This is a genomic window from Methylibium sp. (assembly GCF_031393925.1).
Lineage (GTDB): Bacteria > Pseudomonadota > Gammaproteobacteria > Burkholderiales > Burkholderiaceae_C > Methylibium.
Genome location: NZ_JANMWL010000043.1, coordinates 1 through 50,558, shown reverse-complemented (window position 1 = coordinate 50,558; position 50,558 = coordinate 1). Strand labels below are relative to the sequence as shown.

54 protein-coding genes and 1 tRNA gene are annotated in these 50,558 nt (G+C 67.7%); 36 read left to right on the top strand and 19 right to left on the bottom strand.

The window, feature by feature from the left end; translation table 11 throughout:
- Together RMO12_RS03285 and RMO12_RS03280 are read right to left on the bottom strand one after the other, a co-directional pair.
- Nucleotides 1–253: hypothetical protein (locus RMO12_RS03285; protein WP_309638177.1), on the bottom strand; the 253-nt coding region annotated here is incomplete at its 3' end.
- Between the two features lie 35 nt (nucleotides 254–288).
- Nucleotides 289–2,250, bottom strand: coding sequence for a BamA/TamA family outer membrane protein (locus tag RMO12_RS03280; RefSeq protein ID WP_309638176.1), 1,962 nt, complete (start codon nucleotides 2,248–2,250; stop codon nucleotides 289–291).
- A gap of 199 nt (nucleotides 2,251–2,449) precedes the next feature.
- On the opposite strand from RMO12_RS03280, the gene RMO12_RS03275 reads away from it, so the two are divergent.
- On the top strand, nucleotides 2,450–3,103 hold the full coding sequence (locus tag RMO12_RS03275; RefSeq protein WP_309638175.1) for a hypothetical protein: 654 nt from the start codon (nucleotides 2,450–2,452) through the stop codon (nucleotides 3,101–3,103).
- Nucleotides 3,104–3,143: 40 nt separating this feature from the next.
- Here RMO12_RS03275 and RMO12_RS03270 read toward each other — a convergent pair whose 3' ends face one another.
- The 3 genes from RMO12_RS03270 to RMO12_RS03260 form a co-directional block, all read right to left on the bottom strand.
- Nucleotides 3,144–4,313, bottom strand: coding sequence for a VWA domain-containing protein (locus tag RMO12_RS03270; protein WP_309625846.1), 1,170 nt, complete (start codon nucleotides 4,311–4,313; stop codon nucleotides 3,144–3,146).
- Between the two features lie 103 nt (nucleotides 4,314–4,416).
- Nucleotides 4,417–4,644: a hypothetical protein gene (locus RMO12_RS03265; RefSeq protein ID WP_309638174.1), complete on the bottom strand. Its 228-nt coding sequence runs from the start codon at nucleotides 4,642–4,644 to the stop codon at nucleotides 4,417–4,419.
- A gap of 4 nt (nucleotides 4,645–4,648) precedes the next feature.
- A complete protein-coding gene (locus tag RMO12_RS03260; protein ID WP_309638173.1) occupies nucleotides 4,649–5,503 on the bottom strand; it encodes a MoxR family ATPase in 855 nt (284 codons plus the stop codon).
- 94 nt (nucleotides 5,504–5,597) lie between these two features.
- Between RMO12_RS03260 and RMO12_RS03255 the strand changes: the two genes are divergently transcribed.
- Both RMO12_RS03255 and RMO12_RS03250 read left to right on the top strand, forming a co-directional pair.
- Nucleotides 5,598–6,263 carry a c-type cytochrome gene (locus RMO12_RS03255; protein WP_309624841.1) on the top strand — a complete coding sequence of 222 codons (666 nt, stop codon included), beginning with the start codon at nucleotides 5,598–5,600 and terminating at the stop codon, nucleotides 6,261–6,263.
- Nucleotides 6,264–6,394: 131 nt separating this feature from the next.
- On the top strand, nucleotides 6,395–7,972 hold the full coding sequence (locus tag RMO12_RS03250) for an ABC transporter substrate-binding protein (RefSeq protein ID WP_405029610.1): 1,578 nt from the start codon (nucleotides 6,395–6,397) through the stop codon (nucleotides 7,970–7,972).
- Here RMO12_RS03250 and RMO12_RS03245 read toward each other — a convergent pair.
- On the bottom strand, nucleotides 7,959–8,393 hold the full coding sequence (locus RMO12_RS03245) for a DUF1841 family protein (RefSeq protein ID WP_309638172.1): 435 nt from the start codon (nucleotides 8,391–8,393) through the stop codon (nucleotides 7,959–7,961). The two genes, RMO12_RS03250 and RMO12_RS03245, sit on opposite strands and share 14 nt — an antisense overlap.
- Before the next feature lie 158 nt (nucleotides 8,394–8,551).
- On the opposite strand from RMO12_RS03245, the gene RMO12_RS03240 reads away from it, so the two are divergent.
- From RMO12_RS03240 to RMO12_RS03225, 4 genes are all read left to right on the top strand, one after another.
- Nucleotides 8,552–9,325: a sulfite exporter TauE/SafE family protein gene (locus tag RMO12_RS03240; RefSeq protein ID WP_309638171.1), complete on the top strand. Its 774-nt coding sequence runs from the start codon at nucleotides 8,552–8,554 to the stop codon at nucleotides 9,323–9,325.
- A gap of 123 nt (nucleotides 9,326–9,448) precedes the next feature.
- A complete protein-coding gene (locus RMO12_RS03235) occupies nucleotides 9,449–10,432 on the top strand; it encodes a tripartite tricarboxylate transporter substrate binding protein (RefSeq protein WP_309638170.1) in 984 nt (327 codons plus the stop codon).
- A 13-nt stretch (nucleotides 10,433–10,445) separates the two neighbouring features.
- Entirely contained in the window at nucleotides 10,446–11,243 is a 798-nt protein-coding gene (locus RMO12_RS03230) for an enoyl-CoA hydratase-related protein (RefSeq protein WP_309638169.1), read from the top strand.
- On the top strand, nucleotides 11,240–12,778 hold the full coding sequence (locus tag RMO12_RS03225) for a malonyl-CoA synthase (RefSeq protein ID WP_309638168.1): 1,539 nt from the start codon (nucleotides 11,240–11,242) through the stop codon (nucleotides 12,776–12,778). The genes RMO12_RS03230 and RMO12_RS03225 overlap by 4 nt, the downstream gene beginning before the upstream one ends.
- Before the next feature lie 147 nt (nucleotides 12,779–12,925).
- Here RMO12_RS03225 and RMO12_RS03220 read toward each other — a convergent pair whose 3' ends face one another.
- The gene (locus tag RMO12_RS03220; protein ID WP_309624848.1) at nucleotides 12,926–13,366 is read right to left on the bottom strand and encodes a hypothetical protein; all 441 of its coding nucleotides are present in this window, start codon (nucleotides 13,364–13,366) and stop codon (nucleotides 12,926–12,928) included.
- A complete protein-coding gene (locus RMO12_RS03215; protein WP_309638167.1) occupies nucleotides 13,363–13,935 on the bottom strand; it encodes an N-acetyltransferase family protein in 573 nt (190 codons plus the stop codon). The genes RMO12_RS03220 and RMO12_RS03215 overlap by 4 nt, the downstream gene beginning before the upstream one ends.
- A 171-nt stretch (nucleotides 13,936–14,106) precedes the next feature.
- Here RMO12_RS03215 and rpsP point away from each other — a divergent pair, with 171 nt between their 5' ends.
- From rpsP to RMO12_RS03185, 6 genes are all read left to right on the top strand, one after another.
- Nucleotides 14,107–14,370 (top strand): 30S ribosomal protein S16, encoded by a 264-nt coding sequence (rpsP, locus tag RMO12_RS03210; protein WP_309624850.1) that lies wholly within the window; start codon nucleotides 14,107–14,109, stop codon nucleotides 14,368–14,370.
- A gap of 5 nt (nucleotides 14,371–14,375) precedes the next feature.
- Nucleotides 14,376–14,975, top strand: coding sequence for a ribosome maturation factor RimM (gene rimM / locus RMO12_RS03205; protein ID WP_309638180.1), 600 nt, complete (start codon nucleotides 14,376–14,378; stop codon nucleotides 14,973–14,975).
- A gap of 96 nt (nucleotides 14,976–15,071) precedes the next feature.
- On the top strand, nucleotides 15,072–15,833 hold the full coding sequence (gene trmD / locus RMO12_RS03200) for a tRNA (guanosine(37)-N1)-methyltransferase TrmD (protein ID WP_309638166.1): 762 nt from the start codon (nucleotides 15,072–15,074) through the stop codon (nucleotides 15,831–15,833).
- Nucleotides 15,834–15,920: 87 nt separating this feature from the next.
- Nucleotides 15,921–16,274 carry a 50S ribosomal protein L19 gene (rplS, locus tag RMO12_RS03195; RefSeq protein WP_309624852.1) on the top strand — a complete coding sequence of 118 codons (354 nt, stop codon included), beginning with the start codon at nucleotides 15,921–15,923 and terminating at the stop codon, nucleotides 16,272–16,274.
- Nucleotides 16,275–16,333: 59 nt separating this feature from the next.
- Nucleotides 16,334–17,026, top strand: a complete 693-nt coding sequence (locus tag RMO12_RS03190) for a CoA pyrophosphatase (protein WP_309624853.1) — start codon at nucleotides 16,334–16,336, stop codon at nucleotides 17,024–17,026.
- Nucleotides 17,027–17,078: 52 nt separating this feature from the next.
- A complete protein-coding gene (locus RMO12_RS03185; protein ID WP_309624854.1) occupies nucleotides 17,079–18,068 on the top strand; it encodes a CobD/CbiB family protein in 990 nt (329 codons plus the stop codon).
- Nucleotides 18,069–18,083: 15 nt separating this feature from the next.
- Here RMO12_RS03185 and RMO12_RS03180 read toward each other — a convergent pair whose 3' ends face one another.
- Together RMO12_RS03180 and argH are read right to left on the bottom strand one after the other, a co-directional pair.
- Nucleotides 18,084–18,953: an alpha/beta hydrolase gene (locus RMO12_RS03180; RefSeq protein ID WP_309624855.1), complete on the bottom strand. Its 870-nt coding sequence runs from the start codon at nucleotides 18,951–18,953 to the stop codon at nucleotides 18,084–18,086.
- Nucleotides 18,954–19,035: 82 nt separating this feature from the next.
- Nucleotides 19,036–20,436, bottom strand: a complete 1,401-nt coding sequence (gene argH / locus RMO12_RS03175; protein ID WP_309638165.1) for an argininosuccinate lyase — start codon at nucleotides 20,434–20,436, stop codon at nucleotides 19,036–19,038.
- Between the two features lie 137 nt (nucleotides 20,437–20,573).
- On the opposite strand from argH, the gene RMO12_RS03170 reads away from it, so the two are divergent.
- The 4 genes from RMO12_RS03170 to RMO12_RS03155 all read left to right on the top strand — a co-directional run bounded on the left by RMO12_RS03170 (nucleotide 20,574) and on the right by RMO12_RS03155 (nucleotide 25,094).
- A complete protein-coding gene (locus RMO12_RS03170) occupies nucleotides 20,574–21,662 on the top strand; it encodes a histidine kinase (RefSeq protein WP_309638164.1) in 1,089 nt (362 codons plus the stop codon).
- Between the two features lie 11 nt (nucleotides 21,663–21,673).
- Nucleotides 21,674–22,438 carry a LytTR family DNA-binding domain-containing protein gene (locus tag RMO12_RS03165; protein ID WP_309638179.1) on the top strand — a complete coding sequence of 255 codons (765 nt, stop codon included), beginning with the start codon at nucleotides 21,674–21,676 and terminating at the stop codon, nucleotides 22,436–22,438.
- A gap of 66 nt (nucleotides 22,439–22,504) precedes the next feature.
- A complete protein-coding gene (locus RMO12_RS03160) occupies nucleotides 22,505–23,764 on the top strand; it encodes an RsmB/NOP family class I SAM-dependent RNA methyltransferase (RefSeq protein WP_309638163.1) in 1,260 nt (419 codons plus the stop codon).
- 106 nt (nucleotides 23,765–23,870) lie between these two features.
- On the top strand, nucleotides 23,871–25,094 hold the full coding sequence (locus tag RMO12_RS03155) for a fatty acid desaturase (protein ID WP_309624858.1): 1,224 nt from the start codon (nucleotides 23,871–23,873) through the stop codon (nucleotides 25,092–25,094).
- A 203-nt stretch (nucleotides 25,095–25,297) separates the two neighbouring features.
- Here the strand turns inward: RMO12_RS03155 and rpmG are convergent, their stop codons facing one another.
- The 3 genes from rpmG to trxB all read right to left on the bottom strand — a co-directional run bounded on the left by rpmG (nucleotide 25,298) and on the right by trxB (nucleotide 26,783).
- Nucleotides 25,298–25,465, bottom strand: a complete 168-nt coding sequence (rpmG, locus tag RMO12_RS03150; RefSeq protein ID WP_309624859.1) for a 50S ribosomal protein L33 — start codon at nucleotides 25,463–25,465, stop codon at nucleotides 25,298–25,300.
- Nucleotides 25,466–25,491: 26 nt separating this feature from the next.
- Complete coding sequence (gene rpmB / locus RMO12_RS03145; RefSeq protein ID WP_309624860.1) at nucleotides 25,492–25,725, bottom strand: 50S ribosomal protein L28; 234 nt, start codon at nucleotides 25,723–25,725, stop codon at nucleotides 25,492–25,494.
- Nucleotides 25,726–25,823: 98 nt separating this feature from the next.
- A complete protein-coding gene (gene trxB, locus RMO12_RS03140) occupies nucleotides 25,824–26,783 on the bottom strand; it encodes a thioredoxin-disulfide reductase (RefSeq protein WP_309638162.1) in 960 nt (319 codons plus the stop codon).
- Between the two features lie 215 nt (nucleotides 26,784–26,998).
- Between trxB and RMO12_RS03135 the strand changes: the two genes are divergently transcribed.
- The 14 genes from RMO12_RS03135 (at nucleotide 26,999) to RMO12_RS03070 (ending at nucleotide 39,643) form a co-directional block, all read left to right on the top strand.
- Nucleotides 26,999–27,667, top strand: coding sequence for a Crp/Fnr family transcriptional regulator (locus RMO12_RS03135; RefSeq protein WP_309625918.1), 669 nt, complete (start codon nucleotides 26,999–27,001; stop codon nucleotides 27,665–27,667).
- An 84-nt stretch (nucleotides 27,668–27,751) separates the two neighbouring features.
- Nucleotides 27,752–30,082, top strand: a complete 2,331-nt coding sequence (locus RMO12_RS03130; protein ID WP_309638161.1) for a DNA translocase FtsK 4TM domain-containing protein — start codon at nucleotides 27,752–27,754, stop codon at nucleotides 30,080–30,082.
- Entirely contained in the window at nucleotides 30,079–30,693 is a 615-nt protein-coding gene (gene lolA, locus RMO12_RS03125; protein ID WP_309625500.1) for an outer membrane lipoprotein chaperone LolA, read from the top strand. Before RMO12_RS03130 ends, lolA begins: the two co-directional genes overlap by 4 nt.
- Before the next feature lie 191 nt (nucleotides 30,694–30,884).
- Nucleotides 30,885–31,298, top strand: a complete 414-nt coding sequence (locus RMO12_RS03120; protein WP_309625499.1) for a hypothetical protein — start codon at nucleotides 30,885–30,887, stop codon at nucleotides 31,296–31,298.
- 195 nt (nucleotides 31,299–31,493) lie between these two features.
- Entirely contained in the window at nucleotides 31,494–32,825 is a 1,332-nt protein-coding gene (locus RMO12_RS03115; protein WP_309638160.1) for a replication-associated recombination protein A, read from the top strand.
- A gap of 42 nt (nucleotides 32,826–32,867) precedes the next feature.
- Nucleotides 32,868–33,791: a branched-chain amino acid ABC transporter permease gene (locus RMO12_RS03110; protein ID WP_309638159.1), complete on the top strand. Its 924-nt coding sequence runs from the start codon at nucleotides 32,868–32,870 to the stop codon at nucleotides 33,789–33,791.
- 17 nt (nucleotides 33,792–33,808) lie between these two features.
- The gene (locus RMO12_RS03105) at nucleotides 33,809–34,936 is read left to right on the top strand and encodes an ABC transporter permease subunit (protein ID WP_309625496.1); all 1,128 of its coding nucleotides are present in this window, start codon (nucleotides 33,809–33,811) and stop codon (nucleotides 34,934–34,936) included.
- Nucleotides 34,937–35,006: 70 nt separating this feature from the next.
- Nucleotides 35,007–35,783: an ABC transporter ATP-binding protein gene (locus RMO12_RS03100; protein WP_309625503.1), complete on the top strand. Its 777-nt coding sequence runs from the start codon at nucleotides 35,007–35,009 to the stop codon at nucleotides 35,781–35,783.
- Nucleotides 35,784–35,809: 26 nt separating this feature from the next.
- On the top strand, nucleotides 35,810–36,523 hold the full coding sequence (locus RMO12_RS03095) for an ABC transporter ATP-binding protein (RefSeq protein WP_309625495.1): 714 nt from the start codon (nucleotides 35,810–35,812) through the stop codon (nucleotides 36,521–36,523).
- 38 nt (nucleotides 36,524–36,561) lie between these two features.
- Entirely contained in the window at nucleotides 36,562–37,032 is a 471-nt protein-coding gene (locus RMO12_RS15915) for a c-type cytochrome (protein ID WP_405029609.1), read from the top strand.
- A 5-nt stretch (nucleotides 37,033–37,037) separates the two neighbouring features.
- Nucleotides 37,038–37,922 (top strand): metallophosphoesterase, encoded by an 885-nt coding sequence (locus RMO12_RS03085; protein WP_309638178.1) that lies wholly within the window; start codon nucleotides 37,038–37,040, stop codon nucleotides 37,920–37,922.
- Entirely contained in the window at nucleotides 37,919–38,290 is a 372-nt protein-coding gene (locus RMO12_RS03080; RefSeq protein ID WP_309638157.1) for a cupredoxin domain-containing protein, read from the top strand. Before RMO12_RS03085 ends, RMO12_RS03080 begins: the two co-directional genes overlap by 4 nt.
- A gap of 3 nt (nucleotides 38,291–38,293) precedes the next feature.
- Entirely contained in the window at nucleotides 38,294–38,965 is a 672-nt protein-coding gene (locus RMO12_RS03075; protein WP_309638156.1) for a sigma-70 family RNA polymerase sigma factor, read from the top strand.
- Between the two features lie 3 nt (nucleotides 38,966–38,968).
- A complete protein-coding gene (locus RMO12_RS03070) occupies nucleotides 38,969–39,643 on the top strand; it encodes an anti-sigma factor (protein WP_309638155.1) in 675 nt (224 codons plus the stop codon).
- A gap of 5 nt (nucleotides 39,644–39,648) precedes the next feature.
- Here RMO12_RS03070 and RMO12_RS03065 read toward each other — a convergent pair whose 3' ends face one another.
- Nucleotides 39,649–40,692: a CDP-6-deoxy-delta-3,4-glucoseen reductase gene (locus RMO12_RS03065; protein WP_309638154.1), complete on the bottom strand. Its 1,044-nt coding sequence runs from the start codon at nucleotides 40,690–40,692 to the stop codon at nucleotides 39,649–39,651.
- A gap of 88 nt (nucleotides 40,693–40,780) precedes the next feature.
- On the opposite strand from RMO12_RS03065, the gene RMO12_RS03060 reads away from it, so the two are divergent.
- A complete protein-coding gene (locus RMO12_RS03060) occupies nucleotides 40,781–41,719 on the top strand; it encodes an NAD-dependent epimerase/dehydratase family protein (RefSeq protein ID WP_309624018.1) in 939 nt (312 codons plus the stop codon).
- A gap of 75 nt (nucleotides 41,720–41,794) precedes the next feature.
- Here RMO12_RS03060 and RMO12_RS03055 read toward each other — a convergent pair whose 3' ends face one another.
- Nucleotides 41,795–42,388, bottom strand: coding sequence for a rhomboid family intramembrane serine protease (locus RMO12_RS03055; RefSeq protein WP_309624017.1), 594 nt, complete (start codon nucleotides 42,386–42,388; stop codon nucleotides 41,795–41,797).
- A gap of 30 nt (nucleotides 42,389–42,418) precedes the next feature.
- Nucleotides 42,419–42,503: transfer RNA gene (locus RMO12_RS03050), tRNA-Leu, on the bottom strand.
- A gap of 87 nt (nucleotides 42,504–42,590) precedes the next feature.
- Between RMO12_RS03050 and cysM the strand changes: the two genes are divergently transcribed.
- The 3 genes from cysM (at nucleotide 42,591) to RMO12_RS03035 (ending at nucleotide 44,440) form a co-directional block, all read left to right on the top strand.
- A complete protein-coding gene (gene cysM / locus RMO12_RS03045) occupies nucleotides 42,591–43,496 on the top strand; it encodes a cysteine synthase CysM (RefSeq protein WP_309638153.1) in 906 nt (301 codons plus the stop codon).
- 147 nt (nucleotides 43,497–43,643) lie between these two features.
- The gene (locus RMO12_RS03040) at nucleotides 43,644–44,186 is read left to right on the top strand and encodes an NUDIX domain-containing protein (protein WP_309638152.1); all 543 of its coding nucleotides are present in this window, start codon (nucleotides 43,644–43,646) and stop codon (nucleotides 44,184–44,186) included.
- A gap of 26 nt (nucleotides 44,187–44,212) precedes the next feature.
- A complete protein-coding gene (locus RMO12_RS03035) occupies nucleotides 44,213–44,440 on the top strand; it encodes a sulfurtransferase TusA family protein (protein ID WP_309638151.1) in 228 nt (75 codons plus the stop codon).
- A gap of 38 nt (nucleotides 44,441–44,478) precedes the next feature.
- On the opposite strand, the gene galU is transcribed toward RMO12_RS03035, so the two are convergent.
- Nucleotides 44,479–45,345 carry a UTP--glucose-1-phosphate uridylyltransferase GalU gene (galU, locus tag RMO12_RS03030; RefSeq protein ID WP_309624750.1) on the bottom strand — a complete coding sequence of 289 codons (867 nt, stop codon included), beginning with the start codon at nucleotides 45,343–45,345 and terminating at the stop codon, nucleotides 44,479–44,481.
- Nucleotides 45,346–45,465: 120 nt separating this feature from the next.
- Between galU and RMO12_RS03025 the strand changes: the two genes are divergently transcribed.
- The gene (locus RMO12_RS03025) at nucleotides 45,466–46,620 is read left to right on the top strand and encodes an NAD(P)-dependent oxidoreductase (RefSeq protein WP_309624749.1); all 1,155 of its coding nucleotides are present in this window, start codon (nucleotides 45,466–45,468) and stop codon (nucleotides 46,618–46,620) included.
- Here RMO12_RS03025 and RMO12_RS03020 read toward each other — a convergent pair.
- Nucleotides 46,571–49,408 (bottom strand): valine--tRNA ligase, encoded by a 2,838-nt coding sequence (locus tag RMO12_RS03020; RefSeq protein WP_405029608.1) that lies wholly within the window; start codon nucleotides 49,406–49,408, stop codon nucleotides 46,571–46,573. The genes RMO12_RS03025 and RMO12_RS03020 overlap by 50 nt on opposite strands.
- A 165-nt stretch (nucleotides 49,409–49,573) precedes the next feature.
- A complete protein-coding gene (locus RMO12_RS03015) occupies nucleotides 49,574–50,371 on the bottom strand; it encodes a gamma-glutamyl-gamma-aminobutyrate hydrolase family protein (RefSeq protein WP_309638149.1) in 798 nt (265 codons plus the stop codon).
- Between the last annotated feature and the right edge of the window lie 187 nt (nucleotides 50,372–50,558).

Genomic DNA, 50,558 nt, shown 5'->3' with positions numbered 1-50,558 from the left:
CGACGCGATAGCGCGGCAGCTGTACCGACAGTCGCGCCAGCGAGAACTGCGCGCCTGCGCCCAGCAGCGCGCCGCGCGGCGCTTCGATCGTGAGGCCGGGCACATGGGCCGATGCCTGCTCCAGCCACCACTGGGTTGCGCGCTCGGTGTGCAGCGCCTGCCAGGCCACCGTTAGCAGCGCTGCGCTTGCCAGCAGCGCGAGCGCCAGCAGCGCCGCCAGGCGACGCGGCCACAACCGACGCGGCGGCGGCATGGCGCGGGGCGGGCCCGGCGCAGGGCTGCGCTCGCTCATCGGAACGTGACCCCGACGCTCACGTGCAGTCGCAGCGCGCCGACCTTCTCGCCATAGGCCAGGTCGACGCGCAGCGGCCCGATCGGGCTGCGCCAGCGCACGCCCACGCCGTAGCCGATGGCGGGGTCGAACTCGTTCCAGCTCACCGCCGCGTTGCCGGCGTCGACGAACAGCGCGCCGTACCAGTTGCGCCAGCGCGGCGAGTCGTCGGAAAAGCGCCGCATCACCTCGACGCTGCCGGTGGCAAGCACCGGGCCGCCGACCACCGCGCCGTCGCGCACCGGCCCGAGCGTGCGGTAACCGTAGCCGCGCACCGAGTCGTCGCCCCCGGCCCGAAACAGCAGCGAGTCGGGCACGCCGAGGCTGGGCCGCTTGATCACCTGCGCGACTTCGGCGCGTGCCTGGCCCAACCAGCCGGCGCCGAGCGGCTGGTAGGCGGTGGCCTGCAGGACGAGCCGCGCGAACGGCCCGCGTTCGTTGTCGGCGTCGTAGGCGGCACCGCCACCGGCCTGGATGCCAAGGATGAGGCCACGAGTCGGGAACACCAGGTTGTTGACGTCGCGCCGCACCCACTGGTAGTTGCCCAGCAGCGCGCGGTCGGCGAGCCGCGCGTTGGCGGTTTTCACCGTGGTCCGGTTGAACTCTAGGTAGTAGAGCCGGTCGATGTTTTCGGTGTCGCGCGTGCGGCCCACGCGCAGCCGCTGGGTCTGCGTGATGGCGCCGCCGGCGTCGAGGTAATCGGCCTTGAGCGCCAGCAGGTTGCGGTAGCCGTGCTCGAGCGGATAGGTCAGCAGGTCGAGCGAGACCTCGCGTTCGAGCCGGCCGAGCTCGAGCCGCGAGGTCGCCACCAGGTCGCGTCCGAACACCCGCCGGTGCGTGTGCTCGAGCCCGATGCGCGCGCCGGTGTTGCTGGAATAGCCAATGCTCACCTGCGCGCTCTGCGTGGTGTGTTCGCGCAGCCGGACCATGACGGTGGCGCGCTCGGCCTGCTGCACGTCGAGGTCGAGCTCGACCGCTACGCCTTCGTAGAGGCCCGATTTCTGCAGCGCCTCCTGGTAGTCGAGCAGCAGCCGCTCGGAATAGGCGGCCCCCGGCGCGAACGGCAGCAGGTTGCGCGCCGTCTGCTCGGGCGTGCGTTCCAGGCCTTCGATGCGCACCGCGCCCAGGCGGTAGAGCGGGCCGCTGTCGACGATGACCGACAGCCGAACCTGGTTGCGCTCGGCGTCGACCTGCGCGCCGCTGCCGGTGATGCCGGCGCTCGCATAGCCGCGCGCGCGCAGGCTCGTGACGAGGGCGTTCTTGGCCGCGTTCCAGGCCGACTGGCTGAACGGCGTGCCGCTGCCCAGCGACCAGCGCGACTGCAGCAGCTGCCAGCGCCGACGCAGGCCGTCGTCGCCGGCTTCCATGCCCTGCGCGAACGCGCCCTGCATCTCCAACTGCACGCGCCCGACGCGCGCCGACGGGCCGGGGTCGACCTGCACCCGCACGGTGGGCGGCGTGCCGCCGGCCGCCTCGTCGCGTTGCACCGACACCTTGGCATTGAAGTAACCCTGCGGCTCGAGCAGGGCGCGCGCCTGTGCCGGCGCAGCGGCCACCAGCCGGCCGATTTCGATCGGCGATATGTCCGGCTGCTCGCGAAACCGCGCCAGGTCCAGGTGCCGCACGAGCAGGTCGCGCAGTCGCTTGGGCGCGCGCACTTCGATCCGGTAGGCGCCGTTGGCGCCGGCCTCGAGCGTGGTGACGCCGCTGTCGAACAGCGAACGGCGCGGCGCCGCCTCGTCGTCGGCCGCGGGGACCGACTCGCTGCTCGCCGCTTGGGTTGCTGCTTCGGCCGGTGCGTCGCTGCGCAGCGGCTCGTCGCGCTCGCCGTCATCCTGGGCTGGCGCGGAAGTCGAGGCCAACACAAGGGCGAGCGCGACGCACGCCAGCGCACGCCGCGAGGCTATGGGCCAGCTCACCGTCGCCGAGGGCGCAGCGCGCGCACGAGTGCCACAGCGGCAGGCCGCTGTGGCAGGGGGAAAAGGACCGCGACGGCAGGCGTGCGCATGGGGCCCATGCATTGTGGGCGGAAGGCGCGGATTAGTTCACCGATGCGGCGACCGGTCAGCGTCGCGCGCGGCCGTTTCGGACCACCATTCGCGCCCGGTGCCCGACGACATGAGCCTGCCCAGTTTCCATGCCTTGCAACGATGCCTTGCCGCAGCGCTGCTGCTGTGTGCTGCAAGTTTCTGTGTGCGCGGCGAGACCCTTCCGACCTGCCGCGTCGACCCGTTCGCGCTGGCAGCGCCGCCCGTGGAGCGCGAGGCGTCGCTGCGCCGTCCTTGCGGCAGCGACCAGTTGATGAAGCTGCACGTCGAACCGCTGAACCCGGCCGCGCCGCGTTCGGGCGTGTTGCGCGCGCGCATCGACAACGTCGTCTCCGAGGGGTTGATGCCGGGCCTGCTGGGCAGCGTGAAGCTAAGCTGGGCCGGCCTCGGCGGCGAGCCGACCACCGGCTTGCGCACCGAGCGAGCCCTGCTGGCCGCGGGCAGCCAGTTGCGCGTGAGCGACGACTGGTCGGTGCAGATGAACCTGGGGCGGGATCTGGTGTCGCAGCGCAGCCGTGCCACGGCCGTCGGCCTGTGGCGCCCGGTCGAGGGCGGCGTGCTGTTTGCCGAATGGAGCGACTCGCGTCGTGAGGCCGACGTGCAGCGCGTCGGCGCGCGCTGGTGGGTGATGCCGCGCCGCCTGGCGATCGATGTCGACTCCCGTCACGACGAGCGCGGCTGGGACGCCTACCGCTTCAACCTGACCTTGAGCCTCAAGCCCTGAGGCGGCTCGGCGGCCCGTCTCGTGGTCGCGCGGCGAGCGCCTATTTGCTCAACAGGCGCATCGCGCCTTCGAGGCCCTGCAAGGTCATCGGGAACATTCGCTGCTGCATCAGCTGCTGGATGATCGAGATGCTCTGCCGGTAGCCCCACACGCCCTGCGGCTCGGGGTTGATCCAGGCGTACTTTGGAAAGGCGTGCGTGAGCCGCTGCAGCCATTCGGCGCCGGGCTCTTCGTTGTTGTATTCCACGCTGCCGCCGGGCTGCAGGATTTCGTAGGGGCTCATCGTCGCGTCGCCGACGAACACCAGCTTGTAGTCGCGGTTGTACTTGCGGATCACGTCCCAGGTGGCGTGCTTCTCGCTGAAGCGCCGCCGGTTGTGCTTCCACATAAAGTCATAGACGCAGTTGTGGAAGTAATAGAACTCCAGGTGCTTGAACTCGCTCTTGGTGGCGCTGAATAATTCCTCCACGCGGTGGATGTGCTCGTCCATCGTGCCGCCCACGTCCATCAGCAACAACAGCTTCACCTTGTTGTGGCGCTCGGGAATCATGCGGATGTCGAGCATGCCCGCGTTGGCGGCGGTGCGGTGGATGGTGCTGTCGAGATCGAGTTCGAGCTCGTTGCCTTCGCGGGCGAAGCGGCGCAGGCGCCGCAGCGCGACCTTGATGTTGCGCGTGCCCAGTTCCTTGGTGTCGTCGTAGTCGCGGTAGGCGCGCTGCTCCCATACCTTCACCGCGCTCTTGTTGCGCCCGGCGCCCCCGATGCGCACGCCCTGCGGGTTGTAGCCGGCGTTGCCGAACGGTGACGTGCCGCCGGTGCCGATCCATTTGCTGCCGCCCTCGTGCCGCTCTTTTTGTTCTTCGAAGCGTTTCCTGAGCGTGTCCATCAACTCGTCCCAGCCCATCGTCTGGACCGCGGCCTTCTGCTCGGGCGTGAGCTCGATCTCGAGCGTGCGGCGCAGCCATTCGAGCGGCACTACCTGAGTGAAGTCGGCCACCGTCTCCACGCCCTTGAAGTAGGCCGCGAAGGCCCGGTCAAACTTGTCGAACAGCGCCTCGTCCTTGACCAGCGTGGTGCGTGCCAAGTAGTAGAACTGCTCGACCGACGGCTCGATAACGCCGGCCTTCAGGCCTTCGAGCAGCAGCAGGTATTCCTTGATGGAGACCGGCAGCTTGGCACTGCGCAAGGCGTAGAAGAAGTCGATCAGCATGGTGGTGGCGCGCGCTGCGCTTCAGTGTGCCCGCGCTCGCTCGAGCCGCCGCGCCCGAGTGCCGCTCAGCTTGATCGAGGGCGGCCAGGAGCACGCCATGGCGTCAGGGCTTGCGTTGCTGGCCGAGCCAACGCCGCGCGAGCCACTTGCCTAAGCCGCAGCCGAACAGGATGAACACCAGGCCTGCCATCGAGCGCGCGTTGTAGCCCGGTGAGGCGACGAAGTCGAAACCGAGCAGCCGCCCGAGTGACCACCCGGCCAGGGCGCCGAGCACGAAGCCGCAGGCGTCGGCCAGGCCTTCCTTCAGTGCGTTGCGAAGGGCGGGCTCCATCGGCTCAGCGGTTGCGGCTCTGCATGAACACGAGCTTCTCGAACAGCGTCACGTCCTGCTCGTTCTTGAGCAGCGCGCCGAGCAGCGGTGGCACCGCCACCTTGTCGTCCTGACTCTGCAGCGCGGCCAGCGGAATGTCCTCGGCCAACAGAAGCTTGAGCCAGTCGAGCAGTTCGCTGGTGGAGGGTTTTTTCTTCAGACCCGGCAGGCCGCGCACGTCGTAGAAGCTCTTGAGCGCCGCGGCCAGCAATTCCTTCTTGAGCCCCGGGAAATGCACCGCGACGATTTTTCTCATCGTCTCGGCCTCGGGGAACTTGATGTAGTGGAAAAAGCAGCTGCGCAAGAAAGCGTCGGGCAGTTCCTTTTCGTTGTTCGAGGTGATGAACACCACCGGCCGGTGCCTGGCCTTCACCAATTCGCGCGTCTCGTAGACGTAGAACTCCATGCGGTCGAGTTCGCGCAGCAGATCGTTGGGGAACTCGATGTCCGCCTTGTCGATTTCATCGATCAGCAGCGCCACCGGCTGCTCGGCCGTGAAGGCCTGCCACAGCACGCCCTTGACGATGTAGTTGCGGATGTCGCGCACGCGCTCGGAGCCTTCGGTGCCGGCCAGTTGGCTGTCGCGCAGCCGGCTCACCGCGTCGTATTCGTACAAGCCCTGCTGCGCTTTGGTGGTGCTCTTGATGTGCCACTGAAGCAGTGGCAGGCTCACTGCCTTGGCCACCTCCTCGGCCAGCATTGTCTTGCCGGTGCCGGGTTCGCCCTTGATCAGCAGCGGGCGTTGCAGCGTGATGGCGGCGTTGACCGCAAGCATCAGGTCGGGGGTGGCGACGTATTGGTCAGAGCCTTCGAATTTCATGGGGCGCGCACACCAGGGCGGTATGTAGTCAGCGACCGATTCAGTATAGAGCGCCTCGTATACTCGCCCGTTGAACTCTACGTACCGCCGGACCATGAAGACACTGCTCCCCGCGATGATCGCGCTGCTGGCTTTGTGCATCGCACCGGGCGCCCGAGCCCAGGACAGCCAGACCGGCGACGCCGCGGCCGGCGCCAAGAAAAACGCCATGTGCATCGGCTGCCACGCCATCACCGGCTACCAGGCGAGCTTCCCGGAGGTCTACAAGGTGCCGATGATCGCGGGGCAGAACGCCAAGTACATCGCCGCCGCGCTCGGCGCCTACAAGAAGGGCGAGCGCAAGCACCCGTCGATGCGCGCCATCGCTGCCTCGTTGAGCGACCAGGACATGGCCGACCTTGCCGCTTACTACCAGGCCGAAGGCGGCGCGCGCGCCGAGCTGCCCGCCACACCGGCCGCGCCGGCCAATGCGCAGGTTGCCGCATTGCTGCAAAAGGGTGCCTGCGCCACCTGCCACGGCGACAACTTCAGCAAGCCGATCGACGCGAGCTACCCCAAGCTCGCCGGCCAGCACGCCGACTACCTGGGCGTGGCGCTCAAGGCCTACAAGACCGAGAAGAACGCGCTCGTCGGCCGCAGCAACGCCATCATGGCGGCGCAGGCCAAGCCCTACACCAACGCCGAACTCAAGCTGCTGTCGAAATACATCGCCTCCTTGCCCAGTGACCTGAAGACGGTGCCGCAAGCCAAGTTTCGCTGACGCGCTGCACCTTTGCACCGAGCCGCCCGACCGCGAGGTCCGGCGGCTCTTGCCTTTGCGTCCCGAGGGATGTGCGTGCGCTGCCTACACTGCGCGTCCAACCGCTCGAGCGAAGACCTCCAATGCATTGCGTGCGTCGATTTCTGCCGGGGCTCGTCCTCGCGCTTGCCGCCATGGCCAGCCCGGCCCAGACCTTGCGCTGGGCCAGCCAGGGCGACGTGCAGAGCATGGACCCGCACTCGCAAAACGAGTCGCTCACCAACGCCATCAACGGACAAGTCCATGAGTCGCTGGTCAACCGCGGCAAGCAGCTCGAAATCGTTGCGGTGCTGGCCACCGAGTGGCAGCAGATTGAACCCACCCTGTGGCGGCTCAGGCTGCGTCCCGCGGTCAAGTTCCACGACGGCAGCGTCTTCACGGCCGACGACGTGGTGTTCTCGGTGCTGCGTGCGCGCGCCGGCAGCTCCGACATCCGCGTGTACGCCACGGCGCTGGGCGAGCCCCGGGCCGTCGATGTGCTGACGGTCGAGTTCAGGCTGGCGCAGGTCAACCCGGTGTTTCTGCAGCACTTGACCACGGTGCAGATCATGAGCCGGGCCTGGAGCGAGAAGCACAACGCGACCAAGGCACTCGACTTCAAGAACAAGGAAGAGGGCCATGCCGCGCGCAACGCGAACGGCACCGGGCCGTTCATGCTCGTTGCGCGCGAACCCGACGTGAAGACGGTCTACAAGCGCAACCCCGCCTGGTGGGGCAAGTTCGAGGGCAATGTGCAGCAGGTCGTCTACACGCCGATCAAGAGCGACGCCACGCGCTCGGCGGCGCTGATCTCCGGTGAGATCGACTTCGTGCTCGACCCCGCGCCGCAAGATCTGCCGCGGCTGCGCAACACACTCGGCGTGAAGGTGATCGAGGGCGCCGAGAACCGGGTGCTCTTCGTCGGCATGGACCAAGCGCGCGACAAACTGCTCTACGCCCGCGTGCCCGGTGACAAGAATCCGTTCAAGGACCTGCGCGTGCGCAAGGCGCTCTACCAGGCGGTGGACATCGAAACCCTCAAGACCAAACTGATGCGCGGCCAGGCGCTGCCCACCGGCGGCATTACGCCGTCGCCCCTGGGCGCCTTCAACGACGCCGCCCTCGAGAAGCGGCTGCCGTACGACCTGGCCGCGGCCAGGAAACTGATGCTCGAGGCCGGCTACGCCGACGGTTTCGAGGTGACGATGGATTGCCCCAACAACCGCTACATCAACGACGAGGAAATCTGCCTCGCGCTCGCGGCCATGTGGGCACAGCTCGGGGTCAAGCTCAAGGTCAACGCCATGCCGCGCAGCACCTACTTCCCCAAGCTGCAGAAGTACGACACCTCGATGTACCTGCTCGGATGGGGCGGCTCGATCACCGACGCCGAGACCACGCTCACGCCGGTGCTGCGCAGCCGCGTGCCGGGCGACCCGAGTGGCGTGGGCAGCTGGAACTTCGGCGGCGCGAGCGACGCCCGGCTCGACGAGCTTGCGGGTGCGTCGAGCCGCGAGCCCGATGCCAAGAAGCGCGAGTCGCTCATCAAGTCCGCGCTGGCCCGGCACAACGAGCTGGTGCTGAACATTCCGCTGCACCGCCAGGTCATCCCCTGGGCCGCCCGCTCCAACGTGAGCGTGCTGCATCGGGCCGACAACTGGCTCGAATGGCAGTGGGTCAGCGTGAAGTAGCCCGGCGACGCACGCAGTCGATATAGGCCTCGCCATCGGGCGGCAAGCCGCTGCGCTGCGAGGCCCAGAGCATCCCGCCCAGGCATTCCATCAACGCATGCTGCGCCTCGTGCGCCGAGCCATGCCGGGCCGCAAGCAGCTCGAAGGCCTGCTTGATGCCCCGCGGTTGGTCGACGCTGAGCTGCTCGGCGATCGACAGGTGCATTGACAAGTGCAGGAAGGGGTTGGTACGTCCTTCCTCGACGGTGTAGTGCGCCGCCAGGGCGGTGTCAGCGTCGGAGAGTTCGGCGTGGTACTCGGGGTGTTCGGCAATCCAGTCGGCGGCGATCGCCTCCATCGGCGACAGCAACTCGCCGCCGCGCTGCTTGCGATAGGCGGTGCAGAAGAAACGCCGGACGTCGTCTTGCGAGGGGCTGAACATTCGACAATTGTCGCGTCGCCGCCCATGCCCCTTGCGGCCCTTGCGGCCTTTCGCCGGCCTCGCGCCGGCCCTTCGTCGCCCACCTTGCTTTACGACCCCGCCATGCAGATCACTCCCGAGCCCCGCCCCGACTTCGCGCTGGCCCGGCGCCTCGCCTGATGGCTTCGCCCCTGGCCGACTGGCCGTTCATCACCGACCCGTCGTTCTATGCGTTCGCCGTGCCGGCCGTGCTGCTGATGGGCTTGGCCAAGAGTGGCTTCGGTGCTGGCTTCGGCGCGCTGGCCACGCCGCTGATGGCGTTGGCCATCCCCGTGCCGCAGGCGGCGGCCATCATGCTGCCCTTGCTGGCCGTGATGGACGCCTTCGGGCTGGCGGCGCTGTGGCGCGAGGCCGACCGCAGCTTGCTCAAGCTGCTGCTGCCGGCGGGCCTGCTGGGGACCGTGCTCGGCACTCTGAGTTTCGGCCTGCTGCCTACCGCCACCGTGGCCGGCATCGTTGGCGCGCTGACCTTGGTTTTTCTGGCGCAGCGCCTGTTCTTCGCGCCGCGCCCCGACGCGCCCGCGCCGCCGCGCTGGCTCGGGTTCGGCCTGGGCATCGCCGCCGGCTACACCAGCTTCGTCGCCCACGCGGGTGGCCCACCGGTGATGGCTTACGTGCTGCCGCTGCGGCTGCAGCCGATCGTGTTCACGGCCACGATGGCAGTGTTTTTCGCGGCGGTGAACGCGTCGAAGTGGCTGCCCTACGCCTGGCTCGGTTTGATCGATTTTCGCAATGTCGCGACCTCGCTCGCGCTCATGCCGCTGGCGCCGATCGGCGTGTGGGCGGGTCTGCGGCTGGCGCGGCGCATGCGCCCGACGCTCTTCTATCGCCTGGTGTCGATCGGCATGTTCCTGACCGGTGTCAAGCTGCTGTCGGACGGTTTTCGCGGGTGAAAGCGGTCGCAGCTGCGACGGTGCGGCGCGCTGGTCACTGCGGGCAATCCGCGTGACGCTCACCGTGCCCGCGGCTTAGCATCGGCGCGCTCGGGCACTGCACCCAGCCCCTGGAGACCCTGCATGAACTCTCGTTTCCCTTCGCGCCGCCGCGCGCTGCTGTGTGGACTGCTGGCGCTGGGCGCCACGCCGTGGGCGTCGGCGCAGTCGTGGCCCAGCAAGCCGGTCACGGTGATCGTGCCGTTCCCGGCCGGTGGCGGCACCGACGCCTTCGCGCGGCCGCTGTCGGCGATGCTCACCAAGCAGCTCGGCCGTCAGGTCATCATCGACAACAAAGGCGGCGCGGGTGGCACGCTCGGCGCCGGCCTCGCGGCCCGTGCGGCGCCGGACGGCTACACCTTCTTCATGGGCGCGGTGCATCACGCGATCGCCCCGGCCGTGTATCCGAAGCTCGACTACAACCTGCAGACCGACTTCATCCCGGTGGCACTCGTTTCGCGTGTGCCGCAGGTGATCGTCATCAACCCGGGCAAGGTGCCGGTGACCAACCTCAGGGAGTTTGTCGCCTACGCGAAGGCCAACCCCGGTAAGCTGAACTACGGCTCGGCCGGCAACGGCACCTCGCACCACCTGGCCGGCGAGCTGTTCAAGCTGCAGACCAAGACCTTCATCACGCACATTCCCTACCGTGGCGCGGGCCCCGCACTGCAGGACCTGATCGCCGGGCAGGTCGACGTGATGTTCGATGGCCTCGGTTCCTCGGCCACGCACATCAAGGGCGGACGCATCAAGGCGCTGGCGGTCGCGGCCGACAAGCCCGCGCCGGGCTTCCCCAACGTGCCCACCAGCGTCGAAGGTGGCGTGCCCACCTACCAGGTCGCCACCTGGTACGGCCTCTGGGCGCCCAAGGGCACGCCCAAAGACTTGGTTGATCGCATGACGGCCGAGGTCACCAAGGCGCTGAACTCGCCCGAATTGAAGGAGCAGTGGACGAATCTGGGATCCGAGACACCGACCTTGACCGGGAGCGCCTTCGGCGACTTCGTTGGCGCCGAGATCAAGCGCTGGAGCGAGGTCGTCAAGGTCTCGGGCGCCAAACTCGACTGATGACGCGGCCAGCATGACGGGCGAGGTTCGCTTCGAGCGCGACGCGCAGGACACGCGCATCGGCTGGTTGACGCTGGCCCGTGGCGGCAAGCGCAACGCCATCAGTCGCGCGATGTGGCGCGAGCTGGGCGAACGGGCCGCCGGGCTCGACGCGCTGCTGCCGGCGCTGCATGCGGTGATCGTGCGCGGCGAGGGCGGCGACTTCGCGGCCGGCGCCGACATCGCCGAGTTCCCGGCGTTCCGCTTCGATGCGGCGACCCTGCGCGACTATCACGAAGGCATGGTGGCGACGGCGCTCACTGCGTTGCGTGGCTCGGACGTGCCGCTGGTGGCGCTGATCGAGGGCGCCTGCATCGGTGGCGGGCTGGAGGTTGCCGCCTGCTGCGACCTGCGCATCGCCGAGCGCGGCGCGCGCTTTGGCGTGCCGGTGGCCCGCTTGGGGTTCCCGATGGCGCCCGACGAGCTGGCCATCGTGCTGGCAGCGGTGGGCCGCGATACGGTTGCCGAAATGCTGCTCGAAGCTCGCCTTCTCGACGCCGCCACCGCGCTGCAGCGCGGCCTGGTGCAGCGCGTGGTGGACGATGCGCATGCCGAGGCGCGCGCCACCGCGCTGCGCATCGCCGACTTGCCGATCTCGGTGGCGCGCGCCAACAAGCGCAGCTTGCGCCAGTTGCGGCGCAGCGCGCATTGGCACGTCGACGAAGCCGAGCGCGTGGCGCATTTCAGCTACGCGGACAGTGCCGCGCACCGCGAAGGCGTCGCGGCTTTCCTGGCGCAACGTGCGCCGAGATTCAAGGGCGAGGCCGCATGAACGAACGCAACCAGAACCTGTTCGCGGTGCTGCGCGCCGGTTTTCCAGACGACCTGGAGCGCGTTGCGATCGAGACCGAACAAGGCCTGGCCTACCGCTGGCGCGATCTCGAACGCGCCAGCGCGATGATCGCCAACCTGCTGGCGTCGCTCGAGCTGCCCCCCGGTGCGCGCATCGCCGTGCACACCGACAAATCGGTCGAGGCGTTGTTGCTGTACCTGGCGAGCTTGCGCGCCGGCTGCGTCTACCTGCCGCTGAACAACGCCTACCAGAAGGCCGAACTGGAGTACTTCATCGCCGACGCCGAGCCGAGCGTCGTGGTGTGTGCGTCGCGCAGTTTTTCGTGGCTCTCCAAGCTTGCCTTCCAGCGCGGCGTCGGCCACGTCTTCACGCTCGACGACGACCGCAGCGGCTCGCTGCTGCAGCGTGCCGCCCAGCACAGCGACCGGCATGAGGCGGTGGAGCGGCGCGATGCGGACCTGGCGGCGATCCTCTACACATCGGGCACCACCGGGCGCAGCAAGGGCGCCATGCTCAGCCATGGCAATCTGTCGAGCAATGCGCTGGCCTTGCAGCGCTATTGGGACTGGCGGCCGGACGACGTGCTGATCCATGCGCTGCCGATCTTTCACGTGCATGGCCTGTTCGTGGCTTCGCACGGCGCGCTCGTCAACGGCAGCACGATGCTGTGGCTCGACAAGTTCGAACCCAGGGCGGTGCTCGAGCGCCTGCCGCGCGCCACGGTGTTCATGGGCGTGCCCACGCTCTACGTTCGGCTGCTGCAGGAGCCCGCGCTCACGCGCGAGGCGTGCGCCCATATGCGGCTGTTCGTGTCGGGTTCGGCGCCGCTCATGATCGAGACCTTTCGCGACTGGCAGCAGCGATGCGGCCACGCCATCCTCGAGCGCTACGGCATGAGCGAGACCGTCATGCTCACCTCCAACCCGTGCCGGCCCGAGGATGGCGAGCGCCTCGGCGGCACCGTCGGGCGACCCTTGCCCGGCGTGCAGGTGCGCCTGGCGGTGCAAGGCGGCGCAGCGACGCTGGCGGCCGGCGAGATCGGCGGCGTCGAGGTGCGCGGGCCCAACGTCTTTGCCGGCTACTGGCGCATGCCCGAGAAGACCGCCGAGGAGTTCACCGCCGACGGTTGGTTCAAGACCGGCGACGTGGGGCGCTTCGACGCGAACGGTGTGCTGACCATCGTCGGGCGCAGCAAGGACCTCATCATCAGCGGCGGCTACAACGTCTATCCGGCCGAGGTCGAGGGCTACCTTAACGAGTTGGTCGGTGTTGCCGAATCCGCGGTGGTCGGCGTGCCGCACCCCGACTTCGGCGAGGCGGTGGTGGCGGTGGTGGTGCCCAAGGAAGGTGCCACGCTCGACGCGGCCGCTCTGGTGGCCGCGCTCAGGGGACGCATCGCCGGGTTCAAGCTGCCCAAGCGGCTGTTCGTGGTGAACGAGTTGCCGCGCAACGCGATGGGCAAGGTGCAGAAGAGCCTGCTGCGCGAGCAGCACAAGGCGTCGTTTGCGGCCTGATATTCAACGCGAGTTCGCGAGTTCGCGAGTTCAGCCAGTAGACCGCCACCTCCTGAACCGTGCTGGCGAGTCGCTTCAGCGCCGATTCGAAGCGCGCAGGGGTGGCGTTCGCGCACTGGCGCAGGGCGCCCGCGCTTCGGGACGGCATCAACGTGCCTGCTCGCTCGCCTGTACCTGCGCCTCGAAGTAGCGCTGGCCGCTGAAAGCGATGGTCGCGATCAGCACCGTCGCGCCCACCATCACCGCACCGATGACGCCGAAGATCACGAGCCAGCCGCCGTGTGAGGCCGGACCTTGCGGGTTGAAGCGCGCGTTCCACTGCTCGTCCGAGGTCAGGCCATAGACCACCGCGGCCAACATGCTGGCCGCGAGCACGAGCCCGAGCAACGGAACCAGCAGGGAGCCCCACCGATCATCCTGGCCCAGCTCATGCATGCGCAGCACCCCATACAGGCCCAGAGCGGCCGGTGGCCAGTGCAGCCAGCCCCAGCCGTCGCGCAGGCCGTGCAGGTAGAAGCGGTGCAGGCCGAGACTGCCGCCCACGAACGCCAGCCAGGTCGCCAGCGTCCTGGATTTGAAAGCGCTCACGCGGGAAGGCACTCGCGCGGCTCGGCGGTATCGCCCAGGCCGAGCGCGCGCTGCAGGATCGCGACGTCGAGCCAACGACCGAACTTCCAGCCCGCCGAACGCATGACGCCAACCTCGGTGAAGCCGAGCGCGCGGTGGACGCCGATCGAGGCGGTGTTCTCGCTGTCGCCGATCACTGCAAACATCTGCCGGGCGCCGAGCGCCTCGCAGTGGGCCAGCAACTCGGCCAGCAACAGGCGGCCGATGCCCTGGGCTTGCGCGGATCGTGCGAGGTAGACCGAGTCTTCGAGCGCAAAGCGGTAGGCCGCGCGAGGGCGGAAGTGATTGGCATAGGCGAAGCCGATCACCTCGCGACCAACACCCGAGCGCTGCTCGGCTACGAGCCAGGGAAGGCCCTTGCCGAGCACGTCGTCTCGGCGGCGTGCCATCTCGGCGACGCTCGGCGCCTCGAGCTCGAAGGTTCCGGTGCCGTGTTCGGCGTTCCATCCGTAGACGGCCGCGATCGCGCCCACATCGGAGGCCGTGCTGGGCCGGATCAGCAGGCCGGCGGGGGGGCGGGGGGGAGTCATCGCGACCGAGTTTATAATGCTCGGTTTTCGGTGACGGTCGTTTGCCAGTCTTCGCAGAAGCGGCAGCTGATCTCAAGGCACCGGATACGACAGCGCGAGCTGCAGTCGATTCGCAGGCCCGTGCGTGACGCGGGCACGGCGGATTTTTAGATCCAGACACGAGGAAACATCATGGTCGTGATTCGACTTGCACGCGGCGGCTCCAAGAAGCGCCCCTTCTACAACATCGTCGCCGCGCCGGCGCGCAACCGCCGTGACGGGCGTTTCCTTGAGCGCGTGGGCTTCTACAACCCGGTCGCCGCCGGTGGCGAAGAGCCGTTGCGCGTGGTGTTCGACCGCGTCGATTACTGGGTCAGCCACGGCGCGCGAATGTCTCCAACGGTCGCCCGCCTGGTGCAGGACGCCAAGGCCAAGGTCGTGCCCGCCGCGGCGTGAACGCGGTGGTCGCCCCGGCGCAGGACGACGCCATCGCCTGGCCGTGCGACGCGGTCGAGGTCGGGCGCATCGCGGGTGCCTGGGGCATCAAGGGAGGCCTCAAGGTACTGCCGTTTTCGGGCGACCCGCAGGCGCTGTTCTCATCGCGCCGCTGGTTCGTCCAGCCGCCCGAGGCCAAGCCCGGCGTGAAGGGGACCGTTGCCAAGCCGCCGGCGGTGCTGCGCATCACCAGCGCGCGTGAGCAGGGCGACGCGATCGTCGCGACCGCGCAGGAAGTCGCCGACCGCAATGCGGCCGAGGCGATGCGCGGTTGCCGGCTGTTCGTGGCGCGTTCTAGCTTTCCGACGACAGGCTCCGACGAGTACTACTGGGTCGACCTGATCGGCTTGGCGGTGGTCAACCGCGAGGGCGAAGCGCTCGGGCTCGTCGCAGACTTGATCGACACCGGCGCGCACAGCGTGCTGCGCGTCACCCAGGTTGCCGTTGCCGAGAATGGCGGAGCGCCGATCGAGCGCGAACGCCTGATCCCGTTCGTGGCCGCCTACATCGACGAAGTCAGCCTGGAGGACCGGCGTATCGCCGTCGACTGGGGTCTGGACTACTAAGCGCCCCAAGTCCGCCGCTTGGCGGCCGCCCCCCGAGGGGGTCAAGGAACTCGGGGCGGCGCTTCGTTTCCTTGAGAGGTTCGAGGTTCTGCGCCCATGCGCTTCGACGTGCTCACGCTGTTTGCCGAATTGTTCGCACCGTTCCAGTCGAGCGGCGTGACGCGCCGCGCCTTCGAGAGCGGGGATGTCGAGGTCAGGACATGGCCGCTGCGCGACTTTGCTGAAGACGCGTATCGCCGGGTGGACGACCGCCCTTACGGCGGCGGCCCGGGCATGGTGATGCTCGCCGAACCCCTGGCGCGCGCGCTGGCTGCTGTGCGCGCTGCGCAGGCTGCGGCGGGCGCCGCGCCCACGCCGGTTTTTCTGTTCAGCCCGGCGGGCGCTTCGCTGACCCAGGCGCGCGTGGAGCGTCTGGCCGCCAGCGCGGGTGCGGTGCTGGTGTGCGGCCGCTACGAAGGCGTTGACCAGCGTTTCATCGACCGCCATGTCGACGAGGAACTGAGCCTGGGCGACTTCGTGCTGTCTGGCGGGGAGTTGCCGGCGCTCGCGCTGCTCGACGCGGTGGCGCGGCTGAGGCCGGGCGTGCTCAACGACCCGGGCTCGCACCAGCAAGACAGCTTTTCCGAAGGTTTGCTCGATTGCCCGCATTACAGCCGGCCCGAGCGTTCTGGTGACGACGCGGCGAGTGCGGTGCCGGCGGTGTTGCTGTCGGGTCATCACGCCGACATCGCGCGGTGGCGGCGCGAGCAGCAACTTGCCCTGACGGCGCAACGCCGGCCCGATCTCATCGCCGTGGCCCGCCGTACCGGCCGACTCGACTCGGCGGACGAACGCTACCTGCAGGCGCTTAACTTATAATCGCGAGCTTTTCGATCCTCTACCCGGCTCATTTCAATGCTCCTCTTCGAGGACGCTAGCGCGGGCAAGATCATTTGGAGAAACCCGATGGATCTGATCCAGACCCTCGAGCAAGAAGAAATTGCTCGGCTGAACAAAAAGATACCTGTGTTTGCTCCCGGCGACACGGTGATCGTCAGCGTGAACGTCGTCGAAGGCACGCGCAAGAGGTTGCAGGCCTATGAGGGCGTGGTGATCGCCAAGCGCAACCGGAGCCTCAACAGCTCCTTCATCGTGCGCAAGATCTCCAGCGGCGAAGGCGTCGAGCGGACCTTCCAGCTCTACAGCCCGCTGATCGCTTCGATCGAAGTCAAGCGCCGTGGCGACGTGCGCCGCGCCAAGCTGTATTACCTGCGCCAGCGCAGTGGCAAGTCGGCGCGTATCAAGGAAAAGCTCGCCTGACGGGCGAGTCGCACCCTTCGCAAGGAACCGCCTGTCGCTCGTGCGCAGGCGGTTTTTTTGTGACCAAGCTGCCCAGCTTTGACCCCCAAACGCTGCCGGTGATCGGCCGCGACGGCGCGTTGCCGGCCGTGGCGCCCGAGCGCCTCACGGCCGGGGCGTTGCGCGCGCGTTTTCTCGAGCCGCTGGCCTGGGAGCCGGAGCTTCGGGCGGAGCGGCAGGGCTTCGACCGCGCCCCGGCGCGCGCTTCGGTGCTGATCCCGCTGGTCTTGCATGAAGCGGGAACGACTGTCTTGCTCACGCGCCGCACCGACCATCTGCGCGACCATGCCGGACAGATCAGCTTTCCCGGCGGGCGCGCCGAAGACAGCGACGAGGATGCGGCGGCGACAGCGCTGCGCGAGGCCGAGGAGGAAGTCGGCCTTGCCTCGGAACATGTCGAGGTGATCGGCCACCTGCCCGAGTACACGACCATCACGCAGTTCATCGTCACGCCGGTGGTGGCGCTGGTGCGCCCAGGCTTCACGTTAAAGCCCGATCCATTTGAAGTGGACGAGGTGTTCGAGGTGCCGCTGGCTTTCCTCATGAACCCCGCGCACCATGAGCGCCGCGGCCTGCTCTTGCAGGGTGTGCAACGCGAATTTTTCAGCATGCCCTACGCCGGCCGTGACGCGCAGGGCCGGGCGCAGACCTTCTTCATTTGGGGCGCTACTGCAGCGATGCTGCGCAATTTCTATCGCTTCCTTGCCGCTTGACCGAAGCCGGCAGCGCTGACGGCCGACGCCATGCCGTCGGTATCATCAATGCATGAGTTTCTTCGCGGTGCTGCTGGCGCTGGTGATCGAGCAACTGCGCCCCTTGCCGCGCAGCAATGGCATCCACGACGCCCTCGTGAGCTGGACGCGCTGGATCGGTCGCAATTTCGACGCCGGCCGCGACCACCATGCATGGGTCGTGTGGGTCATTACGGTGGTGATGCCGGCGCTGGCCGTGTACGGCGCGCACTTCGCCCTGGCGCAGCTGCACTTCGTGCCGGCGCTCGCCTTCGACGTGGTGGTGCTCTACCTCACGCTCGGCTTTCGCCAGTTCAGCCACTACTTCACCGACATTCGCGACGCGCTCGAGCGCCGCGACGAGTTGCAGGCGCGCCAGCTGCTCACCGAATGGCGCCACCTCGACGCGAGCGATCTTCCGCGCAACGAGCTGCTGCGCCACGTCATCGAGCATTCGCTGCTGGCGGCGCACCGTCACGTGTTCGGCGTGTTCTTCTGGTTCGTGCTGCTGTCGACCTTTGGCCTGGGGCCGGCCGGTGCCGTGCTGTATCGCCTGGCCGAGTTTTCCAGTCGCTACTGGGCGTTTCGCAGCCGCACCGTGGGCGTACCGATCAACGCGCGCCTGATGCAGCGTTCGCAAATGATGTTTTCGCTGATCGATCACGTGCCGGCCCGCATGACCGCGTTCGGCTTTGCGGTCGTCGGCGACTTCGAGGCGGCCATCGAATGCTGGCGGCGCGATGCCGGTCTTTGGCGCATCGGCAACGACGGCGTGATCCTCGCGTCGGCCGCCGGTGCGGTTGGCGTGCGCCTGGGGGGCAGTGCGTTGCCGGCGGTGACGCCCGACGAGCCCAAGGGCCTGGCCGCCGGTGGCGATGTCGAGGACACCGCTGCACTCGCCTCGACGCCGGGGCTGACGCCGGAGGTCGGCCACCTGCGCAGCATCGTCGGGCTGGTGTGGCGCTCGGTGGTGCTGTGGATGTTGCTGCTCGCGCTGCTCAGCCTGGCCAATCTGGTCGGGTGAGCCGGCGCCAGGCGCTCAAGCGGCCTTCACGAACGCGTCGACATCGTCTAGCACGGGCGCGAGCCAGCGCAGTGGCCGCGCGAATGCGCCTGCCAGCGTGCCGTGATTGACGCGGTCGTACCACCGCAGCGTCACGCTCGTTCCGCCGCGCCGCAGGCGCTGCGCGAGTTGCCCGGTGTTGCGCTGCGGATCGACCAGCGAGTCGTTGGTGGCGGCACCGAGGAACGTGCGGATCGCGGGCTGCTCGGCATGGTGGATCGGCTGCGAGTCCGGCGGCACGTCCGGATGGTGGAACACCGGCCGCACGTCCGGGTTGACGATCGGCACGAAATCGTAGGGTCCGGCCAGCCCGACCCAACCGGCCAGTTGCCGTGGGCTCGCGCCTTCGGCGGCAAGCCAACGCGCATCGAGGGCGAGCATCGCCGCGTTGTAGCCGCCGGCGCTGTGGCCGATGACGAACACGCGCTGCGGATCGCCATCGAGCCGGCTCGATTCGCGCAGTGCGTAGGCGAGCGCACGCGCGCAGTCGTGCAGGAACTCGGGATAGCGAACCTGCGGATACAAGCGGTAGTCGGCCACCAGGGCCAGCACGCCGCGCGAGGCGAGCGCCTCGCCGACGAAGCGGTAGTCGGCGCGCGCGCCACGGTTCCAGGAGCCGCCGTAGAGGAACAAGACGACGGGGTACCCCGCGCCGGGTTGCGGCGTGGTGGGCTGGTAAAGATCAAACCGTTGTCGCGGGTCGGGGCCGTAGGGCAGGTCAGGCGTCAGGACATGGGTACTCGAAGGCAACAAGGCATTGAGTGCCCGCGTGGGTGAGCAGGCTGCGAGCGCCAGCGTCGTCGCGGCCAGACCACCGCCGAGCACCAGGGTGCGTCGAGTCTTCATCTGCGGAGCTACGGCCGTGCGACCGTTTCGGATGCAAGCGGTTCGGCTGCGCGCACAGGCGATGCGGCGCGGCTCACGCCGCTCACGCGAGGCGCGTGCGATGACGGGCGATCTGCGCGCGCACCTGCGTCGGCGCCGTGCCACCCAGCACCTGACGCGCGTCGAGCGAGCCGCGCAGCGTGAGCACCGCATAGACATCGTCGCCAATGGCCGGGTGAAAGGCCTGCAGCGCCGCAAGCGGCAACGCGCTCAGCTCGACGCCTTGCGCGATCGCGTGCTTGACCGCGTGCGCGACGGCCTCGTGCGCGTCGCGAAACGGCAGGCCTTTCTTGACCAGGTAGTCGGCCAGATCGGTTGCGGTGGCATGCCCCTTGAGCGCGGCGCGTTCCATTGCGTCGGGCTTGACGGTGATGCCTGCCACCAGCTCGGCAAAGATGCGCAGCGTGTCCTTGACGGTGTCGACCGTGTCGAACAGCGGCTCCTTGTCCTCCTGGTTGTCCTTGTTGTAGGCCAGCGGCTGAGCTTTCATCAAGGTCACCAGCGCCACCAGATGACCGACCACGCGACCGGTCTTGCCCCGCGCCAGCTCGGGTACGTCGGGATTTTTCTTCTGCGGCATGATCGACGAGCCGGTGCAAAAGCGGTCGGCCAGATCGATGAAGCCGAATGACTGGCTCATCCACAGGATCAGCTCTTCGCTCAGTCGCGATACGTGGACCATGCACAGCGTGGCGGCGGCACTGAATTCGATCGCGAAGTCGCGGTCGCTCACAGCGTCGAGCGAGTTTTGGCAAACCGCCTCGAAGCCCAGCGCGCGGGCGACGCGCTCGCGATCGAGCGGGTAGCTGGTGCCGGCCAGCGCAGCGGCACCGAGCGGCAGGCGGTTGACGCGCTTGCGCAGGTCGACCAGTCGTTCGGCGTCGCGCGCGAACATCTCCACATAGGCCAACAGGTGATGGCCGAAGCTGACCGGCTGCGCGACCTGCAGGTGCGTGAAGCCCGGAAGAATGACCTCGGCATGCGTCTCGGCCACGTCGACGAGCGCGCGCTGCAGGCCCGCCAGCAGGCCGCCGATGGCATCGATCTCGGCGCGCAGCCATAGGCGCACGTCGGTGGCAACCTGGTCGTTGCGCGAGCGCCCGGTGTGCAGCCGCTTGCCGGCGTCGCCGACCAGCTGGGTCAGGCGTGCCTCGATGTTGAGATGCACGTCCTCGAGTTCGAGTTTCCACTCGAACGCACCGGACTCGATCTCCCCGGCGATGAGGGCCATGCCGCGCTCGATGGCGGCATGGTCGGCGGCGCCGAGGATGCCTTGCGCTGCCAGCATCTCGGCATGGGCGAGGGAGCCGTCGATGTCGGCGCGCCACAGGCGGCGGTCAAAATCGACGCTGGCCGTGTAGCGCTGCACCAGATCGCTCATCGGCTCGGAAAACAGTGCCGACCAGGCCTGCGATTTCTTGTCGAATTGGTTCGTGTTGCTCATGGCCGAGCGCTTCGCGGGCTTGCCGCGGGCTGCAATGCGTGGGGACAATCGATTGTAGGAGCGCGCCCCTTGCCGTTTTGCCCATGACCGCCGTCAACTCCCCCATGCCATCGACGACGTCCCCGATCGAAGCGGCGATGCCCGCCGGCCTCGCCACCGAACCATCGGGGCTGAACACGGGTTTCGGCAGCATCGGCAGCGGCGTGGCTGGCCGCGGCCGCGTCCGCTCCGGGCGGGAGCGATCTGCCTTCGACGTCTGCCACATCGGCGTCGTGCTGCGAGCGCTGTTGTTCGTGCATGGCGTGCTGGCCCTGGGCGTCGCGTTCGTCGCGGCCGACGCGGGCGCATGGGCACTGCAGTTCGCCGCTGCATCGGGCGTGGCCGTGCCGGCGCTGTTGTGGTGGCTGCTCACCACCTGCCTCGGGCAGCGCTGGCTCGAGCGGTGTGCCCTCGGCGCGCAATGGTCGCTCGCGACGCTGTGGGGTGCCGCCAGCGCGATGGCGCCGTGGTGGCTGTGGGACCTGCTGCAGCGCACCGAGCCTCGGCCCGGCTTCGTGCTGCAGGGCTTCGCGGTCGCAGCCACCGGGGCGGCGATGGCAGCCGCCTTCCTGCACTGGCTGCGCCAGCGCGCGCGACTCGAACAGCCGGCAGCGACGAGCGCGCGGCTGGCCGAGCTGCAGTCGCGCATCCGTCCTCATTTCCTGTTCAACACGCTCAACACGGCCATCGCCTTGGTGCGCGTCGATCCCTCGCGCGCCGAGGCGGTGCTAGAGGACCTGGCCGAGCTGTTTCGCGTGGCGCTGACCGACAACGCCGCGCAGAGCTCGGCGACCTTGCGCGACGAGGTCGGGCTGGCGCAGCGCTACCTCGCGATCGAGCAGATTCGGTTCGGCGCGCGCCTGCAGGTTCGCTGGGAGATCGATGCCGCCGCCGACGGCGCGCGGCTGCCGCCGCTGTTACTGCAGCCGCTGGTAGAGAACGCCGTCAAGCACGGCATCGAACCGGCGGCGAGTGGTGGCATGGTGCGTGTGCGCACGCGCGTGAGGCTCGGGCAGGTGGAAATCCTCGTGGCCAACACCGTACCCCGCGAAGCTTCGGTGCCCGGCCACGGCATCGCGCTGCGCAACGTGCAGGAGCGCCTGCGCCTCATGCACGACGTGGCGTCGGACTTTCGTGCCGGCCGCGACGGTGACGTCTACCGCGTGCGCATTGTGGTGCCGCTGTGAGCGCGGCCCCGATGGCCTTGCGCGTGCTCATCGTCGACGACGAAGCGCTGGCACGCATGCGGCTGGCGCAACTCGTGTGCGAGCTGGCGGCCTCGGGCGATCCCCGGGTCGAGCTGGTGGGCGAGTTGGCCGATGGCGGCACGGCACTCGACTGGCTGCGCGAGCGCGACGCCGACGTGCTGCTGCTCGACGTGCAGATGCCCGGCCTCGACGGCACCGAACTGGCGGCGCGCCTTCAGGCGCTGCCCAGGCCGCCCGCCGTCGTGTTTGTCACCGCGCACGCGCAACATGCGCTGCGCGCGTTCGAGTTGGAGGCGGTCGACTACCTGACCAAACCGGTGCGCCGTGACCGACTCCAGGCGGCGCTGGCGCGCGTTGCACGTCGCCTGGAAGGCGCCGCGGGCAACGGCGCCGCGGAGCCCGTCATCGTCGTTACCGAACGCGGCCGGCTCGTGCGCGTGCCGCTGACCGACGTGCTCTACCTGAAGGCCGAACTGAAGTACGTGACCCTGCGCACCGCGCGCCACAGCTACGTACTCGATGACGCCCTGACCGAACTCGAACAGCGGCTCGGCGAGCGCTTCCTGCGCGTGCACCGCAACGCCATCGTGGCGCGCTCTGCGGTCGGCGCGCTTGAAAAGCGCTCGGCCGACGACGATGCCGAGGAGGGCGGCGAAGGCTGGGCAGTGCGCGTCAGCCCGACCGACGAATGGCTGACGGTGTCACGCCGACAGGTCGGCGCCGTGCGCGACGCGCTGGCCGCCACCGGCCTCTGACGGAAGGCTTTACGGCGCGCCTGCTCGACGCGATGGATGGCGCAAGGCGCCATCGATAATTGCGGCATGCATCCTTCCGCTTTGCTCGACCTTTGCGCCGAGCTGCTGCGCGCCGTGCTGAAGTTCGACGCGCCCGCGGACGGCGTCGTGTCGGCATTCTTTCGCCAGCATCGCGACCTCGGCCATCGTGAACGACACGCGCTGGCTGAAACCGTCTATGCCGTGCTCCGCAGGCGCCTGCTGTTCGAGCACTTGGCAAAAGCGGGCTCCGGCGCGCCCGAGCGGCGCCTCGCGCTGCTCGGCTGGCAAGGCGGCGACGGCCTGTTGCGGGGCGTGCTCACGCCGCAGGAGGTCGACTGGCTCGACACATCGCGCGGCGTCGATCTCGCTGACTTGCCGCAGCCGCTGCGACACAACCTGCCTGACTGGCTCGCTCGGGCGTTGAAGGCGGCGCTTGGCGAGACGGATTTTTGGACGCTGGCTGCTAGCGTCGCTGCGTCGGCGCCGCTGGATCTGCGCGTGAACACGCTGCGCTGCAAGCGGGCCGAAGCCACGGCGGCGCTGGCGAGCGCGGGCATTGATGCCACGCCAACGCCCTTTTCGCCGTGGGGCCTGCGCGTGCAGGGCAAGCCCGCGCTCGCCAAGCTGGAGGTCTTCGCCCGCGGCGACATCGAGGTGCAGGACGAAGGCAGCCAGTTGCTCGCTCTGCTCACCGGGGCGCGGCGCGGCGAGATGGTGGCGGACTTCTGTGCCGGCGCGGGCGGCAAGACGCTTGCGCTGGGCGCGATGATGCGCAACACCGGCAGGCTCTACGCCTTCGACGTGTCGGGTCATCGACTCGACGCGCTCAAGCAGCGCCTCGAGCGCAGCGGTCTGTCCAATGTCTACCCGACGCAGATCGTCCACGAACGTGACGAGCGTATCGAGCGTCTGGCCGGCAAGATCGATCGCGTGCTGGTCGATGCACCTTGCTCTGGCCTGGGCACGCTGCGCCGCAACCCCGACCTCAAGTGGCGCCAATCGCCGCAGTCCATCGAAGCGCTGCGCGTGCAACAGACCGCGATCCTGGCCAGCGCTGCGCGGCTGCTCAAACCCGGTGGTCGGCTCGTCTACGCGACTTGCAGCCTGCTGGCCAGCGAGAACGAGACGATCGTCGAGGCATTCAATGCTGGACAACGGGATTTCACGCCGTTTCCCGCTGCCGAGGTGTTGGCGCGCGCCAGGATCGATCAGGCCGGCACGCTTACCCAGGGCGACTTCCTGCGCTTGTGGCCGCATCGACACGCGACCGACGGCTTCTTCGCTGCCATTTGGCAGCGGCGTTGATGCGCCGCGCTATCTGCATGAACAAGGGCGGAGTAGTCCTTGATTTCTCAGGGCTTTTGGTCGAGCTGCCACCTACAATCCGCCGTTGCTAGGAAAAAGGACGCGAATGGACCTGCTCTCCACGGTGTTTGACGGCGCGATCGATGGGCTCGCCTACGGCTGGCTGCAAGCAAGCTGGTGGCAGGTGCTGCTGTTCACGGTGGTCGTAACCCACGTCACGATTGCCGCCGTGACCATCTTCCTGCACCGTTCGCAGGCGCACCGGTCGCTTGACCTGCATCCGCTGGTGATGCATTTCTTTCGCGGCTGGTTGTGGCTCACCACCGGCATGGTCACCAAGGAGTGGGTGGCGATCCATCGCAAGCACCACGCCAAGTGCGAAACCGAAGAAGACCCCCACAGCCCGCAGACGCGCGGCATCAAGGCGGTGCTCCTGACCGGCAGCGAGATGTACCGCACCGAGGCGAAGAACCAGGAGACGCTGGCGAAGTTCGGCCGTGGCACACCTGACGACTGGATCGAGCGCAATCTCTACACGCGCTTTAGCTGGCAGGGCGTGGGCGTCATGTTGCTCGTCAACCTGTTTCTGTTCGGCTCCATCGGCGCTGCGGTGTGGGCCGTGCAGATGCTCTGGATTCCCATCACCGCGGCCGGCATCATCAACGGCCTGGCGCACTGGTGGGGCTACCGCAGTTTCGAGGCGCCGGACGCGTCGACCAACATCTCGCCTTGGGGAATCATCATCGGTGGCGAGGAGTTGCACAACAACCACCACACCTACCCAACCTCGGCCAAGCTGTCGGTCAAGCCCTATGAGTTCGACATTGGCTGGGCCTACATCCGCGGACTCCAAATGCTCGGACTGGCCACGGTGCGCAAAACTCCCCCGAGGCTCGCGCTCGGGCAGGTGAGGCCGGTGGCTGACAGCAAGACGCTCGAGGCGATCATTGCTCACCGCTACGAACTGATGGCCGGTTACGGGCGCGAGCTCAAGGCGGCCTGCCGCGCCGAGCTTGCGCGTCTGAAGGCCGAAGGCCAACAGGACACGCCCAAGTGGAACCAGATGCGCCTGGCCAAGCGCTGGCTGCACCGCGATGACGAACGCATCCCTCACGAAATCCGCTTGCAAGTGGCGTCGGCTCGCGCCGAGCATCCGGTGCTCGACAAGCTGGTGACCATGCGCGAAGAACTGCGACAGCTCTGGACCCGTACCAACGTCTCGGCGGAACAATTGGTCGCCGACCTTCAGTCGTGGTGCAAGAAGGCCGAGGAAAGCGGTATCGCTGCGCTGCAGGAGTTCGCCATGCGCCTGCGGTCAGCGCACGCCTGAAGCGCGTCGCGATCACGCACGAGGCGTCCTGCGGGGCGCCTTTTTTTTGGCGCGACAAGTGTTGCCTGCACCGGGTCGATGCTGCGGGCGCTTCACGGCCGGGGAATGAAGACCCGCCGTGCGCGCACGGCGGGTCTTAACCGACCATAAGAAAACCCGCCGAGCCGAAGCCGGGCGGGTTGTCGCGGAGACGATGCGACGGATTACTTCAACTTCACTTCCTTGTACGCCACGTGCTTGCGTGCCTTCGGATCGAACTTCATCAGCTCCATCTTCTCGGGTTTGGTCTTTTTGTTCTTGTCGGTCGTGTAGAAGTGACCGGTGCCGGCTGTCGACTCCAGCTTGATCTTTTCGCGTCCACCTTTGGCCATGATGTGCTCCTGAATTCAGTGTCGCGTCACAGGGCGCCGCGAGCGCGCAGGTCGGCGACGACCTGTTCGATACCGACCTTGTCGATCAACCGCAGCGCCGCATTGGTGATGCGCAGGCGCACCCAACGGTTCTCGGTTTCGAGCCAGAAGCGGCGGTACTGCAGGTTGGGCAGGAAGCGGCGCTTCGTTTTGTTATTGGCGTGGGAGACGTTGTTTCCCACCATCGGGCCTTTGCCCGTGACTTGACAGACGCGCGCCATGACGCTTCTCCGATTGATATGTTCAACGCGACAAAAGGCCGCGTCGCTGGTTTTGGCAAAGATCGTGATTATAGCCAGACCGCGTCACCCGGCCCCGCTCAGAGCGTGCCGTCCTGCTCCATGAAACGCTGCGCGTCGAGTGCGGCCATGCAGCCGGTGCCCGCGCTGGTGATCGCCTGGCGGTAGACGTGGTCCTGTACATCACCGGCCGCAAACACGCCGGGCACGCTGGTCATCGTGGCCAAGCCGTTGAGGCCGGTGCGCGTCACGATGTAGCCGTCCTTCATCTCGACGTGGCCCTGGAAGATCTCGGTGTTGGGGCGGTGGCCGATGGCGATGAAACAACCCTCGAGCGTGATGTCCCCGGCGGCGCCGGTGCGAGTGTTGCGGATGCGCACGCCCGTCACACCGCTGGCGTCGCCGAGCACTTCTTCGAGCACGCTGAACAGCTTGAGTTCGATCTTGCCGGCCGCCACCTTTTCCATCAGCTTGTCGACCAGGATCGCCTCGGCCCGGAACTTGTCGCGGCGGTGGATCAGCGTCACCTTGCTGGCGATGTTGGCGAGGTACAGCGCCTCTTCGACGGCGGTGTTGCCGCCGCCGACCACGCAGACTTCCTGGTCACGATAGAAAAAGCCGTCGCAGGTTGCACAGCCGCTCACGCCGCGGCCCATGAAGGCCTGCTCCGAAGGCAGACCCAGGTACATGGCCGAGGCGCCGGTCGCGATGACCAAGCTGTCGCAGGTGTAGGTGCCCGCGTCGCCCGTTAGGGTGAACGGGCGCTTGCTGAAGTCGACCTTGTTGATATGGTCGAACACGATGTTCGTCTTGAAGCGCTCGGCGTGCTCCAGGAAACGCTGCATCAGATCGGGGCCCTGCACGCCCTGAACGTCGGCCGGCCAGTTGTCGACGTCGGTCGTGGTCATGAGCTGACCGCCTTGCGCCAGCCCGGTCACGAGCATCGGCTGCAGGTTTGCGCGCGCGGCGTAGAGTGCGGCGGTGTATCCGGCGGGGCCGGAGCCGAGGATCAGGACCTTGGCGTGCTGGTTAGTGCTCATGGGCGATGTGCGAAGTTTCGAGAAATTGGGGGGTTGATCAGGAACGATCCAAGCCGCGCGAAGGCAGGCCTTCGGTTAGAGTCGCGACCGGCAAGAAGTCACAGCGCCGGGCCGTCGTTTCTGGCCGTTCGGTGGACGAATTGTAGGTAGGGCTGTGAGCGCGGTCCGCAAGCACACCAATAGCTTCGATAGCCCAACTAGACGGAGACTCTTCGATGGCGATGTTGTCCAACCTCGATCTGATCAGGCGCGTGCCTTTGTTCTCGCTGCTCACCGGCGATCAGGCGCAGGCGATCGCCGAAGGCGTCGTCAAGCGCCGCTACCGCCGCGGCGAGGTGATCGTCGAGCAAAGCACCAAGTCGAACGCCCTCTATATCTTGCTGACCGGACGCGCGCGCGTCGTCACGTCCGACGCGCGCGGCCGGGAGGTGATCCTCGCGGTGTTGCAGCCGGGCGACTACCTCGGCGAAATGAGCCTGATCGACAACGAGCCTCATTCCGCCACGGTGCGCGCTGAAGTGCAGTGCGACGTGCTGGTGCTGGGGCGCTCGGAATTCACCCGCTGCTTGCCCGAGAACTCGAGCCTTTCGTACGCGATCATGCGCGGCCTGGTGTCGCGCCTGCGCGCTGCTGACCGTCAGATCGAGTCGTTGGCGCTGCTTGATGTCTACGGCCGCGTCGCGCGGGCCTTGCTCGACATGTCGGAAGAGGGCGCCGAGTTCAAGCTGATCCGCAACAAGGTCTCGCGCCAGGATCTGGCCAAGGTCGTGGGCGCTTCGCGCGAGATGGTGAGTCGCGTGATGAAGGATCTCGAGGTTCGCGGCTTCATCCAGACCCAGGAGAACGGCGCGGTCCACATCATGGAGCGCCTCGCGCATCGCTGATCGGCGGATCGAGGCCGGGCTCGAGCCCCGCGCCTCACAACAGATCGATACGCCGTGCTCAGGGCTTCGGCCACAATCGCCGGCATGAGTTTTCCTCTCGGTTCCCTCGGCGGCGATCACGCCGCTTTGCACGTCGCACGGGGCGCCGCAGCGCCTCGCTGGCACCTGCAGTTCGTCGTCGTTTTCGGCGGCGTTCTTTGGTTGCTGGCACTGTTGGCGCTTGTCACGCACAACGTCGGCGACCCCGCCTGGTCCACCTCCGGCATCGGCACCGAGGTGCGAAATCGCGCTGGCTTGCTCGGCGCCTGGTTCGCCGACCTGGCGCTGTTCGTGTTCGGATACTCAGCGTGGTGGGGCGTGGTGATCGCAGTGCGCGCCTGGCTCAGCACATTGGCGCGGCTGCTGCGCGCGGAGCGGGTATCCACGCGCAGCGACCCGCTCCAGGCGCGCCCGGCCTGGATGTTCTGGTGGGGGGTCGGTTTGCTGATCGCTGCCAGTTGCTCGCTCGAGTTCACGCGCCTGTACGGTTGGGAGGCCGGCCTGCCGGGCGGTCACGCGGGTGGGGCGATGGGCTATGTGTTCGGCGGCGGCAGCGTCAAGGCAATCGGCTTCACCGGCTCGGGCGTGTTCTGGATTGCCGCGTTCCTGGTGGGCCTGCCATTGGCGCTGCATTTTTCATGGGCGGTCGTGGCTGAACGGCTGGGCGCGGCGCTCGAGGGCGTGCGCCACAAACGGCAGGAGCGCATTGAGCGTGCCGAAGACATTCGCCTGGGCGAGCAGGCGCTGCGCGAGCGCGAAGAGGTGGTGCAGATCGAGCGCGAGCAGTTCGACGACCACGCGCCGCTGGTGATCGAAGCGCCGATGATCGAGCTGCCCAGGAGCGAGCGCGTCGCCAAAGAAAAGCAAAAGCCGCTCTTCAGTGAACTGGCCGACACCAAGCTGCCGCAGGTCGACCTGCTCGATGCCGCACCGGGACGCACGGAAACAGTGACGCCCGATTCGCTGGAGATGACCTCGCGGCTCATCGAGAAGAAGCTCAAGGACTTCGGGGTCGAAGTGCGTGTCGTCGCGGCTTCGCCGGGCCCGGGGATCACGCGCTACGAGATCGAACCGGCCATCGGCGTGAAGGGATCGCAGATCGTCGGGCTGGCCAAGGACCTGGCGCGCTCGCTGTCGCTGGTGAGCATCCGCGTGGTCGAGACAATTCCCGGCAAGAACTTCATGGCGCTGGAGCTGCCCAACGCCAAACGCCAGACCATCCGTCTGGCGGAGATCCTGGGTTCGCAGGCCTACAACGACGCGAGTTCCATGCTCACCATCGGGCTGGGCAAGGACATCATCGGCGGCCCCGTCGTCGCTGACCTGGCGAAGATGCCGCACTGCCTGGTGGCCGGCACCACCGGCTCGGGCAAGTCGGTGGGCATCAACGCGATGATCCTCAGCCTGCTCTACAAGGCCGAGGCGCGCGACGTGCGGCTTATCCTCATCGACCCCAAGATGCTCGAGATGAGCATCTACGAAGGCATTCCTCACCTGCTCTGCCCGGTGGTCATCGACATGAAGCAGGCCGCCAACGCGCTCAACTGGGGCGTGGGCGAGATGGAGCGGCGCTACAAGCTCATGAGCAAGCTGGGCGTGCGCAACCTGGCCGGCTACAACAAGAAGATCGTCGAGGCCAGCGCCCGCGGCGAGAAGCTACCTAATCCCTTCAGCCTCACACCCGAGGAGCCCGAGCCACTGGAGCGCCTGCCGCATGTGGTGATCGTGATAGACGAACTAGCCGACCTGATGATGGTCATCGGCAAGAAGATCGAGGAGCTGATCGCGCGCCTGGCGCAAAAGGCGCGCGCCGCCGGCATCCACCTCATCCTGGCGACCCAGCGACCGAGCGTGGACGTGATCACCGGCCTCATCAAGGCCAACATCCCGACGCGCATCGCCTTCCAGGTGTCGAGCAAGATCGACTCGCGCACCATCCTCGACCAGATGGGCGCCGAGGCGCTGCTGGGCATGGGCGACATGCTCTACATGCCCTCGGGCACCGGTTTGCCGATCCGCGTGCATGGCGCCTTCGTGAGCGACGAGGAGGTGCACCGCGTCGCCGACTATCTGCGCAGCCAGGGTCCGCCCAATTACATCGAAGGCATCCTCGAAGGCGGCACGCTCGACGACGAAGGTGCGGCCAGCGCCGAAGGCGGCGCCAGCGACGGCGAGGTCGACCCGATGTACGACCAGGCGGTGGCGATCGTGCTGCAGCACAAGCGCGCCTCGATCTCGCTCGTGCAGCGCCATCTGCGCATCGGCTACAACCGCGCCGCGCGCCTGCTGGAACAAATGGAGAAATCAGGACTCGTATCGTCCATGGCGACCAATGGCAATCGTGACCTGCTGGTGCCGAAAAGGGCGGCGGAGTGAGGCGGCGCGGCGCGCTCGTCTTGCTGGGTGGGCTGCTCGCTGGCGGCGCGGCAGAGGCCGATTCGCTCGATGTCCTGCGCGGCTTCATCGCCGACGTGAAGACCGGCAGCGCCGCCTTCACGCAGACCGTGACCTCGCCTGACGGCGCCAAGAAGCGCAGCTCCAGCGGCCGCTTCGAGTTCGCGCGACCGAATCGTTTCCGATTCGACTACAAGAAGCCTTACGCGCAGCTCATCGTCGGCGACGGACAGAAGGTCTGGCTCTACGACGCCGATTTGAACCAGGTGACGGTGCGGCCCTTCAATGAAGCGCTCGGTGCCACGCCGGCGGCCTTGCTGACGGGCACCTCGCTCGAGCGCGATTTCGAGTTGAAGGCGCTGCCCGATGAGGGGGGTCTGCAGTGGGCAGAGGCGCTGCCGCGCGCGAAGGACGGATCGTTCCAGTCGCTCAAGATCGGCTTTCGCGGCAAGACCCTGGCTGCCATCGAGATCGTCGACGCCTTCGGCCAGCGCTCACGGCTCGATTTCAGCCAGGTCGAGGCCAATCCGGCCCTGGCGGCGGAGCGCTTTCGTTTCACGCCGCCGGTCGGGTCCGACGTGATCGGCTCCTGAGCCGGCAGCGCTGCAACGATTTCCGGGGGAGCGCTGGACGTTGCTGCGGCCGCTGACAGGTGCTCGCCGAGGCAAGTTCAGAACTCGAACGTGACGCCGAGGCCGAGGCGGCGCTCGCGCAGCGGCCCGGTGCTGGCGCCGTAGGACAGCGAGACCAGCGCATGCTCAGGCCACACGTTAAGGCTCAGAAGATGAAGCCCACCTATCTCCGCTTCTTGCTGTCGCTTGCCCTTGCCACCGTTCCGGCCTCGGTCGCCTATACGCTCCTGGGCTACTACCTCATGCCGGATGTCTCTAGCAAAGGCGGGCTGTCGGCATTCCTGTTTGTGTTCTTCTTTGTGTTGGTCCTGGTCGGCGCATTTGTTCTGGGGTCGGTCCTGTACTTCCTATTTCTGCGAAGCGGTGTCACTCCCAAACGCTTCTTCCCGTTCCCGATAGGCTTGGCCGCAGTTTGGCTCGCCGGCGCGGCGTTCATCGGCCGGCCGGTCCTTTCCGCGCTGCCTTTCGCAGTGTGCTTAGTCTTGTTGAGCGTTGCGAGTTACTTCACGCTCACCGCCTTAACTGGTCTGTCCAGCGGAGTGCCTGCGGCGCCCGCTGACCTTTGACGATGCAGGAGATCGCCGCGGTTCGCGCGGGCAGCGAGCGCGCCGTGCGCGAGCCGTCGACTCGAAAGCGGGGCTCACCGGGCGCGCCGCGCTGTCGCCGTTCTTCGTCGAAGACCTGTTGGCGTCGATCGAGGGGTTGAACTGACGCGGCGTCGGGCCGCGGTCCGGTAGGCGGCCAGCGGCGACAATCACCGCATGCCCTCGCGGAGCCTGCCATTCGCTTCACCGGATGCGCCGTCCGATGCGCTGGGCGAAGCGACTGCGAGTGACGCGCCGCTCGCCGAGCGGCTGCGACCGCGCAGCCTTGATGAAGTGATCGGCCAGCCGCAGCTGCTGGGCGAGGGCAAGCCGCTCTCGGCCGCCTTCGCCTCTGGCCGGCCGCACTCGATGATTCTTTGGGGTCCGCCCGGTACTGGCAAGACGACGCTGGCGCGGCTGATGGCCAATACTTGCGACTCGCAGTTCATTGCTATCTCCGCGGTGCTCGGCGGCGTGAAGGACATCCGCGAGGCGGTCGAGCAGGCGAAGGTGGCGCAAGGCATGGGCCGGCGCACGATCGTGTTCGTCGACGAGGTACATCGCTTCAACAAGGCGCAGCAGGACGCCTTCTTGCCGCACGTCGAATCGGGCCTGTTCACCTTCATCGGCGCCACCACCGAGAACCCGTCGTTCGAGGTGAATTCGGCGCTGCTCTCGCGCGCCACCGTGCATGTGTTGCGCCCGCTCGAGTCAGCGGACCTTGCCGCGCTGCTGGAACGCGGTGGCGCTTTGCTCGAGGCGCCGCCGCTGACCGAGGCGGCGCGCACGCGCCTCATCGGCTATGCCGACGGCGACGCGCGGCGGCTGCTCAACGCCTACGAAAACATCGCGCGCATGGCCGCGGGCCGTGCCGAGGTCGACGAAGGCTTTCTCGAGCAGGCGCTCGGCGAGCAGCTGCGCCGCTACGACAAGGGCGGCGACCAGTTCTACGACAGCATCTCGGCGCTGCACAAGAGCGTGCGCGGCTCCGACCCCGACGCGGCGCTCTACTGGTTCGTGCGCATGGTCGACGGCGGCGTGGACGCGCGCTACATCGCGCGACGCCTCGTTCGCATGGCCAGCGAAGACATTGGCCTGGCCGACCCACGCGCGCTGCGCATCGCGCTCGACGCCGCCGAGACCTACGAACGTCTGGGCTCCCCCGAGGGCGAGCTCACGCTCGCGCAGGCGGTCGTCTACCTCGCCGTGGCGCCCAAGAGCAACGCGGTCTATACCGCCTACAAGGCGGCGCGCTCCTTCGTGCGCCAGGACGGCACGCGGCCGGTGCCGCTGCACCTGCGCAACGCGCCCACTGCACTGATGAAACAGCTCGACCACGGCAAGGGCTATCGCTACGCGCATGACGAGGAGGGCGGCTTCGCGGCCGGCGAGCGCTACCTGCCCGAAGGTGTCAACGAGCGCTTCTACGAACCGGCACCGCGCGGGCTCGAAATCAAGATCGGCGAGAAGCTCGCCGAGCTGCGAGCGCGCAACGACAAGGCGCGCTGAGGCGCCGGCATTCACCGCCAACCCCACGCGACACCACACACGATGGACACCTTCATCCAGCAGATCATCAACGGCCTCGTGCTGGGCAGCATGTACGCGCTCGTCGCGCTCGGCTACACGATGGTCTACGGCATCATCAACCTCATCAATTTCGCCCATGGCGAGGTGCTGATGGTGGGCGCGCTCACGAGCTGGACGGTGGTCACCTGGCTCGCGGACGCCGGCCTGCCGGGCTGGCTGCTGATGTTGATCTCGCTCGTTGCCGCCATCGTCGTGTGCGCCGCGCTCAACTTCGCCATCGAGAAGATCGCCTACCGGCCGCTGCGCAACGCGCCGCGCCTGGCGCCACTCATCACCGCCATGGGCATGAGCCTCTTGCTGCAGACGCTGGCGATGATCATCTGGAAACCCAACTACAAGCCCTACCCGATCCTGCTGCCCAGCGAGCCCTTCTTCGTCGGCGGCGCGGTGATCAACACCACGCAGATCCTGATCCTCGTGCTCACCGCCGTGACGCTGATCGGCCTGATGTTCCTCGTCAACAAGACCAAGCTCGGTCGCGCCATGCGCGCCACCGCCGAGAACCCACGCGTGGCCGGCCTCATGGGCGTGCGGCCCGACATGGTGATCTCGGCCACCTTCATCATCGGCGCAGCCCTGGCGGCGCTGGCCGGAGTGATGTACGCCGCCAACTACGGCTCGGTGCAGCACAGCATGGGCTTCCTTCCGGGTCTGAAGGCCTTCACGGCGGCGGTGTTCGGAGGCATCGGCAACCTGCCCGGCGCGATGGTCGGCGGCGTGCTGCTCGGCTTGATCGAATCCATCGGCGCCGGCTACATCGGCACCCTCACCGGCGGCCTGCTCGGCAGCCACTACCAGGACATCTTTGCCTTCATCGTGCTGATCCTGGTGCTCACCTTGCGCCCGCAGGGCTTGCTCGGCGAGCGCGTGGCCGACCGCGCCTGATTCGAGCGCGAGACCGGATGCGCAACAAGCTGCTCGTCTTCCTGGTCGCGGCGCTGCTGCTGCTGGCAACGCCGCTCGTCGCGCAGCAGTTCGGCAACGCCTGGGTGCGCATCATCGACATCGCGCTGCTCTATGTGCTGCTGGCGCTCGGCCTCAATATCGTGGTGGGCTACGCGGGACTGCTTGACCTCGGCTACATCGCCTTCTACGCAGTCGGTGCCTATGTGTTCGCGCTGCTAGCGAGCCCGCATCTGTGGAGCAACTTCGCGGCCGTCAAGTCGCTGTTGCCCGCCGGCCTGCATTCACCCTTCTGGCTGGCCGTGCCACTGGCGGCGGCGCTGGCCGGCATTGCCGGCGTGGTGCTGGGCGCGCCGACGCTCAAGCTGCGCGGCGACTATCTCGCCATCGTGACCTTGGGCTTCGGCGAGATCATCCGCGTGTTCGTCAACAACCTCGACGCGCCCGTCAACCTGACCAACGGCCCGAAGGGCATCTCGCAGATCGATTCGGTCAAGCTGTTCGGGCTTGACCTGGGCAAGACGCTCGACCTGGGCGTCATTGCGCTGCCCGACGTGACGCTCTACTACTACCTGTTCCTGCTGCTCGTGGTGGTTGCCGTGGTGATCTGCTACCGGCTCGAGCGCTCGCGCATCGGCCGCGCCTGGATGGCGATCCGCGAGGACGAGATTGCCGCCAAGGCGATGGGCATCAACACCCGCAACCTGAAGCTGCTGGCGTTCGGCATGGGTGCCACCTTTGGCGGCGTGGCCGGCGCCATGTTCGCGAGCTTCCAGCGCTTCATTTCGCCGGAGTCGTTTTCGTTGCAGGAATCGATCATGGTGGTGGCGATGGTGGTGCTCGGCGGCCTCGGCCACATTCCCGGCGTGATCCTCGGGGCGCTGCTGCTGGCTGCGTTGCCCGAGGTGCTGCGCTATGTCGCCGGGCCGTTGCAGGCGCTCACCGGTGGACGCCTCGACGCCTCGATCCTGCGTCAGCTGCTGGTCGCGCTGGCGATGATCTCGATCATGCTGGCCCGCCCGCGCGGCCTGTGGCCCGCGCCGGAGCATGGCAAGGCCGCGCCCACGCCGATCCCCACGCCACCGCCGCTGCCGGGGGCACTTGCCGCACCGGCATCGGCGAAGTGAGGAACACCGCATGAGCCCGCACGGCCGCCCGAAGGGCGAATACCGAAGCGCGCAGCACGAAGCTGCCCTGATGAGCGACACCGTGCTCGAAGTCACCCAGGTCTCCAAGCGCTTCGGCGGCCTGCAGGCGCTCAGCGACGTGGGCATCAACATCAAGCGCGGCGAGGTCTACGGCCTGATCGGGCCCAACGGTGCCGGCAAGACCACGTTCTTCAACGTCATCACCGGCCTCTACACGCCCGACTCCGGCAGCTTCTCGCTTGAAGGCAAGCCCTACAAGCCGAGCGCGGTGCATGAGGTTGCCAAGGCCGGCATTGCCCGCACCTTCCAGAACATTCGCCTGTTTGCCGACATGACCGCACTCGAGAACGTCATGGTCGGTCGGCACATCCGCACCAAGTCGGGCCTCGTGGGCGCGGTGTTGCGCACGCCGGGATTCAAGAAGGAAGAAGCCGCCATCGCCAAGCGCTCGCAGGAGCTGCTCGACTACGTGGGCATCGGCAAGTACACCGACTACAAGGCGCGCACCCTGAGCTATGGCGACCAGCGGCGGCTCGAGATCGCGCGCGCGCTCGCCACCGAGCCCAAGCTGATCGCGCTCGACGAGCCGGCCGCCGGCATGAACGCCACGGAAAAGTTGGTGCTGCGCGAGCTGATCGACCGCATCAGGAAAGACGGCCACACCATTTTGCTGATCGAGCACGACGTGAAGCTGGTGATGGGCCTGTGCGACCGCGTCACGGTGCTCGACTACGGCAAGCAAATCGCCGAAGGCGTGCCGGCCGATGTGCAGACGAACCAGAAGGTGATCGAGGCCTATCTGGGCACCGGTCACAAGACCCATTGAACGCACGCGGTAGCAAGGATGCAGCCATGGCGGAGGCGCTGCTCGAGGTCAACGACCTGAAGGTCGCCTACGGCGGTATCCAGGCCGTCAAGGGCGTCACGTTCGCGGTCAGGGCCGGTGAGCTGGTCTGCCTGATTGGCGCCAACGGCGCGGGCAAGACCACCACGCTCAAGGCGATCACCGGCGTGCAACCGGTGGGCGCCGGCGAGATCAGGTTCAAGGGCCGCAGCATCAAGGGCCAGGGCCCGTGGGAGCTGGTCAAGCAGGGTTTGGTGATGGTGCCCGAGGGCCGTGGCGTGTTCGCCCGCATGACCATCACCGAGAACCTGCAGATGGGTGCGTTCACGCGTGAGGACAACGAGATCGAAGCGGATATCGACAAGGTGTTTGGCATCTTCCCGCGCCTCAAAGAGCGTCGCCACCAGCTCGCCGGCACGATGAGCGGTGGCGAGCAGCAGATGCTGGCGATGGGCCGCGGCTTGATGGCCCGGCCCAAGGTGCTGCTGCTGGACGAGCCGTCGATGGGCCTGGCGCCGATCATGGTCGACAAGATCTTCGAGGTGGTGAGCGACATTCACCAGCGCGGCACCACCATTCTGCTGGTCGAGCAGAACGCCAGCCGCGCGCTGCAGCTGGCCACGCGCGGCTATGTGATGGATTCGGGCGAGGTGACGATGACGGGCGAGCCGAAGGCCTTGCTGAGCGACCCGAAGGTCAGGGCCGCCTACCTGGGCGAATGAGCACACCGCAGCGGGAATAACCGGCGCTGCTAGCCGGTATGGCACAGCATGTCTTGCGGAGCCGAACCATGCGCATTTCGCCCCTCTTGCTGCTGCTGATCGCGCTGCCGGCCGCGGCCGCCGACGCCGAACGCGGCCGCTCGCTCTACCAGAGCCGCTGCACTGCCTGCCATTCGATTGAGTACAACGGCGTGGGTCCGGCACACCGCGGCATGTTCGGCCGGCGCGCCGGGCTATGCCTATTCGTCGGCGCTCAAGGGCGCTACGGTGATCTGGAGCAAGGCCACGCTGGAGCGCTGGCTGACCGACCCCGAGGCCGTGCTGCCTGGCCAACGCGTGGGCGTGAACGTGCCCGAGGCCGTCGACCGCGCCGATCTGATCGAGTACCTAGAGCGGATCTCCATCGCCAAATAGCGCAGCGCCGGAATAAACGCGCGGCCGGGGCGGTATGTCATGTCGAGCGGTGCGTCGGTCGCGCCAGCGCCAGCAACTCGAAGGAGCCTCCATGATGATGATGAAACGCCGCCGCTTCATGCGGCTCGCGGCGGCCGGCGGCGGCGCCGTGTTCGCCTCCGCCCTGCCGGGCTGTGCCGCGCTCGGCGCGAACAAGGAGCGCGACTTCTATTTCGTGCAGCTTTCCGACAGTCACTGGGGCTACCGCGGCGCCGATAACCCCGACGCCGAAGGCACCTTGAAGAAGGCGGTGGCCTCGGTCAACGCCCTGGCCGTACCGCCGGACTTCATCGTCTTCACCGGCGACCTCACGCACACCACCGACGACCCGACCGAACGGCGCCGCCGCCTCACAGAATTTCGCGGCATCGTCGACGGGCTCACGGTGCAGAACCGGCGCTTCATGCCCGGCGAGCACGATGCCTCGCTCGACCGCGGCGCCGCCTTTCAGGAGTTTTTCGGACCGACCCACTATGCCTTCGACCACAAGGGCATGCACTTCGTGGCGCTCGACAACGTCTCGGACCCGGGCGCACGCCTGGGTGACGAGCAACTGCAGTGGCTCGCCGCCGACCTGGCGCGCCTGGACAAGGAGGCGCCGATCGTTGTGCTGACGCACCGCCCGCTGTTCGACCTCGCGCCGAAGTGGGACTGGGCCACGCGCGACGGCGCTCGCGCAATGGAGATCCTCATGCCCTATCGCCACGTCTCGGTGTTCTACGGCCATATCCATCAGGAGCATCACCACATGACCGGGCACATCGCCCACCACTCCGCCAAGTCGCTGATCTTCCCGTTGCCGGCGCCCGGCTCGCAAGAGAAGCGCACACCGCTGCCATGGGACGCGAGCCAGCCCTACAAAGGCCTGGGTTTTCGCGAGGTCGAGGCCGAGCGCGATGCGGGGCTCGCGCTGCGCATCCAAGAGTTTGAGGTCTTTAGGACATGAGTCCGCGAAGCTCACAGCGCCGGGCACTACTGCGACTCGCCGGCCTGTTGGCCGCGGCGGGGGGTGCCGGCTGGCTCGAGGCTGCGGAGTCCGAACGTGTGATCGAAGTGGTGGCCAAGCGCTTCAGCTTCACGCCCGCCGAAATCGAACTCGAGCGCGGCGAGCCGGTCACGCTGGCAATCAGTTCGCTCGACTTCGCGCATGGCTTCAACGTGCCGGACTTCGGCGTGCGCGCCGACCTCATGCCGGGCCGCGTCACGCGCATCGCGCTGAGGCCGATGCAAGCCGGGCGTTTCGATTTTCTGTGCGACAACTTCTGCGGCGACGGCCACGAGACCATGCACGGCGTACTGATCGTCAAGGAGTGAGCCATGGCGCTGCTCGGCGAGGCCGCAGCTGCACCCGCACGGTCGCTGGTGCACGCTAGCGCGCGCGGCAGCGATCCGCCACACTGCGTCGGCGCGACGGACGCTGCGCTCGACGCTCCTGCCGCCGCTGCGACCTTCATGCACTACCGCAGCGACTTCGACACCCTGCTCCTGCCCCACCTCGACGCCGCCTACAACCTTGCGCGCTGGCTGCTGCGCGACGCGTACAGCGCCGAGGACGCGGTGCAGGATGCCTATCTGCGCGCCTGGCGCTACTTCGCCTCGTTCCGCGGTGGCGATGCGCGGCCCTGGCTGCTCGGTATCGTACGCACCCAGTGCTTCGAGCGGTTGGCGCAGGACGGCCGCGGGCCGCGCTTCGTGTCGCTCGACGACGAACATGCGCAGGCTGCCTTCTTCGCGGTGCACGACCTCTCCCCGGACAGCGATCCGGCGCGCGCGTTCGACGGCAAGCGCACGCGCGAGCGCATCGACGCCGCGCTGCGCTCGCTCGCCCCGCCGTTTCGCGAAGTGATCGTGCTGCGTGAACTCGAAGGCCTGAGCTACGAGGCGATCGCCGAGATCGCCGCGCTGCCGCTCGGCACGGTGATGTCGCGCCTTTCGCGCGCCCGCGCGCAACTGCGTGCGGCGCTCGGCGAGCAAGCCAAGGAGGGCTGAGCGATGGCTGACCTTGACGACGATGAACTGAGTGCGCTGCTGCGCAGCGAGGCGACCCGACACCGGGCGGGCGAAGCGCTGCGCAGCGCGATCCGGGTGCGCCTCGATGCGGCGGCGGGCCAGGTGCCGCGGTCAGTGCGACCGGCTGCCCGCGCGCGCTGGTTGCCGCTCGGCCTTGCCTTCGCCTTCGGGCTGCTGTTGGCAACGGCGCTGCTGCGCCTGGCGCCGCTTGCCGGCTCAGCCGACCATGGGCTCGAAACCGAGTTGGTCGCGAGCCATGTGCGCTCGCTGATGGCCGAGCACCTGACCGATGTGGCCTCCAGCGACCGCCATACCGTGAAGCCCTGGTTTCAGGGTCGGCTCGACTACTCGCCAGAAGTGCCCGAGCTTGCGGCCGATGGCTTCGTGTTGATCGGTGGCCGGCTCGACTATCTCGCTGCGCGCCCGGTGGCAGCGCTGGTGTACCGGCACGGCGCGCATGTGGTCAACGTCTTCGTGTGGCCCGACGGCGTCGGCGCTTCGAAAGCCAGCACGGCGCGGCATGGCTACAACCTGCTGCGCTGGCACGACGGCGCGATGCAGTACGCGGCAGTGTCCGACCTCAATGCCGAGGAGTTGATGCCGTTGGCGCGGCTGCTGCGGGCCTCTGCCCAGGCGGCCGGCAGCGCGGCCCCTTAGTGTCCCTATGCGTCGCCGTGTTTGTCCGCTTCGGACGTGAAGCTGTCGGCGTAGAAGTCTTCGGCCGGCAGGTTGCAGCGCGAAACGAAGTCGCGCTGCGCCGCCTCCACCATCAACGGCGCGCCGCAGGCATAGACCTCGTGGCGGCTCAGGTCGGGCAGGTCGGCCATCACGGCCTGGTGAACCAAGCCGGTGCGCCCACTCCAGCCGTCGTCGGGCCCGGGCTCGCTGAGCACCGGCACGTAGCACAGATGGGGCATCGCGGCGGCGGCCTGCACGGCCCAGTCGTGCAGGTAGAGATCGGCCTTGCCGCGACAACCCCAGTACAGCACCGCGTCGCGCGTGATGCCCTTGGCCTGCATGTGCTCGATGATCGCCTTGATCGGCGCGAAGCCCGTACCGGAGGCCAGCAGCACGATCGGCTTGGCGGACGCTGCGGGCTTGTCGCGCAGGAAGAAACTGCCGAACGGACCTTCGAATCGCAGCATGTCTTTTTCCTTCATGCTGCCGAACACCACGTCGGTGAACTGGCCGCCCGGCATGTGACGCAGATGCAGCTCCAGCCCATCACGCGCGTTGTGCGGCGCATTGGCCATCGAGTAGCTGCGCCGCACGCCGTTCTGCAATATGAACTCGATGTACTGGCCGGCGTGGTAGTCGAGTTGCACGTTGGCCGGCAGTTGCAGCTTGATGATGGCCACGTCGGGCGCGGGCTTGTCGATCGACTGCACCCGGCACGGCATCTTGCGCACCGCGAACTCGCCCGCGCCCGGCACGGTGCGCGCCTCGATGAGCAGGTCGGTCTGCGGGGTCGCGCAGCAGGTGAGGATCCAGCCGGCTTCTTCTTCGGCCGTGCTCAGCGCCTTGCGTTGGTGGGCGCCATGGATCACGCGGCCCTCGATCAGCTGGCTCTTGCACGAGCCGCAGGCGCCGTCGCGGCAGCCATACGGCAGGCCGATGCCCTGGCGGATCGCCGCCGGCAGCACTGCCTCGTCGCGCGCCACCTCGAAGCTGCGGCCACTCGGGCGCAACGTCACCTTGAAGTTCATTGGGTATCCTCGAACACGCTCGACGCCACCACCACCGCCGCGATTGTGCCCGCCACCCCTGCGGCGACGCGACGGCCGCCGCACCCGCATGCTCACTCCCCAGCCCGGCCGACCGGCCGTGTTTCGCAAGCCCCGTTTGCTCATCGTCGGTTGCGGTGACGTGGGCGAACGCGTGCTCGCGCAGCTCGCGTCGCGGTACCGCGTCTTCGCACTGACCTCGCACCCCGAGCGCGGCCCGCGGTTGCGCTCGCTGGGCGCGCGGGCGCTGGTCGGCGACCTCGACGTGCCGGCCACGCTCGGCCGGCTCGGCGCCCTGGCGCCGCGCGTGCTGCACCTCGCGCCGCCGCCCGGGCAGGGCACCACCGATCCGCGCACCCTGGCGCTGCTGCGCGCGCTTGCGCGCGGCGGCGTGGCCGAGCGCATCGTCTACGCCAGCACCAGCGGCGTCTACGGCGACGCGCAGGGCGCGCGCCTGGACGAGACGCGCAGCGTGGCGCCGGCCAGCGACCGCGCGCGCCGCCGCGTCGCGGCGGAGCGACTGCTGCGCTGGTACGGACGCGCCTTCGCTGCCGTCGTCACGCTACTCCGCATTCCCGGCATCTACGCCAGCGACCGCGCCCAAGGCAGCCCTCGCGAGCGTGTGGTGCGCGGCACGCCGGTGCTCGCGGCGGGCGACGACGTCTACACCAACCACATCCATGCCGACGACCTGGCGCGCATCTGCATCGCCGCGCTGCACCGCGGCCGGCCGCAGCGCGTGGTGCATGCGAGCGACGACACCGAGTTGAAGATGGGCGATTACTTCGATCTGGTGGCCGACCTGTACGGCCTGGCCCGCCCGCCGCGCGTCGCGCGCAGCGGTGCGGCTGAACAGTTCAGTGCGGCGACCTCGAGTTTCATGAGCGAATCGCGGCGCCTCGTGAACCGGCGGCTCAAGACCGAGCTGCGTGTGAAGCTGCGCTACCCGAGCGTGCGCGAGGGTCTGTTGTCGGCGAGCGGCGGCGTTGGATTTCCAGCGGTCGACTGAGCGTGCGCTCTGACGCGTCGGTTGCGGTGCCGAGCGCTCGCCGTGCGGCCCGCTGCGCGCCTTCGCGCCGCGCCGCTAGCGCCTGCGACCGAACGGCGGCAGGCCGCGCCAGTAGCGGATCACCAGCCAGCCGCCGGCCATGCCGCCGAGGTGGGCGAAGTGGGCCACGCCACCCGCCGGGCTGTAGAAGCCGAGCGCGAGTTCGAGCGCGCCGAACACCACCACGAAGGTGCGCGCCTTCATCGGTATGGGCGGAAACAGCGGCATGATGATGCGATTGGGAAACAGCATGCCGAACGCGAGCAGCAGGCCGAACAGTCCGCCCGAAGCGCCCACCGTCGGGCTGCGCAGGCCCAGCACCGCGGCGAGCATCAACTGTGCAAGGGCGGCCACCAGCACGCTTGCTGCAAAGAACTGTATGAAGCGCCGCGTGCCCCACAGGCGCTCGAGTTCGGCGCCGAACATCCACAGGCCCAGCATGTTGAAGAACAGGTGCTCGATCGAGCCGTGCAGGAAGGCGTAGCTCACCACCTGCCACGGCAGGAAGCCTTCGCCGAGCGGCCACAGCGCGAGCAGCCGCGTGAACCACGGGCCGACGAACAGGTCGAGGCAGAACACCGCGACGTTGATGAGCATCAGGGCCTGGGTGACCGGGGGCAGCAAAGGCATGGGGGACGGGACGGCGCAATGTGCGCGGTGTGGTGCCTCGGGACGGACTCGAACCGTCACTCCTTGCGGAACGGGATTTTGAGTCCCGCGCGTCTACCGATTTCGCCACCGAGGCGGTGTGAACTGCAGGCGGGGATTCTGCCATGCGGACCCGGCGTGGCCTTAGGCCCTGCTGCCACAATCGACCGCAAAAGGGGGCTGCATGCCGCGTTACCTCACGCTTGAAGACACGATCGGTCACACGCCGCTGGTGCGCCTGTTGCGACTGCCGGGCGCCGCCAACGAGCAGCGCGGCAACGTCATTCTCGGCAAGCTCGAAGGCAACAACCCGGCCGGCTCGGTGAAGGACCGCGCGGCCATCGGCATGATCCGTGGCGCCGAGCAGCGCGGCGAGATCAAGCCGGGCGACACGCTGATCGAGGCCACCTCCGGCAACACCGGCATTGCGCTGGCGATGGCCGCGGCGATCCGCGGCTACCGCATGCTCTTGATCATGCCGGAGGATTTGTCCGTCGAGCGTGCGCAGACCATGCGAGCGTTCGGCGCCGAACTCGTGCTCACGGCCAAGGCCGGCGGCATGGAGTACGCGCGTGACCTTGCCGAGCAGATGCAGCGCGAGGGCAAGGGCCGCGTGCTCGACCAGTTCGCCAACGCAGACAACCCGCTCATCCATGCGCAAACCACCGGCCCCGAGATCTGGGACGCAACCGAGGGCTGCATCACGCACTTCGTGAGCGCGATGGGCACGACCGGCACCATCACCGGCGTCTCGACCTACCTGAAGCAGAAGAATCCGGCCGTGCGCATCATCGGCGCGCAGCCGAGCGAGGGCTCGCGCATTCCCGGCATCCGCAAGTGGCCCGAGGCTTACCTGCCCAAGATCTACGAGCCCAGTCGCGTCGACGAGACCCTGAGCGTGAGCCAGTCAGATGCCGAGGAAATGGCGCGCCGCATGGCCCGCGAAGAAGGGCTGTTCGCCGGCATTTCGGCGGCGGGCGCGTGCTGGGCCGCGCTCGAGGTCGCCAAGGCGGTGGAGAACGCGACCATCGTGTTCATCGTCTGCGACCGCGGCGACCGCTACCTGTCGACCGGCGTCTTTCCGGCCTGAGTTTTTCGATTACTTCGCGCATCCAGAGCAGGCCAAAGACGTGAGCCGTATGCCAGGCCGCAAAAGGGCCACGAGGGGCCCGCCGTCGTGGGCCGGCGAAGGCGACATCTCGCGCGGACGGGCCGCGCGCAGCGCAAGGGAGCATTCATGAGCCACGAGCACCGCTTCTGCCCCAACTGCGCAACGTCGCTCGCGTGGATCGTGCAGGCCGAAGACGGCGGCGAAAAACAGCGCCTGCGCTGCCCCGCCTGCACCTGGACGCACTGGAATAACCCGACGCCGGTGCTGGCGGCGGTGCTCGAATGCGTCGACCGCGACGGCCTGCTGCTGCTGGCGCGCAATGCGGCCTGGCCGGGCAAGAGCTTCGGTCTCGTCACCGGTTTCATGGAGGCGGGTGAATCGCCCCAGGAGGGCATCGCACGCGAGGTGGCCGAGGAAACCTCGCTCCAGACACTCGGCGTGTCGCTGATCGGCGCCTACGATTTCCAGCGCATGAACCAGCTGATCATTGCCTACCATGTGCGCGCGCAAGGCGAGATCGTGCTTTCACCGGAGCTGGCCGAGTACCGGCTGTTCGCGCCTACGCAGGTGAAATGCTGGCCGGCCGGCACCGGCCAGGCACTCGCGGACTGGCTGCGCACGCGCAGCATCGAGCCGCAATGGATCGAATGGGGCAAGGCGCAGGCCTAGAATTCCGTCGAACTGCGAGGACGACGATGGAAGCGAACAAGGAAGTCGACACGCGCGGGCTCAACTGCCCGCTGCCCATCCTGAAGGCCAAGAAGGCGCTGGCCGACATGACGAGCGGCCAGACCCTCAAGGTGATCGCCACCGACCCCGGCTCGGTCCGTGACTTTCAGGCATTCGCCCGCCAGACCGGCAACGAGTTGCTTGAACAGCAGACGATCGGCGACGACTTCGTCCACTGGCTCAGGCGCCGTTGAGCCGGCATCGGCCGCGGCCGGATCGCTGGCGGCGTGCGCTACAGCGGTAGCGTCTTCAAATATTCGCGAAACGTCGCTCCGACCTCGGGGTGCCGCAGCGCCAGTTCTACGTTGGCCTGCAAGAAACCTTCCTTGCTGCCGCAGTCGTAGCGTTTGCCTTCGTAGGTGTAGGCAAACACCTTCTGGCGACGCAGCAGGCCGGCGATGCCGTCGGTGAGCTGGATCTCGCCGCCCACGCCGCGCGGCTGGGCACGGATCTCGCTGAACACATCGGGCATGAGGATGTAGCGGCCGGCCACGCCCAAGCGCGACGGAGCCGCCTCGGGCGCGGGCTTCTCGACGATCTGGCTGATGTCCATCATGCGGTCGTTGACCATCGTGCCGGCGACGATGCCGTAGCGCCGCGTCTGGTCGGGTGGCACTTCCTGCACCGCCAGGATCGAGGCGCGCCAGTCGTCGAACTGCTCGACCATCTGCGCCAGCACCGGTTTGTCGCCCACCATCAGATCGTCGGCCAGCAAGACGGCGAAGGGTTCGTTGCGCACCAAGCGCTCGGCGCACAGCACGGCGTGGCCCAAGCCCAGCATCTTGGCCTGGCGCACGTAGACGCACTCCATGTCGTCGGGCTTGACCTGGCGCACCAGCGCCAGCAGCTCGGCTTTGCCGGCAGCCTCGAGTTCCACCTCGAGTTCATAGGCCATGTCGAAGTGATCTTCGATCGGCCGCTTGCTGCGGCCGGTCACGAAAATCATCTCGCGGATACCGGCGGCGTATGCTTCTTCGACCGCGTACTGGATCAGGGGCTTGTCGACAACGGTCAGCATTTCCTTAGGCTGTGCCTTGGTCGCTGGCAGGAAGCGGGTGCCAAGGCCTGCCACGGGAAAGATCGCCTTGTTGATCAACATATCCTTGAAATCCTCAGGGTTTGCGCGGCATTCTGTCATGGGCCCGGCCGTCGTCAGACCACCCCTTCCGGGTGTGCGCAGCCACCCCGGAATCCGCCGGCCCGTTGTCCAATCACGCTCATGGACCTGTTGATTGTCGAACCGATGGAAACCGAAGTGCTGCGTTGGCTGCAGCAACGCCACCGCATGCGCTATGCGCCGGAACTGGCTCGCGACCCGCGCACTTTCCGGCGCCACCTCTTCAACGTGCGCGCCGCCGTGCTGCCGCCGCAGTTGCGGGTCGATGCGGAAATGCTCTCGTTTGCGCCCCTGCTGCGCGCGGTCGGGCGGGTCAACCCCGGCCTGGAGAACATCGACGTCGAGGCCTGTGCGCAGTCGGGCGTCGAACTGGTGCGCGGGACCGCCGCCACGGCGCCTGCGGAGGCGGAGTTCGTGGTCGGCTCGCTGATCACGCTGCTGCGACCGGGCGCGCTCGGTGGGCGTATCGGTGCCGGCCGCGAGCTGGCTTCGGCGACGGTCGGCCTCATTGGGCTGGCGCCGGCCGCGCGCTCGATCTCGGCGCTGCTCAGTGGCTTCGGCTCGCGCCTGGTCGGCTATGAGCCCACGCTGCACGCCAGCGACGTGCTGTGGGGCCGCTGGCGCATCGAGCCGATGGGTCTGCGCGAGCTGCTAGAAACGGCCGACGCCGTGTGCGTGCAGCTGCCGTTCTACAGCCGCTACCAAGGGCTGCTCGGTGAGCGTTACCTGCCGCAGTGCAAGCCGGGGCAGGTGCTGCTCAGTACCTCGCACTCGGCGATATTCGACGAGGCGGCGCTGGCGCAGGTGCTGCGCAGCGGGCGGCTTGGCGCCGCCTGGCTCGACAGCGTCGAGCCAGGCCTGCTCGACGAAGACCGGCCCTTGCATGGCGTGCCCAATCTGCACACCACCTCGCGCCTGGCTGGCTACACGCAGGAGTCGCGCGTGCGCAGCGTGTGGGCGGTGGCGCAACGCCTCGACGAAATCCTCGGTCAGACGCCGCCCGTGGCGCGCGACTTCCGCGCATCGGGATCGGCCGGCCCGGTGTCGGCGCCGGCACCGCTGCAGCATGGGCCGGTGTCGGTCCCTGCGCCCTTGGCTAGCGGCGCCAACGCCGACGAGCCGCCCGCTCACGGCGACACGGTGAACGAACCGTCGCTTCGCAGCGACGGTGGCCCGGACCGAGGTGCCGACGCTACGGACGAACTGTTCAGCTCAGGCGCGCGCGCTGAGCCCGCACCCGATCCAGCGTCGCGCTGAAGTCGGCGAGTCGTTGGCGCTCCTGCGCCACCACTGCGCCCGGGGCGCGCGCAACAAAGCTCTCGTTGCCCAGCCTGGCTTCGGCCTTGACGATCTCGCCTTCGAGCCGCGATTCTTCCTTCGACAGGCGTTCGCGTTCGGCCTCGATGTCGATCGCCACATGCAGCGCCAAGCGCAGTTCGCCCTGCATCGACACCGGTGCTGCGGCGGTGGCCTGCGTGAAGGCCGCTTCCTGCTCGAACACGCGCACCTCGGACAGCCTGGCCAGCGCCTTGAGCAGCGGCGTTGCCTGCGCGATGAAGGCCGCGTCGCCGAAAGCGAAGAGCGGCATGCGCTCGGCCGGTGACAGATTCATCTCGGAGCGCAGGTTGCGGCAGGCGCCGATTGCGCTCTTGAGCCGGGCCATCCAGGCGTCGGCTCGCGCGTCCACCTTGTCGAGCTGCGCTCGCGGGTAAGGTGCCGCCGCGACCGATGCGTCGCTGCCGGCCACCTTGCGTTCGGCCACCGGGGCGACCACCTGCCATAGCTCTTCGGTAATGAAGGGCACCAGCGGGTGCAGCAGTCGCAGCACCGTCTCCAGCACGCGGATGAGCGTGCGCCGCGTGGCGCGCTGGCCTGCGGCGTCGCCCACCTTGGACGCTTGGGCGATCTGCACCTTGGCGATCTCGAGATACCAGTCGCAGTATTCGTCCCACACGAACTGGTAGAGCGCGCTCGCCACGTTGTCGAGCCGGTACTCGGCAAAGCCCCTTTCCACCGCCGCCTCGACGCGCTGCAGTTCACCGACGATCCAGCGGTCGGCGTCGGAGAAATCGAGGTAGCCGCCGGGCACGCACTGCTCGACGGTGTGGTCGGCAAAGCCGCAGTCCTCGCCTTCGCAGTTCATGAGCACGAAGCGCGTCGCGTTCCAGAGCTTGTTGCAAAAGTTGCGATAACCCTCGCAGCGCTTGGTGTCGAAGGCGATGTTGCGTCCGAGGTTGGCGTAGCTCGCCATCGTGAAGCGCAGCGCATCGGCGCCGTAGGCCGGCATGCCTTTGGGGAACTCCTTCCTCACGCGCGCGGCGATCTTGGGCGCGGTCTCGGGACGGCGCAGGCCGGTGGTCGACTTCCTCACCAGGGTTTCGAGGTCGACACCCTGGATCAGGTCGACCGGGTCGAGCACGTTGCCCTCGGACTTGCTCATCTTGCGGCCTTCGGCATCGCGCACCATGCCGTGGATGTAGACCGTCTCGAACGGCACCTTGCCGGTGAAATGGGCCGTCATCATGATCATGCGCGCGACCCAGAAGAAGATGATCTCGTAGCCGGTCACGAGCACGCTCGAGGGCAGGAACAGCTCGAGTTCCTTCGTCTCTGCGGGCCAGCCAAGCGTGGAGAACGGCACGAGGGCCGACGAGTACCAGGTGTCGAGCACGTCCGGGTCGCGCGTCAGCTCGCCTTCGTAGCCGGCCGCGCGTGCCTTGCTGAGCGCTTCTTCCTCGCTGCGCGCGACGAACAGCTCGCCTCTGCTGCCGTACCACGCCGGGATCTGGTGGCCCCACCAGAGCTGGCGCGAGATGCACCAGTCCTGGATGTTCTTCATCCACTGGTCGTAGGTATTGACCCAGTTCTCGGGCACGAACTTCACCGCGCCCGTGGCGACCGCGTCGATCGCCTTTTGCGCGATTGACTTGCCGTCGGGTCCGGCCCTGCTCACCGCCACGAACCATTGGTCGGTGAGCATCGGCTCCACCACCTGACCGGTGCGCTCGCAGCGCGGCACCGTCAGCTTGTGCTTTTTCGTCTCGGCCAAAAAGCCTTGCGCGTCGAGGTCGGCGACGACTTGTCTGCGCGCGTCAAACCGGTCCAGACCGCGATAGGCCGCAGGTGCGGCCTCGTTGATTCGCGCGTCGAGCGCGAGGATGCCCACCACCGGCAGGCCATGTCGCTGGCCCACCGCGTAGTCGTTGAAGTCGTGCGCGGGCGTGACCTTGACCACACCGGTGCCGAAGGTGCGGTCGACGTAGTCGTCGGCGATCACGGGAATCTCGCGATCGCACAGCGGCAGCTTCACGCGCTTGCCGACCATGCCGAGGTAGCGCTCGTCTTCGGGATGCACCATGACCGCGGTGTCGCCCAGCATCGTCTCGGGCCGGGTCGTGGCGACCACCAATTCGCCGCTGCCATCGCTCAACGGATAGCGGATGTGCCAGAGGAAACCGTCTTCCTCCTCGCTCACCACTTCGAGATCCGAGACGGCCGACTTCAACACCGGATCCCAGTTCACCAGCCGCTTGCCGCGGTAAATGAGCCCCTGCTCGAACAGCTGCACGAAGGTGTCGGTCACCACGGGTGAGAGCTTCTCGTCCATCGTGAAGTACTCGTGCTTCCAGTCGACACTGGCACCCACGCGGCGCATCTGCTGGGTGATGGTGGAGCCCGACTGCTCCTTCCATTCCCACACCTTGGCGACGAAGTTCTTGCGGCCCAGGTCGTGGCGGCTTCGCCCCTGCTGCTCGAGCTGACGCTCCACCACGATCTGCGTGGCAATGCCCGCGTGGTCGGTGCCCGGCACCCACAGCGTGTTGTGGCCGAGCATGCGGTGGTGGCGCGTTAGCGCATCCATCACCGTCTGGTTGAAGGCGTGGCCCATGTGCAGCACGCCGGTCACGTTGGGCGGCGGGAGCTGGATGGCAAACGAGGGTCGTCGGTCGTCGAGCGTCGGCGCGAACAGGCCGCGCTGCTCCCACCAGGGGCCCCACTTCGCCTCGATCGGGCCCGGGTCGAATGATTTGGCGAGTTCGGTCATGTCGTGCAAGCGAAAACGGCGGCCCGCGGGACGCCGTTGCGAAGAAGGAGCAGCCAATTTTACGGGGGCGGGCGCGGCAGGCTGCCTCGGCGCGTTATGCCGCGCCAAGCGACGCTGCAGGCGGCGCTTGTCACCACGCCCGCCGACGCCGACGCCGCGAACGCTTCAACGACGACGCGCCCGCGCTGCGTCGAGAAACTCGGCCAGGATCGGCCCGCCGTCGAGCTGGTTGGGGTGGAACTGGCGCTGCGCCATGAACTCCGGGTGCCACTGCATGCCAAACAAATAGCTCGGGCCGCGCCAGCGCACCGCTTCGATGAGACCGTCGGGCACAGCGAGTGCTTCGACGTCCAGCTCCACCGCCAGCGCCTTGATGCCCTGGTGGTGGATGGAGTTGATCTCCGCATGCGTGATCGAGGGGTAGAGCGCGGCCAGGCGGCTGCCCGGCACGAGGCTCACCTCGTGGAACTGGTGGTCGTAGCGCTCGTCGTCGCGGTGGGCGATGGCGCTCGGCAGCTGCGTCGGTATGTCCTGGTAGAGCGTGCCGCCGAGCGCCACGTTGATGAGCTGGCAGCCGCGGCAGATGCCGATCACCGGCTTGCCCTGCGCGACGAAGGCTTCGAAGAGGCCGATCTCGTAGCGATCGCGCACGCGGTCGCCGGCCCAGTCGGGTGCCAGCGGCGTCTCGCCGTAACTCTCGGGTGCGATGTCGGTGCCGCCTTGCAGCACCAGGCCGTCCAGGCGCTCGGCGTAGTCGGCCAGGCTCACCTGGCCGGGCTGCAGCAGGCCTTCGCGCTCCACCGGCGGGATCATCAGTGCCAGCACATGCGGCTGCAGCACCCAGTGCGCGACCGACTGTTCCAGGTAATGCAGCGTCTTGTTGAAGATGCCGCCGAGGTCGATGACCGGCGCGATCGGGTGATAGATGCGCGCCGAGATCCCGATGAGTAGCGCGTCGGACATGTCGCTTCAAGGTCGGCAAGGGCTGTGCCAGCAAGCATACCCGTGCGTCGGGAAGCGCTCCCTAGAATCGGCGGATGACAGCACCACGCGATGAGTTCGGCGGCCGTTCGGACAACGCGGCCGGCCTGCTGCGCCACCTCAACCCGGAGCAGCTCGCGGCGGTGACCTTGCCGCAGGGCAATGCGCT

Coding starts and splice junctions, on each gene's coding strand:
- RMO12_RS03275 (WP_309638175.1), top strand. CDS start 2,450: ATGAGCCTGCCCAGTTTCCATGCCTTGCAACGATGCCTTGCCGCAGCG.
- RMO12_RS03270 (WP_309625846.1), bottom strand. CDS start 4,313: ATGCTGATCGACTTCTTCTACGCCTTGCGCAGTGCCAAGCTGCCGGTC.
- RMO12_RS03265 (WP_309638174.1), bottom strand. CDS start 4,644: ATGGAGCCCGCCCTTCGCAACGCACTGAAGGAAGGCCTGGCCGACGCC.
- RMO12_RS03260 (WP_309638173.1), bottom strand. CDS start 5,503: ATGAAATTCGAAGGCTCTGACCAATACGTCGCCACCCCCGACCTGATG.
- RMO12_RS03255 (WP_309624841.1), top strand. CDS start 5,598: ATGAAGACACTGCTCCCCGCGATGATCGCGCTGCTGGCTTTGTGCATC.
- RMO12_RS03245 (WP_309638172.1), bottom strand. CDS start 8,393: ATGTTCAGCCCCTCGCAAGACGACGTCCGGCGTTTCTTCTGCACCGCC.
- RMO12_RS03240 (WP_309638171.1), top strand. CDS start 8,552: ATGGCTTCGCCCCTGGCCGACTGGCCGTTCATCACCGACCCGTCGTTC.
- RMO12_RS03235 (WP_309638170.1), top strand. CDS start 9,449: ATGAACTCTCGTTTCCCTTCGCGCCGCCGCGCGCTGCTGTGTGGACTG.
- RMO12_RS03230 (WP_309638169.1), top strand. CDS start 10,446: ATGACGGGCGAGGTTCGCTTCGAGCGCGACGCGCAGGACACGCGCATC.
- RMO12_RS03225 (WP_309638168.1), top strand. CDS start 11,240: ATGAACGAACGCAACCAGAACCTGTTCGCGGTGCTGCGCGCCGGTTTT.
- RMO12_RS03215 (WP_309638167.1), bottom strand. CDS start 13,935: ATGACTCCCCCCCGCCCCCCCGCCGGCCTGCTGATCCGGCCCAGCACG.
- rpsP (WP_309624850.1), top strand. CDS start 14,107: ATGGTCGTGATTCGACTTGCACGCGGCGGCTCCAAGAAGCGCCCCTTC.
- trmD (WP_309638166.1), top strand. CDS start 15,072: ATGCGCTTCGACGTGCTCACGCTGTTTGCCGAATTGTTCGCACCGTTC.
- rplS (WP_309624852.1), top strand. CDS start 15,921: ATGGATCTGATCCAGACCCTCGAGCAAGAAGAAATTGCTCGGCTGAAC.
- RMO12_RS03185 (WP_309624854.1), top strand. CDS start 17,079: ATGAGTTTCTTCGCGGTGCTGCTGGCGCTGGTGATCGAGCAACTGCGC.
- RMO12_RS03180 (WP_309624855.1), bottom strand. CDS start 18,953: ATGAAGACTCGACGCACCCTGGTGCTCGGCGGTGGTCTGGCCGCGACG.
- argH (WP_309638165.1), bottom strand. CDS start 20,436: ATGAGCAACACGAACCAATTCGACAAGAAATCGCAGGCCTGGTCGGCA.
- RMO12_RS03170 (WP_309638164.1), top strand. CDS start 20,574: ATGCCCGCCGGCCTCGCCACCGAACCATCGGGGCTGAACACGGGTTTC.
- RMO12_RS03165 (WP_309638179.1), top strand. CDS start 21,674: ATGGCCTTGCGCGTGCTCATCGTCGACGACGAAGCGCTGGCACGCATG.
- RMO12_RS03160 (WP_309638163.1), top strand. CDS start 22,505: ATGCATCCTTCCGCTTTGCTCGACCTTTGCGCCGAGCTGCTGCGCGCC.
- RMO12_RS03155 (WP_309624858.1), top strand. CDS start 23,871: ATGGACCTGCTCTCCACGGTGTTTGACGGCGCGATCGATGGGCTCGCC.
- rpmG (WP_309624859.1), bottom strand. CDS start 25,465: ATGGCCAAAGGTGGACGCGAAAAGATCAAGCTGGAGTCGACAGCCGGC.
- rpmB (WP_309624860.1), bottom strand. CDS start 25,725: ATGGCGCGCGTCTGTCAAGTCACGGGCAAAGGCCCGATGGTGGGAAAC.
- trxB (WP_309638162.1), bottom strand. CDS start 26,783: ATGAGCACTAACCAGCACGCCAAGGTCCTGATCCTCGGCTCCGGCCCC.
- RMO12_RS03135 (WP_309625918.1), top strand. CDS start 26,999: ATGGCGATGTTGTCCAACCTCGATCTGATCAGGCGCGTGCCTTTGTTC.
- RMO12_RS03130 (WP_309638161.1), top strand. CDS start 27,752: ATGAGTTTTCCTCTCGGTTCCCTCGGCGGCGATCACGCCGCTTTGCAC.
- RMO12_RS03120 (WP_309625499.1), top strand. CDS start 30,885: ATGAAGCCCACCTATCTCCGCTTCTTGCTGTCGCTTGCCCTTGCCACC.
- RMO12_RS03115 (WP_309638160.1), top strand. CDS start 31,494: ATGCCCTCGCGGAGCCTGCCATTCGCTTCACCGGATGCGCCGTCCGAT.
- RMO12_RS03110 (WP_309638159.1), top strand. CDS start 32,868: ATGGACACCTTCATCCAGCAGATCATCAACGGCCTCGTGCTGGGCAGC.
- RMO12_RS03105 (WP_309625496.1), top strand. CDS start 33,809: ATGCGCAACAAGCTGCTCGTCTTCCTGGTCGCGGCGCTGCTGCTGCTG.
- RMO12_RS03100 (WP_309625503.1), top strand. CDS start 35,007: ATGAGCGACACCGTGCTCGAAGTCACCCAGGTCTCCAAGCGCTTCGGC.
- RMO12_RS03095 (WP_309625495.1), top strand. CDS start 35,810: ATGGCGGAGGCGCTGCTCGAGGTCAACGACCTGAAGGTCGCCTACGGC.
- RMO12_RS15915 (WP_405029609.1), top strand. CDS start 36,562: ATGGCACAGCATGTCTTGCGGAGCCGAACCATGCGCATTTCGCCCCTC.
- RMO12_RS03085 (WP_309638178.1), top strand. CDS start 37,038: ATGAAACGCCGCCGCTTCATGCGGCTCGCGGCGGCCGGCGGCGGCGCC.
- RMO12_RS03080 (WP_309638157.1), top strand. CDS start 37,919: ATGAGTCCGCGAAGCTCACAGCGCCGGGCACTACTGCGACTCGCCGGC.
- RMO12_RS03075 (WP_309638156.1), top strand. CDS start 38,294: ATGGCGCTGCTCGGCGAGGCCGCAGCTGCACCCGCACGGTCGCTGGTG.
- RMO12_RS03070 (WP_309638155.1), top strand. CDS start 38,969: ATGGCTGACCTTGACGACGATGAACTGAGTGCGCTGCTGCGCAGCGAG.
- RMO12_RS03065 (WP_309638154.1), bottom strand. CDS start 40,692: ATGAACTTCAAGGTGACGTTGCGCCCGAGTGGCCGCAGCTTCGAGGTG.
- RMO12_RS03060 (WP_309624018.1), top strand. CDS start 40,781: ATGCTCACTCCCCAGCCCGGCCGACCGGCCGTGTTTCGCAAGCCCCGT.
- RMO12_RS03055 (WP_309624017.1), bottom strand. CDS start 42,388: ATGCCTTTGCTGCCCCCGGTCACCCAGGCCCTGATGCTCATCAACGTC.
- cysM (WP_309638153.1), top strand. CDS start 42,591: ATGCCGCGTTACCTCACGCTTGAAGACACGATCGGTCACACGCCGCTG.
- RMO12_RS03040 (WP_309638152.1), top strand. CDS start 43,644: ATGAGCCACGAGCACCGCTTCTGCCCCAACTGCGCAACGTCGCTCGCG.
- RMO12_RS03035 (WP_309638151.1), top strand. CDS start 44,213: ATGGAAGCGAACAAGGAAGTCGACACGCGCGGGCTCAACTGCCCGCTG.
- galU (WP_309624750.1), bottom strand. CDS start 45,345: ATGTTGATCAACAAGGCGATCTTTCCCGTGGCAGGCCTTGGCACCCGC.
- RMO12_RS03025 (WP_309624749.1), top strand. CDS start 45,466: ATGGACCTGTTGATTGTCGAACCGATGGAAACCGAAGTGCTGCGTTGG.
- RMO12_RS03020 (WP_405029608.1), bottom strand. CDS start 49,408: ATGACCGAACTCGCCAAATCATTCGACCCGGGCCCGATCGAGGCGAAG.
- RMO12_RS03015 (WP_309638149.1), bottom strand. CDS start 50,371: ATGTCCGACGCGCTACTCATCGGGATCTCGGCGCGCATCTATCACCCG.